Source organism: Gammaproteobacteria bacterium, assembly GCA_028817255.1.
In the GTDB taxonomy this organism is placed as follows: Bacteria; Pseudomonadota; Gammaproteobacteria; order Porifericomitales; family Porifericomitaceae; genus Porifericomes; species Porifericomes azotivorans.
Map to the genome: position 1 here is coordinate 1 of JAPPQA010000027.1, position 57671 is coordinate 57671.

Sequence of the window (57671 nt, forward strand, 5' to 3'; positions counted from 1 at the left end):
TGCGTATCGGTTGCTGACCTCCGTTTCTGCGTTTCGAAGTGAGGCAGGTCCCCGAGGCAGTGCGTCGCTCCCTGGTCGCAGCTCTGCAATGAATCGGGCAGGGTGCCGGCTCCCGGAAGAAGGCTCGGGCAGCATGCTAGGAAAATATTTAGAAAAAACATGCACTTATATGGAATCTCGCAGACTATCTTACACCTCAACGTTCGTGGCGTACTTGTTAAGTATCCGGACATCGGCATGTTACGTAAAGATGTTGCGCCGCATCGCGTATCGCAAGGATTATGGGATGGAGCTCGCGGGACGCAATGTTGCTCGGGTTCCGGTACGGTTCCCTTGAACGCGGAAGTCAATTGATTAACAATATAGCGCTTGTCAGTCCTTCATGGGGAGGGCTCGCTCGGAGAACGAACACGAGGACCAGAGTTATGAAGTCGAATCAGTTCACAGCCGCCTTTTTGCTTGCTTGTTTCTTTTCTTCCGCGGCGTACGCCGAGGAACATGTTGTGAACGCACAGGCCACCAAATTCCATCCTGTCGTCGTATTTGCCAAGCCAGGGGATTCTATCGTCTGGAAAAATATGAGTGGACACGACGCGCAGTCCATGGAGTCGCTTATACCTGAAGGGGCTGAGCATTGGCACGTGCCCATGGGCAGCGACGGGTCGGTTGTCCTGGACGTGGAAGGGGTATATGTTTACAAGTGCACCCCCCACTTTGCCTTGGGAATGGTGGGCGGCATCGTAGTGGGCGAACCGAGTAACATGGAACAGGTGGAGGCGCATGCCAAGGGGATGGCCAAACGGGCGGTGATTAAGATGAAGAAGGCCATTGCCGCAAGATAAGCAGAAGTTCCGCAGGGGGCGGGCAGGCGCCAGCTGCCTGGTTGCGGCTTTGCTCGCGCTGGCCCCGGCGCTCTTCCGCGTACCGCCCGTATGGGCCGATGTGGGCGGGCAACCGGAAGAGTTGAAGGTATGCGCCGACCCTTACAATCTGCCCTTTTCTAACAAGGAAGGGAACGGTTTCGAGAACCGGCTGGCGGAGCTATTTGCCGAGGAATTGGGGGTGTCTCTGCGTTACGAGTGGTTCCCGCAACGCAGAGGGTTCGTGCGCAATACGCTTAAATCCGAACTCTCCGATGGCGTGTACAAGTGCGACTTGATCATGGGGGTTCCGTCCGGTTTCGAGTTGGCGGCCACTACGATCCCTTATTACCGTTCGACCTACGTGCTGATCTATGCCAGGGGGCGAGGCATGGACAAGGTGCAAACTCCCGGGGAACTGTCGGATTTGCCTCAGGAAGTGCGGCAGAATCTGCGGTTTGGAGTATTCGACCAGGGGCCAGGCCAATTGTGGGTATTCCGCGAGGGCTTCATGGCACAGGCAGTTCCTTACGTTGCACAGGCAGGCGATGCCCGTGTGACGCCAAACCAAGTGATTGACGATCTGATCAAGGGAAAAATAGACGTAACCATCATCTGGGGGCCGTTTGGCGGATACTATGCCAAGCGTCACCGCGATGGGGAAAAATTGGTCGTATTGCCTTTGGCGGAAGAGCGAGATTCTTCACTGCCCAATCTGAGGTTTCAGTACGATATTTCCATGGCCGTGCGTCATGGCGAAAAGGAATGGCGCGAGCGGGTCAATGGCTTTATCCGGGAAAACCGCTCCCGAATTGGCGAGGTCCTGGACGAGTTCGGGATCCCGCGGGCAGAACTGAAGGAATGAGCCGAATCTCCTCCCCTCCGTCAGGAGTAGGGAAGCGATGGACAGAGGCGGTGGCGGCCGTATTGTCGCTCGGAATGGCAACGACCGGCGTCGCTGGCGTTTCAGGACAGGAATCGCAGACGCAGATCGGGCGGATGGGAGACCCTGTCGGCGTCGCGCGGGAAGATCACCGCTTTTCTGAGGCTGAGACCTTGCTGTGGTTATCCGACCACATGGAAAATGTCCGCCAGCCGGTGCGACTGAATTACCGCTTCCGCAAGAGTGGCAGCTATGAAGAGGGCTTCGAGGATTTCGTACGCCTGGACGTGTTGCAGTTGCACAAGGATGGCAGCAAGACGTTGGACATTGACTTCTTTAGCAGCGAACGCAGGCAGAACCCGATGTACGCGAGCAACCTGCGTCGGGTGCGCGGTAATCCCGTGCTCGGTCTTTTCCTGCAAGGAGACATGTACGAGATGGAGCGCCTGACGGAGGGAAGCTGGCGCCATTTTCAGCGCAGGATGAAGTTTGCCTTCGCCGCCGCGACGGTGGAGAAGATCCGGCTGCAGTACGAAGGCGACGAAGTGGAAGCGCAACGGATTTTTATCCGTCCCTACTCGGAAGACTCGAAACGCGACCGTTACGAGATGCTGGCCGATAAAAGTTACGAGTTCGTTTTTTCCGACCGGGTGCCAGGCAAGCTGTACCAGGTTAACAGTGTCATTGCAGCCTCTGAACCGGGAGCAGAGCCTCTGATTGCCGAGACTCTCGTTTTTTCTGGCGTCGAGGAAATCCCGTAAGTCCCGTCGAGAAAGCCCTGCCAGACGCCGCTATGCCAGCCGTCACTGCGAAGTTGCCATAGTCGCGCGCCGCCGCCGTCGGGCCGAGGGCTGTTTTGCAGACGCAGAGGCCGGTGCAAGGTGCACGGCGCAATATTTGAACTCCGGGATCTTGCCGCTGGGATCCAATGCCGGGTTGGTCAGCATGTTGGCGGCTGCCTCGCGAAAGCAGAAGGCCATGAATACATTGCCCTGTTGCATGCCGGCATCAGCGCGGGCGATGGCTTCTATCTTTCCCCGTCGGGATTCAATGCAAATGCGGTCGCCTGGGGCGGCGCCTATTTGCCGTAGGTCTTCGGGGTGTAAGTTGGCCACCGGTTCCGGTTCGATGGCGTTCAGCGTCCGGGAACGGCGGGTCATGCTCCCCGTATGCCAGTGTTCCAGGTAACGCCCGGTGGTGAATACCCAAGGATAATCCTCATCTGGCATTTCGTCGGCTTCCCGCTGTATGGCAGACACGAATTTGCCCTTGCCATTCGGTGTGGGGAAAGACTGCGAGAACAGAGTGGACTGACCGTTCTCTCCTTCCTTGCACAGAGGGTAAGTCAGGGAATCTTCTCGTTCCAGCCGTTCCCAGGTCATGCCGGCGATACTGGGAGTTACACGGCAGATCTCTTCGAATACCTGTTGCGGGCCGGTGTATTCCCAGTCCAGTCCCAAGCGCTGTGCGATTTGTTGGATGATCCACAGATCTTCACATGCCTCTCCAGGGGTCGCGATCGCCTTGCGCCCGAGCTGTACCCGGCGGTCGGTATTGGTGAAGGTGCCGGTTTTTTCCGGGAATGCGGAGGCAGGCAGGATCACGTCGGCAAATCCGGCCGTCTCTGTAAAAAAGATATCCTGTACGACCAAGTGCCGCAGCTTGCGTAACGCCTCGCGGGCGTGCTGCAGGTTCGGATCCGACATGGCCGGATTTTCTCCCATAATGTACATCCCGCGGATCTGCCCCGCGTGGGCGGCGTCCATAATCTCGACTACCGTCAGGCCGGGCTCTGAGGGTAGAGCGGCGCCCCAGTGCCGTTCGAACTTACGGCGGGTCTCTGCGTCGCCGACTAATTGGTAGTCCGGATACATCATGGGGATTAGGCCGACATCCGACGCTCCCTGAACGTTGTTCTGGCCGCGCAACGGGTGCAAGCCGGTCCCCGCGCGGCCAATCTGGCCGGTGAGCAGGGCAAGAGAGATCAGGCAGCGGGCGTTGTCGGTGCCGTGGATGTGTTGGGATATTCCCATGCCCCAGAAGATCATTGCCGCCGGAGCGCTGGCGTAGCAACGGGCCACCTCGTATAGCTTTTTTTCCGGGACGCCGCAGACCCGCGAGACCCGTTGGGGCGTATAGGCCTTGAGGTTGTGGGCGAATTCTTCGAAACCTGTCGTCTTTTCCCGGATGAACCGCTCGTTATGCAGTCCTTCAGCCAGCACAATGTGCATGATGCCGTTCAAGAGAGTCACGTCAGTGTCGGGGCGAAATTGCAGAAAATGGCGCGCATACCGGGCGAGGTCGGAGCGATAGGGATCGATTAAGATCAGGGTCTTGCCTGCCCTGGCGGCGTTTTTCATGAAAGTGGCGGCCACGGGGTGGTTGACCGTGGGGCGTGCCCCGATCACCAGAAGGACATCTGTTTCGGCAACGTCCGCCACGGGGTTGGAGACGGCCCCGGAACCGATGCATTCAAGCAACGCGGCCACTGAGGAAGCATGGCACAAGCGAGTGCAGTGATCGACGTTGTTGGTGCCGAGCCCCATGCGCACCAGCTTTTGGAACAGATATGCCTCTTCGTTGCTCCCCTTTGCCGAGCCGAAGCCTGCGAGCGCCTGGCCGCCGTGCTGGTCGCGGATTTCCACCAGACCGCCTGCGGCCCGGTCCAGGGCTTCTTCCCATGTGGCCTCCCGGAAGTGCTCCAATACGCGGGCAGGTGGGACAAGATCGGCAGTCTTGGCAACCCCTTGGCGCCGGATCAGGGGGCGTATCAGCCTTTGCTCATGGTGCACGTAGTCAAAGCCGTAGCGGCCCTTAACGCACAGTCGGCCATGATTGGAGGGGCCGTCGCGCCCGGAGACGCGCAGGATGCGGTCTTCGCGGACATGGTAGCGCAACAGGCAACCGACGCCGCAGTAAGGGCAGACGGAGTCCACCTTACGCTCCTCTTGTTGCTTGGCTTCTTTACCGGCCGGCATCAGGGCGCCGGTGGGACAGGCCTGCACGCACTCGCCGCAACTGACGCAAGTGCTTTTTCCCATGGCATCGCGCATATCGAACACGATCTCGGAGCGTTCGCCGCGAAAGGCATAGCCGATTACGTCGTTTGCCTGTTCCTCGCGGCAGGCACGCACGCACCGGTTGCATTGGATACAGACATCCAGATTCACCTCGATAGCCGGGTTGCTGACGTCGGCGGCAGGGGACTGCTGGCGCCCCGGGAAACGGGGGTGGCTCACTCCCAATCGTTCCGCCCAGTAATCAAGCTCAGAGTCCCGGGTGTAGGGAGAACGCCCTTGTTCCGGCATGTCGGAGAGCAGAAGCTCCAGCACCAGCCTCCGGGAGTGGAGGCTGCGCTCGCTGTCGCCGCGCACTTTCATGCCTTCCGTCGGGCGCCGCCAACAGGAGGGGGCCAGCACCCGCTCTCCTTCGATCTCTACTACGCAGGCCCGGCAATTGCCGTCTGGTCGGTAGCCCTCTTGGTAGCACAGTTTCGGGATATGGAAGCCGGCGCGACGGGCGGCCTGCAGGATCGTGTCGTTGGGTGCCGCGCGCACCGGCTTGCCGTCGTACATGAACGAGACGGTCCCTTGCTGTCGCAGGCCTTCGGTATCAGCGGGTTTTGCCATTAGATAACTCCTGAGGGAAATATCGCATTACGGACAGCATAGGGTTGGGCGCCGCCTGGCCTAAACCGCAGATCGAGGCATCGCTCATTACCTGCGCCAGTTCTTTTAACAGGGGCTGGTTCCATAGTGGCGCTGACATCAGCCGCGCTGCCTTGGCCGCTCCCGCGCGGCATGGCGTGCATTGGCCGCAGGACTCGTGCTCGAAGAAGCGCATAGAGTTCAATGCCGCGTCGCGGGCCCGGTCTTGCTGGGACAGGACGATAATTGCCGCGGAACCAATAAAACAGCCGTATTCCTGCAAGGTGTCGAAGTCCAGCGGCAGATCGCCTAGCGAGGCGGGCAGGATGCCCCCCGAGGCGCCGCCGGGAAAATAGCCGTAGAACTCGTGGCCGGGCAACATGCCGCCACAGTGCTCCGCGATCAGTTCCCGTACCGTGATCCCGGCTGGGGCGAGGTGCACGCCGGGTTGCCGTACGCGGCCACTGACCGAGAACGAGCGCAGTCCGCTACACCCCCGCCGCCCCTGGGCGGCAAACCAGGCGGCCCCACGCTCCAGGATCTCCCGCACCCAGTGCAGGCTTTCCAGGTTGTGTTCCAGTGTCGGCCGGTCAAACAATCCGCGTTCGGCCACGAAGGGTGGGCGCAACCGCGGCACCCCGCGTTTGCCCTCGATGGATTCGATCATCGCCGACTCCTCGCCACAGATGTAGGCGCCGGCGCCGCGGCGCAGGTGCAGGGTGGGCAGGGGACAAGGCGGGGCCCGTTCCAGCTCCCTCAACTCCCTTTCCAGCAGCGCCCTGCAACCGGCGTACTCGTCCCGCAGGTAGATGTAAATATCTCTGGCTTCCACCGCCCAGGCGGCGATCAGGGCCCCTTCCAGAAACCGATGCGGATCGCGCTCCAGATAATACCGGTCTTTGAAGGTGCCGGGTTCGCCTTCATCAATGTTGACGGCAAGGTACTTCGGACGGGGCTGCGCGCGCAGGATGGACCATTTGCGCCCGACGGGGAAGCCGGCGCCACCCAGGCCGCGCAGGCCAGACTCGCTCAGTTGGCCAATGACCTGTTCCGGTTCTCGGTCGCCATCTCGGCAAGCGCGCAACAGGCGGTAGCCGCCTCCCCGGCAATAGGCCGTGTAACCGATGCACTCGGGCCCCGTCTGTTCCAGCAGGTCACGGGTCTGCCCGGCGCGTACGGCGGCATGCACCCGTTCCGTGTCCGCCCGCTCAATGGGGTTTTGCCCGACTACAGCCACCGGGGCGCCGTGGCAACGCCCCACGCAAGGTACCGGCTGTATCCGCACCTGGCTTTCGTCCACGGTGTTACGCAGGCCGTCAATCAGTTTTTGCGCGCCGAGCATCTCGCAGGTAATCGAATCGCAGACCCGGACCGTCAGCGGCGGGATAGCCGCATCGCCCTCCCGGACCACATCGAAGTGGTGGTAGAAGGTGGCGACCTCGTAAATTTCCGCCATGGGAAGGGACATTTCGTGGGCAAGGGCAACGAGCCAAGAGACGGGGAGACACCCTTTGGCATCCTGGACCTTGTGCAGATATTCGATAAGCAGGTCCCGGCGCCTGGGCGCCGCGCCGAGCAACTGTCGAAGTTCGGCGAGTACCGCCGGTTCGGCAGTTCGTCCTCGGATTTGGTGCTTGCGGCGTTGGCGGGAGAGATGCCCGATCCTAGCTACGGCCTGGTCCTCCAAAGAATATATTCATGCCCGTTGTAGCGTCAGGACCTCTCCCTTGCCGCTGACTGACAGGTCGCCTGAAAATTGTTCCGCTACGATAGACAACTTGTAGAAAAATTGCAATTCTTGGCGCGAGCGGGCCAATTGTCGGAACAGCACCCGCAGCATACCGAATTCGGAGCGCCCGCTGTAGTTGAAGATGGCCGGCAACGCCGCCGGCCGGCGCGCCAGCACGAGGCTTCCCCGCCGCATTCCCAGCGCCATCCTGGGGCCAATGCGCCCCAACACAATCACGGTGCCGGCGCGCATTCGGGTGGCGCATTCCGAGGCGGCGCTTCCCTCGACCAGGATCAGGCCGCGCCGCATTGCCTCGCCGATGCGCCGGCCGGCACTCCCGCGGACGTGAATGTAGCCGGCACGCATCCCCAGGAGGTTGCCGGGCAGGGCGCCGCCCAGGGCGTCCCCAGCGTTCCCGGCAACGCGGATCTCCCCGCCGCTCATCCCGGCCCCAGCCCAGGCGGCGACGTCGCCAAGCACCTCGATGCGCCCGCCGCGCATTTCTAGGCCCAGTGCCTCGCCGGCATCGCCGCGCACTTCGATGCGCCCGCTCCTCAAACCCATGCCGAGACGGTCAAACCAGGGGCTGCCCGGGTCGAATACCAAGCTCCGCGGGCGGGAGGCGCCCTGCGCCCGGAATAGCTCTCCCAGCGGTACCTTTTCTGTGCCATACGGTAACTCCAGGCCGCGGAGCGCGGTAAGGGACAGGCCTTCCGAGAGCCCGGACGATAAGGGAGAGAGGTCCAGGGCACGTGTCAGAGGCGCCCGCAATTGCAGCACGCCGGTCATTGCAACAGCCGCTGCAAGGGGAAGTGGTACGGACCCAGCGAGCCGCCGTAATTGCCGGCGCCGATGCCGAGCAGGCGCCCGGTGCGGCAGGCGGCACGGATCCCTTCGCGCATTGCCTGAGCTACGGCATCCTCGCTCAGTCCGTCAATGACGACTTCCAGAACGCTGCCGACTGCAGGCGGCAGGCTGGACTCTACCTGCCCGCGCAGGGTGGGGCAGAAGGCATGGTTGGTAGATGCCTTGAGCTGGGGATACTTCGAGCCCACCTTGGAACCGGAGCGGACGACGCCTCCGGGGAAAGGCGCGATAACCTCCGGCAGTTCGGCGATGGCAGCCGTTGCCGCTTCACAGGCCAGCAGAGCCTCGGTCGTATCCCGCGCCATCACCAGAAAGTTGCCGCCTCCTACCGCTTTGCGCATGCAGGCGTCTTCCTGGCAGAGGAACTCGCCATCCATGACTGGGATCCGCCAATAGCGGATGCCGCCGATCTGTTTGGAAGACTGGAAGCCGTCCCCGAAATAGCGCAGTTGGCGGCCGAGCGGCAGGCGTTCTCCCTCGCGCAGACCGGAGAAGCAGGCGCTGCCCGGGCTGGTGAGGACGCATTGTCCTACTCGGGTGAGCGTTTGGCGAGCCAACTCTTTCCGGCCCATCGCCAGCAAGAGCACGGCGGCGCCCGGGCGTCCATCCGGGGTTTCGCTCGCCGCGAGCTCCCGTTCGACGCCCGCCTCGCAGCCACAGCCGATGACCGAGGTGGCGAAGCCCGTAGCGGCCCGGGCCGCGTGTCGCGCCCAGCGGTGATTGCAGGCGGTCAGGATCAGCCGTGTTCCCCACATTGGGAAGGCCTCGGCAAAGGTGTCCAGGATGGGGACGCCGTGGATTTTCATGAACGGGGACGCAGAGGCGCGTATGCGTATTCCTGGGGCAATTCGTCGCCCAGCGGGAAATTCTCCAGGCGCATGGTGTGGTAGCGTCGGAAGTAGGAGGCCACGCGGCGCCGGATGCCCGAGTCGTACTCCGGTTGAACGCAAAGGACGCGGCCGCCGCGCGGCGCGGCGTCCAGCACCTGGCCGCGTCGGACAATCAGGCGCCCGTCCTTGAAGACGTATTCCGGACTGGCGAACATGCGCTCCGCGTCGCGTTGCGGGCGATAGACGGCAATGTCCGCTACGGCGCCGACCCCCAGGTGACCGCGTTCGCTCAGACCCAGGCTGCGGGCTGGCCCTGCCCGAGTGATAATGGCGATCTCGTAGAGACTGTACTCGCGGGAGATGGCGCCGAGGTGGCTGGCGCGCGCGGCCTCCGGGTGGATGGCAGCCAGGCAGTCATTGCGGAATCCGCGGTCCATCAGCAGCCGGATCAGCCGCGGGTAGGAGGAGAAAGGGGCGCCGTTGGGGTGGTCCGTGGTCAGGAAGATGCGCCAGGGATCGTTTACCAGGAGGAACAATTCGAGCCCGATCGCCCATTGCAGGGCATTGACGTAACTGCTGTCGCGGTAGCGGAAAGGCATTACGCCGCAGCCTGCGTCGCACTCGATGTCCGCGCACGCCCAGCGACGCGGGTGGGCGTACCGATGCCCGGCGTATTGCTGCATGGTGTCTCCGGAGGCGGTCAGGGTCTGGCCAAACATCGCTTGGCCCACATCTACCGAGATGCCGGGTTGCCCGTTGATCGCCTCCGCCAGCCGGGCGGCGCCGGAGGAGAAGCCCCGGTCTCCTTCCGTCCCGTAACTGTGGAATTGCAGATGGGTCAGGTGCAACGGCAGCCCCTCTGCCGCGGCGATGGTGCGCAGCGTGGTCTCCACGTTTCCGGGCGCACCCAGGTTGCAACCATGCAGGTGCAGGGGATGGTGGAGGCCGAGTTCCCGCACTGCCCGCGCCAAGGCCAGGAGGATGCGGCGGGGCGTCAATCCGTAGCGGCGGTTCGGTTGATCCAGATCGAGCCGGCGCTGGTTGAACTTGAAGGCATGGATGCCGCCCGGATTAACGGCCTTGACCGCGATGGAGCGTGTCGCCTGCAGCATCCAGGCCACATAGTCGCACACCGATTGCGGTTCGCTGCCGGCACGCAGCAGGCGCAACAAGAAATCGTCGTTGCCGAGCAATACGTAGCTGCCCTTGTCCAGCAGCGGGATATCGGCGAACTCCAGGTGTACCTGGCGGGCGTTGCTGGGCAGCATGGCCGGCTCGAAGCAAGATGTGTAGCCCATCTGGGCGTAGCGGTAGCCGATGGCCGCGGCGGTGGGCGCCGCCATGCCTCCCCCCGCCTGTGTCCGGCGGCCGCGCCGCAGCGGATGCTGCCGCTGATCTTCAGGCAACAGCAAGCGCCCCAGGGCCATTTTGCCGCCGCCGATATGCGTATGGATGTCTATGCCTCCCGGCATGACGACCCGTTCCCGCAGGTCGTATTCTCTACTTGCCGCCGCTTTGCCGCGGGGCGGGGCGACGATGCGCCCGGCATCTATGTATAGGTCGCGAACGCGCCCGTTTATGCCGTTATGCGGATCGTACAGCCGTCCGCCGCGCAGCCGGATCATGGTCCGTACCCGGCAGGCAGGGCAGAGGCGATTTCCTCCAGGGTTTCGGCTACTCCCGGGTGGGATGGCGGCGCCGCGCCGTCCGCCAGCGGCAGCACGACCGAGCCGTCGCAACGGAACAACATTCCCTTTGCCTCGACCCCCGGGGTAGCCACCGGCAGATATACTTCCGCCTTTCGGGGGGCCGGGGTGTCGGGGCGCAACAGCAGTATCCGCGGCACGGAAGAGCGCGGCGGGCGGCGGCTGCCGTCAAAAGCGGATATCCAAAGCAGGGCGTCTGCTTCGCCCCGGGCCAGCAGCCGCTCCGTCGAGTAACGCGTTGCGTTATGTTCGGGATACCCCTGCCGAAAGCTGACGCGCAGAGGATATCCGCTTTGCCAGAGGCAGACATTGAGGGCCGTGGCGCCGCCGTCACTGCCGCCCAACGGCAAGGCGGCAAACCGGGTGTGGACATTTAAGCTCCGCAATAACTCCTGGAAGGCGCGGATATGCAGGTCCGCCTGGGCGGCGGGAAGCTGTGCCGGCTCCCATACCATGACCCCGTAGCGGGCCGTCCGCAGCATTTGCGCCAGGCGCCGCCACCGAGTCAGCGGTATGCCCGCCGCCGTCTCCGCCTGCAGCCGGACTTCGCGCACCAAGGCGGTAAGCACGGCGGCGGTCTCGGCCAGGGCGTGACCCGGCACCGGGAAGTGCAAGGGCAGGCGCCCCGTGGGCGAGCGACCGCTGCGCGGGTCCAGATCGCGGCCCAGATAGATTAACCGCGGTTCGCATCCCCTACGGTCCAGCGCATGCCGGTTCCAGACCATGCGCTCCAGAAAGCGGGGATAGCGCGTGCCGGGGTCGCTGCCCGCGAATACCAGGAGGTCGGCACGGTTGCGAAGCTCGGTCAAGGTCGTGGCAAAACCGCCTTCTTCCTGCATGGCCCGGGTCGCCGCGGCGATCCCGTCGCCGTTCATGTGATCGAGTACCCCGCCCAGTCTCTCGGCCAGCCGCAGTGCGGCCTGCATCCCGGCCACGTCTGTCCCCAGGCCGGCGAACAGAGGTTGGCTGGCCGCCGCGAGCAACTCGGCGGCGCGGCGGCATGCCGCCGCCCAGTCTGCCCGCCGCCCGCGCAGCATAGGTGTCGCGCGCCGACGGGAAGAACATGCAAACCCCCGTTGTGCCCGCGGGCAATGGGGCAACCGCAGGTGTTGGGCGCCGTCCCTGCGCCGCTCGAGGACCAGGTCGTCGCAGAGCAGGGAACAGAAAGGGCAGGTAATGGGCGTGGACGCAGACGTTGCCGATTGAATCCGCATATAGGTATTATGCATGTTTGCGGCTCCTGAGTATCGGGAGAGTTTATCGGCGTATATTGCAGTAGCGGACTCCCGGAGACCATATGTTGTCATACGCAATGTTGGCGGTTACGCCTTTCCTTTGCCCTTCGCTTCATTCCCGCGCCTCGTAAAGTGCGCGTGCGGCTGGTTATGGCGCGTGCCTTTCCTGCCGATCGTTGCTGCTCGCGCGGCACGGGGCGCAAGGGCTAGTCGGGGACGGAGGAGAAAGATGGATTTGCAGGAAAATAGGTGCCGGAAGCGTTGGCGCCATGGTCTCTGGGGCCGCTTTCCCGCGGCACGGCCTGTGCCCGGGGGCAGGTCGGAGGAATAGGGTGGTGCGCCCCGGACACCGGTTCCGTCCTGGGTCGGCGCCCGTGGCCCCGGATGGCAAGGCGTTACGGGTCGCTGCGACGGAGGTCTCCGTCATCGCCCCGGCACGCCTGCATATGGGGTTTTTTGGTCTCCAGGGCGGGGGACCGGGCCGCTGTTTCGGCAGCTTAGGGCTGACCCTGGCGGACCTGGCGCTTCGGCTACGGGTCCGGCAGGCCCTGCGGTTACAGGTCCGCGGGCCGATGGCGGGCCGGGTTCGCGAGGTGGTGGAGTCCTTGTGCGTGCATCTGGATTTGCCGCAAAGCATGGAAATTGTTGTAGAGAAAGCGATTCCACCGCATATGGGGCTGGGCTCCGGGACGCAGTTGGCGCTGGCTGTGGGCAGTGCCGTCCTGCGTCTGCACGGAATGCAGATGCCGCCTGCGGAGCTGGCGTCCTTGTTGGGACGGGGAAAGCGCTCCGGGATTGGTGTGGGCGCTTTTTGTTACGGAGGTCTGTTGGCCGACGGGGGCAGTGGCGCCGCCACTGTCGTGCCGCCCGTGGTCAGTCGTCTTGAATTCCCCGAAGAATGGCGGTTGTTGCTGATGCTGGATCATTCCCGGCATGGCTTCAGCGGCAACCGTGAACGGCGCTCCTTCGAATCCTTGCCTGAGCTGCCCATGACCACAGTCTCCCACTTGTGCAGACTGGTGCTCCTGCAGGCGTTGCCGGCGGTCTGCGAGCGCCGCATCCAGGATTTCGGCGCCGCCATCGGGGAAATCCAGCAGATCCTGGGTGGCCATTTTGCCGCGGTGCAGGGCGGTTCCTATACTAGCCCCGAGGTCGCGGCGGCGATGCGCTGGTTGGTCGCCGAAGGCGCGGCCGGGGTAGGGCAGAGTTCCTGGGGGTCCACGGGTTTTGCCTTGTTTCCTTCCGAAGAGCAGGCCTCGGGAGTTTTGCGGCAGGGCCTTATCCGCTGGCGCGGGCATGCGCAGCTGGAATTGCGAATGGTATCCGGGCGCAACCGCGGCGCCGAAATTGAGGAGGGCGAGCCCGCTACCGGCGTTAAGTCTTCCCGGCGCCCTGCCTGTTGAAGATTGCCGGGGAGACAGGGCCAAAATTATGGCACGATTGTTGATCCTTGCCGCCAGTGCCCGGGCACTGGCGCAAGCGGCCCGGCGCGCGAGCCTGCGGGTACAAGTCGCGGATGCCTTCGCCGACGAAGATACCGCGTCCTGCGCCGAGCGCTTGTGGCATATTCCGGAATTACTGGGGGACTCCGAAGAACGCTTGCTGGAGGCGGTAGAGCCGCTATTGGCAGCTCGGCCGCGGGTCATTGTCGGGGGGGGGCTTGAGGCGTGGCCGCGCTTATTATGCGAACTGGAGCGGCGCGCGGAGTTGCTGGGCACTTCAAGCGAACTCTGGCTTAACATTAATAAACAGTTATTTAATAGGAACTTAAAAGATAAATATAATCTGCATACCAGTATCGGTCGCCGGCCATCTAGAGGAGACTGGCTGGTCAAACGAACTGGCGGCAGCGGCGGCTGTAGGGTGCGGCCATGGTGTCCTGGCGAGGCGCTGCTTCCCGGGGAGTACCTGCAAAAACGTTTTCCGGGGCGGCCCCGTTCCGTAGTGTTCCTTGCCGATGGCAGGCGGGCCGTCCTGCTGGGGAGCAATACGCTGTATTCCCTGGCGCCGGAACGCGGCGATTTCCGCTATGCGGGCGCGATCAACCAAGCCCGCCTGCCCGCTGCGCTGGAGCGCGGCTTGCCGGAACGGGTGGATGCCCTGGTACGGGAAACCGGACTGCGCGGGCTTTGCGGCCTGGATTTTTTCGCAGCTCCGGACGGCAGCTTGCGTCTCCTGGAGATCAACCCGCGTCCTACAGCGACCTGCGAATTGCACGAACGGCCGCCGGGGCTGTTGCGGTGGCATATCCTGGCCTGTCAGGGGCGCCTGCCGCGCCGGATGCCCGCACTCCCGTTACGGCCTCCGGTAGTAGGGCAGAGCGTCTGCTACGCTGGCAAGGGTTTCGTTTTGCCTGCCGATTGGCGCTGGCCCTCATGGACGGCGGACCGGCCGCGGCCTGGCGCCTGGATAGCGGCCGGCCAGCCGGTATGCAGCCTGTACGCGCGGGCGGCAAGCGAAACCCGGGTAAAATCTCTACTGGCGGCACGTCAGGCGCGGCTGGTCATGGCCCTGCGTCTGCGTGGTTTGTCGCCGCTGGCGATCCCGGCCGTGTGCTAAGAAAAAATAAATTTTTATTTAGGTTTATAAGAATTAATTAATGGATAAACTTAGTATTAGTGCCGGGGCAATGCCATTGTTGCGCTCCTTGCGGGAGGAACAGGAGTCACTGCGGATTGCGGTTCATTCGCCTCCTGGCGGCGCTGCGATCATAGATGCCGGCATTGAGGTCCCGGGCAGCCTGGAAGCAGGCAGACGTATTGCGGAGATCTGTTTGGGGGGGCTGGCCCGGGTAGATATACGGGCAGGTGCCGGGCTGAGGCATTGGCCCTGGGAGGTGGACGTGCGTAGCGCCAGCCCCGTCGTTGCCTGCCTGGGGAGCCAGTATGCCGGCTGGAAGCTGTCTCACGGTAGCGGCAAGGATGGTTTTTTCGCCCTGGGATCGGGACCGGCCCGGGCCTTGGGCAGCAAGGAGCCTTTGTTTCAGGAATTGGGCTACCGGGACCGGGCTAGCGAGAGCGTTCTGGTATTGGAGACGGATCGTTTGCCCCCGGAAGAACTGGTGCTGGAGATTGCCGAGGCATGTAGTTTGCGGCCGGAGTCCCTTAGCTTGATTCTGACCCCTACCACATGCCTGAGCGGCGCTGTGCAGATTGTCGCCCGGGTACTGGAGACGGCCTTGCACAAAGCGCACGAACTGCGCTTCCCGCTGTCCGGGATCGTGGACGGCATGGGCAGCGCCCCCCTGTGTCCGCCGGCCCCGGAGCAGCTCGTCGCTATGGGCCGCAGCAACGATGCCATCCTCTTTGCCGGCCGGGTACATTTGTTCGTCGCCGCCGGCGATGAGGAGGCGCGGGAACTGGCCGAGCGGCTGCCCAGCAGTGCCTCGCGCGATTACGGTAAACCTTTTGCCCAGGTATTCCGAGAGGCGGAGTTCGACTTTTACCGAATAGACCCGATGCTGTTCGCCCCTGCTTGGGTGGCGGTCACCTCCCTCGTCACGGGCCGCACTTTTCACTCCGGCAGGCGGGACGAGGAGCTGCTGGACCGTTCTTTCGGCTCTCCCGGCGGTGTCTAGCGAGGTCTCCGGCCGCCATATCGTCGTCTTTGCGGAGGAGATCGGCTGGCATGGGCGCCGCCTGAAGGAGGCATTTGCCCGCTTGGGCGGGCGCGTTTCTTTCCTTTCCCTGAGCGATTGCCGCCTGGAGTGGGGCGCGGGGCGCCAGGGACTTCATTTGCCGGGGCGGCGCCCGCGGATGCCGGCAGGCGTGCTGGTGCGCGGTATCCCTACAGGTACTCTGGAGCAGGTGATCCTGCGACTGGACTTGCTGCACGACCTGCAGGCGCGGGGAATACCGGTATGTAATCCCCCTCGCGCGATCGAACACACGGTGGACAAGGCCATGACGAACATTCTTTTGCGGCGTGCCGGTTTGCCTACCCCCGCTACCTGGATTTGCGAATCGGAGCGGCAGGCGCAGGAACTTTGCGAACGGGAGTGGGAGGCCGGCAGCAAGGTGGTCCTCAAGCCGTTGTTCGGCTCTCAAGGCCGGGGGTTGCGGTTGCTGGAACCTGGCGTACCTCTGCCAAGGGAGGGAGAATCGGAATTCCGCGGGGTCTATTACCTGCAACGGTTGGTCGAGCACGCTGGGGAGGAAGCGCGCGATATCCGCGTATTGGTGATCGGCGGTCGGGCGCGCGCCGCGATGCTGCGGCGCAATACATGTTGGATTACCAACCGGGCCCAGGGAGGACGTTGCGAACCGGTTCCCTTGGAACCCCGGCTTTGCCGTTTGGCTGAGGCGGCGGCACAGACGCTGGCGGTGGATTACGCGGGGGTGGACCTGATTGCTGGGGCGGACGAGCGGCTCTGCCTGTTGGAGGTGAACGGCATCCCGGCTTGGCAGGGGCTGCAGCGCACCTGTTCCCTGGATATCGCTGCCTTGTTGGCCGGGCACATGCGGGCCAGGATGCAGACGGCGGGGACCTGGGCTTGAGGCGGGAGAGCGGGAGTCCGTCGGACACCCTGCCGGCCGCTCCGCCGGGAGTCGCTATCGCGCCGCGGCTAGTGCGCGCCTGCTTCGCGGCGGATGTTATGGCGCTCAAGCCGGGCAACGTCAGCCGCTATGCCGCTGGCCACGGGATGCGGGCAGAGGATTTCCTGCGTAGCGGCACTGTGGTCAGTCCGATTCTTTGCGAGCGCGCCCGGTCGGTGGGGGAGCGTATCTTGCGGGCCGTGCAGGCCACCATGCGGCAGGTGGGCTGCAACACGAACTTGGGGATGCTGCTACTCTTCGCCCCGCTGATTCGGGCAGCCGAAGAAGCGCCGGCAGGCGGGTTGGCGGGCCTGCGGCAGGCGCTGGCGAAGACCCTGGCCGATCTGCGGGGAGTGGAGGGGGAGCGAATTTTCCGCGCCATTCGCGAGGCCCGGCCCGGAGGGCTGGGCAGCAGCCGGCGCTACGATGTCCGCTCCGCCTCTGGTCATGAACTACTGGAGGCGATGCGCCATGCCCGCCGCCGCGACCGCATTGCTCTGCAGTACGTGAGCGGCTATGAGGACATATTTTCCTCCGGGATTCCCTGTTTTTCTAAAGCGCTGGCCCGCTATGGGGATGTAGAGTGGGCGTTGACAATGTGTTATATTGAGTTCTTGTGCAGCTTCGCCGATAGTCACGTATGTCGCAGGCACGGAAGGGCGGCGGCCGAAGCATTGTGCGGCAAGGCATTGAGGATGCGGCAGGCATTGCTGGTCCGCGAAGATCCTCGGGATTGCCTGCCCGCGTTGTTGCAGCTTGACGGTGAGCTGAAAGGGGCGCGCATCAATCCTGGCACCAGCGCCGATTTAGCGGCGGCCAGCCTCTTGGCTTGGCGCCTGGTGCACGGAGACGGCGCGTTACCGCAAGATACTGGTAACGATAACTGTCATGGAGGGAAGTGAAAATGGCAACGATAGACAGAGTGCTGGTCGGCGAGGCCCTAGTGGGAGAGGGCAACGAGGTCGCCCACGTGGACTTGATCATGGGGCCGAGGGGCAGTGCCGCCGAATCGGCTTTCTGCAACGCGATCACCAACAATAAAGACGGCTTTACCAGCCTTCTGGCGGTGGTCGCTCCCAACCTGCCGTGCAAACCGCACACGCTCCTGGTTAACAAGGTGACGATCAAGGGGGCAAAGCAGGCGGTGCAGATGTTCGGCCCGGCGCAACGGGCGGTTTCCATGGCCGTCATGGACTGCGTCGAGGACGGCACCATTCCGGCGAACGAGGCGGAGGACATATTTATCTGTGTCGGGGTGTTCATCCACTGGCTGGCAGAGGACGACAACAAGGTCCAGGACTACAATTACGAAGCGACCAAGCTCTCGATCAAGCGCGCGGTAGGCCAAGCCCCCAAGGCGTCCGAAGTGCTGAGCAAGCGCGGTAGCGCCGATCATCCTTTCCAGGCCCACTCCTGAGTCGCGCCGGTAACCGCACCTCTGAGTCCAGTGGCGTTCTTTCCTATGTAAAGAACGTCGGCAGTTACTACGGCCCTACGGCCCGTATAGCTGCGCAGAGACCGCGGTTACGGTTTGCACTCAATGTTGTTTTGTCGCCCCGGCCCTGCCGGGGCGCTTTTTTTTGGGAATTCCAGATCCAAAGCCGCCACCGCGGACCGGCGTTCCAAGATGCATGAGAGCACCCGTTCCGGGGCGCTATCGGGCAGCAGCCGTCAATGAACGCACGGTGGTGGTTCTCGGCCGCAAAAACCCTGTGGGGAGGCGGCAGTCGTGCATGTGCGGGGGCATATTGCCAGCGGCGTGAGACACGGATTCATGGCCGGTTCCATAATTCATGCTTCAAGCGCCGCTAACTCCGCGGGAGACACTTGGCGTCGGTGCAGGGTGGTGGCCGCCAAGGCGCCGGCAATGCCGAATTGGCGCAGGGAGCGCAGATCGGCCGCGTCGCGCACCCCTCCGGCTGCGTACAGCCTGTTTGCCGGGAGCCGCCTGGACAGCCGGCGCAACAGTGGGCGGTCGGGGCCCCGATGCCTGCCGACGCGGTGCAATGCCATAACGATAATCTCTTGCGGCCAGATTTCTGCCCGGGCAAGCCAGGCAGCGCCGCCCAGCAGCCGCCCAGCACGGAAATCCAGCGACAGGATCGCTTTCCGCCTCTCTTGCTGAGACAGTTTTTCCGGCATCAGTTTCGACTCGCTGCCCAGTACGCGCCGCAGATTGTTGCCGAAGGGCAACGGCGCATTCCCGCAGTCCAGCCAGAAGCTTACCTGTGGGAAGCGCCTCGCCAGGACGGCGATGCAATCCGTCTGGCCGGGCCCTCCTTGCAAGGCATCCAGGTCCGCAAGGTAGAGCCGCCGGAACGGGTAGTAATCGAGTAGCGCCGCCACCACCGTAGCGGCCTCTGCGCCGCCACACAACTCCGAATGCAATGGCGGGTAGTCGGCGCGGGCGCCGCCATGGGCATGCACTGCCTGGCCGGCGCACAGGTCAACCGCGGGGATCACGATCATGGGCGGCTCGTACAACGCTCACTTTTTGCCTCGCTACTGCCTTGTCGCATTGCTTGTCTCTTCTTTTCCCCGTGGCGGGGCGGCGAGCCGGTTCCCCGCCTTGCCCGGGTCATATACGGGCCTGTGCATGGGCCGGGTGCGTAGCGTTCCCGCCATTTCCCGGCGAATGCGCTCGCGCGCCAGCCTTACGTAGGGCGTGCATACCTCGGCGCCGGCGCCCCGCCTGTTGTGCCTGAGCGCCGCGACGATACTCGTTCCCGTCCCCAGGAACGGGTCCAGCACCCAATCGTTTTCGGCGGTCATCGAGAGCACGAGCCGCTCGATTAACTCTGCCGGGAACTGGCAGGGATGTTCGGTTTTCTCCACATGGTTGTTTTTGACATTGGGAATCGCCCACAGGTCGCCCGGGTTTTTCCCCAGGGGGTTGCAGGAATATTCGCCGGCCCGGGGGCCCCTGAAGTATTTCTTGCCGGGATATTTTTGGGGAACCCGCACCGGGTCGAGGTTGAAGATATAACGGTCGGTTTTGGTGAACCAGGCGATCGTTTCGTACCTCCCGGAAAAACGCTTGTTGCAATGCAGCCCATGCTCGAAATGCCAAATAATGCGATTTCTCATCTTTAGGCCGCGGTTCTCGAATAGTGGGTATAGCGCCGTGTCCAGCGGAACGATGGCCCCGTCCCGCACGTAGTTGCCGACTTGCCAACAGATGCTGCCGGCCGGAGAGAGAACGCGAATGCATTCCCCGATGACCGCATCCTGCTGTTTCAGGTACGTATCCAGTCGCAGCTTTTTTTCGTATTCCTTGCCCAGGTTGTAGGGGGGCGATGTAACTACCAGCTGGATGGATTCGTCGGGGACCTGTTTGAGCAATTCCCTGCAGTCCCCCGGGAACACGACCGCCCGTCCGTCGGCGGCGAAACGCTTGCGGATCGGAAAAAGCGCGGGCATTTGCGCTATATCGTGTTGGCCAGGGACCGCCGCATGGCTCGCTTCGTTTATCCGCCTGCCGGTAATGCGAGTCTATCGCAATAGGGCCAAAAGCCGCCGCGCCGCTGGAAACCGGGGCGGGCCGCTGGCGCGACGGCCCGCCCTGGCGGAATAAGAAGGCCTGGCATCAGACAGGCAGGCGATACCAGGCAAGGACCGAATTCCCTTTCGGTCAGCGATCATTGCTAGTCCCAGTTCAGCGCGCCACCGCTCTGGTACTCTGTCACCCGTGTCTCGAAGAAGTTTTTTTCCTTCTTAAGATCGATCATCTCGCTCATCCAGGGGAACGGGTTGGTTGCGCCCGCGTACTGTTCGGGCAGGCCGATCTGGGCACAGCGACGGTTGGCAATGAATTGCAGGTAACCAGAGAACATCCGGGCATTCAGCCCCAGGATCCCCCGCGGCATGGTGTCGTGGGCATAGCGCGTCTCCAACTCCACGCCCTTGCGGATCATCTCGACGCTTTCCTGCTTCATTGCGTCGTCCCAAAGCCGTGGATTTTCAATCTTGATCTGGTTGATGACATCGATCCCGAAGTTCATGTGCATAGATTCGTCGCGCAGGATGTACTGGAACTGTTCGGCGCAACCGGTCAGCTTGTTGCGCCGGCCCAGGGAAAGCACCTGCACGAAGCCTACGTAGAAGAAGATGCCCTCGAAAATTACATAGAAGGCGATCAAATCCCGCAGTAGTCGCCGGTCGGCGGCCAGGGTGCCGGTGTGGAACTCAGGGTCGCCCAGGCTGTCCGTGTAGCGCATCGCCCAGGCGGCCTTGTCGTGTATGGAGGGGATCTCGCGGTACATGTTGAATACCTCCATCTCGTCGAGTCCCAGAGATTCCACGCAGTACTGGTAGGCATGGGTGTGCACCGCTTCCTCGAAGGCCTGGCGCAACAGGTATTGCCGGCATTCCGGATTGGTAATGTGGCGATAGACCGCCAGCACCAGATTGTTGGCTACCAGCGAGTCGGCCGAGGAGAAAAAGCCCAGATTACGCTTGAGGATGGTGCGTTCGTCTTCGCTCAGGCCATTGGGATCCCGCCACAGGGCGATGTCGGCGTTCATGTTGATTTCCTGCGGCATCCAATGGTTGGCGCAGGCGTCCAGGTACTTCTGCCAGGCCCATTTATACTTCAGGGGCACGAGTTGATTGAGATCGGCGCGGCAGTTGATCATTTGCTTGTCGTCCACGGTGACGCGCCGAGCGCCAAATTCCACTTCCTCCAGGCCGGTTACGCCGCTACTGCCGCGGTTGCCGCTGCCCTCCTGGGCGGCGGGGGCGGGCGCGTCGGTGTCGGTCCATGGCCGTTCGGGTTGCGGCGTCGCAGACGCCGTGTTGTTCCATTCCAGCATGATGTTGTCCTCCTGGTTCCCCTAGTTATTGACAGGATTCGCACTCGCCGTCGTGCAGAGCGCAGACCTCCGGTACGGTCTGTACCGAGTTCAATGGGTTGGCGTCGCGCCGCCCCTTCTCCGTGGTGCTTTTTTCGACATGGGTGGCGCCGATGCTGCGCAGATAGTAGGTGGTTTTCAGCCCGCGCCGCCATGCCAGTTTGTACAGTTCATCCAGATTTTTTCCGTCAGGGGCGGCCGCATACAGGTTCAGCGACTGCGCCTGATCCAGCCACTTCTGCCGCCGAGCCCCCGCCTCTACCAGCCAGCGTGAATCGATCTCGAAGGCGGTGGTATAGAGTTCCTTCAGGTTGGCAGGGATGCGGTCCGCTTGTTGCACACTGCCATCGAAGTACTTGAGATCGTTGACCATAACTTCGTCCCACAGACTCAATTTCTTGAGATCGCGCACCAGGTAGGGGTTGACGACGGTGAACTCGCCGGACAGATTGGATTTGACGAACAGGTTCTGATAGGTAGGCTCGATCGATTGGGAGACACCGCAGATGTTCGAGATCGTCGCCGTTGGGGCGATCGCCATGCAGTTTGAGTTGCGCATCCCAAGCTGCCGCACCCGCTCCCGGAGGGTGTCCCAGTCCAGGGTCCGGTCCGTGTTGACCTCCAGGTACTCGCCCCGGTCCCGGGCCAACAGCGAGATAGAATCTATGGGCAGGATGCCCTGGCTCCACAACGAGCCTGGGAAGCTGCTGTAAGTGCCGCGCTCTTCCGCCAATTCAGAGGAACTTCGGATCGCATAGTAACTGATTGCCTCCATGCTGCTGTCGGCGAACGCTACCGCCTTTTCGGAGGCGTAGGGGATGCGCAGTTTGTACAGGGAGTCCTGGAAGCCCATTATTCCCAGGCCCACGGGGCGGTGCCGCAGGTTGGCCTGGCGCGCCGCCCGCACCGTGTAGTAGTTGTAGTCTATGACGTTGTCCAGCATGCGCATGGCGGTGCGCACGGTTCTCTCCAGCTTGGCATGGTCCAGCCCCTGCTCGTTGACGTGTTGCGCGAGGTTGACCGAGCCCAGGTTGCAGACGGCGATCTCGTCACTGGAAGTGTTCAGCGTGATCTCCGTGCACAGATTGGAACAGTGAATGACCCCGGCATGCTGTTGGGGGGAGCGCAGGTTGCAGGAATCCTTGAAGGTAAGCCAGGGATGGCCTGTCTCGTAGAGCATGGTGAGCATCTTGCGCCACAGGGCGACGGCGCGGATGCGTTGGCAGTTACGCAGCTTCCCTTCCTGCGCCCGTTGCTCGTACTCAAGGTAGCGCTGCTCGAACCGCAAACCGTAGAGGTCGTGCAAGTCGGGCGCCTCGTTCGGGGAGAGCAAGAGCCACTCCCCATCCTCGCAGACGCGCTTGAGAAACAAATCCGGTACCCAGCAGGCCGTGTTCATGTCGTGGGTGCGCCGCCGATCGTCGCCGGTATTTTTCCGCAGCTCCAGAAATTCTTCGATATCCAGGTGCCAGGCCTCAAGGTAGGAGCAAATGGCCCCTTTGCGTTTGCCGCCCTGGTTGACCGCAACGGCGGTATCGTTGACTACCTTGAGGAACGGCACGACTCCCTGCGACTGGCCGTTGGTGCCGCGGATATGGGCGCCCATGGCCCGCACGTTGGTCCAGTCGTTGCCCAGGCCGCCGGCGTACTTCGACAGCATGGCATCGTCCCGGATGGCGCTGTATATGCCCTCCAAGTCGTCCGGCACGGTGGTCAGGTAGCAACTCGAGAGCTGCGGGCGGCAGGTCCCCGAGTTGAATAGGGTAGGGGTGGAGCTCATGAAGTCGAAAGCGGACAGCAAGCGGTAGAACTCAATGGCATATTGATCCCGTTCCACCTCGTGGAGGGCGAGGCCCATCGCTACCCGCATGAAGAAGGCCTGGGGCAATTCCAGACGCACTTCTTCGCGGTGGATAAAGTAACGGTCGTAAAGAGTTTGCAGCCCCAGGTAGTTGATCCGCAGGTCGCGATCGATGTCCAGAGCGGCGCCGAGCTTTCCCAGATCGTATTGCTTAAGCTGCGGGTCCAGCAATCCGGTCGCTACTCCCTCCTCAATGTATTTGGAGAAATACTCCGGGTATAACTCTTTCATTTCCTTGCGGGTGGGGGAAAGCGGCCGGTCCAGAACATGGCTTACGGCCTCGCGGCGCAGACCGTGCAGCAACAGCCTGGCGGCTACGTAGGAGTAGTTCGGCTCCTGTTCGATCTGAGCGCGGGCGCCCATGACCAGCGCTGTCTCCAGCTCGCTTATGCTGGCGCCGTCGTACAAGTTGTCCAGCGCCCCGCTGAGGACTTGCTCTGCGTCCACTGCCTCCAGTCCCTGGCAGGCCTCGGCGACGATGGCGCGCAACCGCTTCTTGTCCAGCGGTTTTCGCTGACCGTCGGGGAAGAGTACGGTCAGGGAAGGGCTCTTCCCTCCCTTCTCCTTGCCCTTGCGACGGGCCCTCTCGCGGGCGCGGTCTTCGCGGTAGATAACATAGGCGCGCGCGACCTTGTGTTCTCCTGCCCGCATTAAGGCCAGCTCGACCTGGTCCTGAATGTCCTCGATAGCCAGCGTGCCGCCAGTAGGATAGCGGCGGTGCAGAGCCTGGACCACTTGCCGGCTTAACCGCTCCACGGTCTCGTGGACCCGTTTGGAAGCGGCCGCGTTCCCTCCCTCCACGGCCAGGAAGGCCTTGGTCACGGCCACTTCGATTTTGCTGGTATCGAAGGGAGTGACCTTGCCGTTGCGCCGGATTACCCGGGATTGGCCCGGACGATGCGCCAGGAGCTCCGCCTCGTCGCCCGTAAAATCCTGCCGTTTCTCCCAGCCGGGAGCTGCCTTTGCTCCTGCTCCCGACCGATTTTCGGAAAGTGTAGTCATCTTCTATACCCCGTATCCCGAACCGGCCATATCCAGAACCAGTCTTTGCTTGACTGCGTCCCCCGGTTTCCGGTTGCCCTGGTTCCCAATAGTGGACATTGCGCCAGTGTAGCGCCACTATATCTTGTGGTCAACCCGTCCGGAAGAGGCAAATATTGTGTTTATTCCCGTGGAAACCCTGGGGAGGGTCTGTGGACAGGATGGGTATGGCGCGCATGGGAGGCCGCTGGCCGCTCCGGGGCGCTGTCTAGTTGCGTCCCGGGGGGGCGTCCAGGACGATGCTGCTGTTCCCGGTTCGGCAATTATGCCGAAGGCCCTTGACGGCTTGGCGTGCGCCCGCTGCGTCCGGCCCTGAAGGCGCCGGTCTTACGGCGAAGCGGCAGAGGAGGAAAGGGTTGAAGGGGTCCAGTCCGGGCGACGGTACTCTATTGCCACGGTGGTCTGGATGCCGCCGCGGGCGTTAAAGCGGGCGGTGAGATGCAGGAAGCGTGGCGCCAATACCGCTTTCAGGTCGTCCAGGATGCGATTGCTGACCGCCTCGTGGAAGGTTCCCAGGTCGCGATAAGAATGGATATAGAGCTTCAACGACTTCAGTTCGATGCAAAGCGCTTCGGGCACGTAATCCAGTTCGAGCACGGCGAAATCGGGTTGACCCGTGCGCGGACAGAGGCAGGTGAACTCGGGGATGCGGATGTGCAGGGTATAGTCCCGCTCCGGCGAGGGATTAGGGAAACACTCCAAAATCTTGCGCCTGGTTCTTGCTGCTGTTTTCTGCTCTTTCGCACTCACGTTCAGCCACGCTTTGCTATGCCGTTACGACCCCTCCCGCAAGGGCGGCGTCCGTCCCATTTGCATACTTATTATCCCACAGGCCGTTCCGGGGGGCGATCCTTGCCTCCCTCCCGGTAAGCCGGTATTTTGTCAGGCCATGCGGTTACGCCAGCTTCGTTTGTCAGGCTTTAAGACCTTCGTAGATGCCACTGCCCTGGACTTGCGGCGCCCCCTGACCGCCATTGTCGGGCCCAACGGTTGCGGCAAGTCCAACTTGATAGACGCCGTGGCCTGGGTTCTGGGGGAGAGTTCCGCCCGCCACCTGCGCGCCGAACTCATCTCCGAGGTCATTTTTTCCGGTTCGCGCAACCGCCAGCCGGCCGGACAAGCTGGCGTCGAATTGCTCCTGGATAACAACGAGGGGCGCTTGGGGGGGCGTTTCCTCTCTTACCGGGAGGTCTCCATCCGGCGACAGGTGGACCGCGAGGGGGTTTCCAGTTATTTCCTGAACGGGACCCGTTGCCGCCGACGGGACATCACTGCCTTGCTGCACGGGACTGGCCTGGGACCGCGCGGTTACGCGATTATTGAACAGGGAATGGTCTCGCGCCTGATCGATGCCGGACCGGACGCATTGCGAGCGCATGTCGAGGAAACCGCCGGCATTTCCAAGTACCGGGAAGACCGCCGGGAGGCTGAGGGGCGCATCCGCAGAGCGAAGGAAAATATACTGAATTTAAGTTACTTACAAGATGAAGTGAATAAACAGATTAAAGAATTAGAGCGGCAGGCCGCGCAGGCGAAGCGCTATCGGCAATTGTGCGACCGGGAGCGGCAATTGCAAGGCGAATTGTTGGCACTGGACTGGCAACGGCTGAAAGAGCGGTTCCAGAGTTTGCACGGGGCCTGCCAGGAACTGGAACTTGCGGCCGAAGGCGAGCGCAGCCGTCTGCGCCATCTGGAGGCGGAACTGGACCGGGTGCGGCAGGAAAGCGCGGCTTTCAACCGGATTTGCGACGACTTGCAAGGGCAGTTCTACCGTCTGCACTCCGAGATTTCCCGCTGGGAGCAAAACCTAAAGCATGGCAGGGAGCGCATTGCGGCGCTGGAAGAGGAGTCGAAACGAAATAAGGTCCTGCTGGCGGAGGAAGAGGCGCATTGCCGGGCCGAACAGCAGGAACTTGATTCCCTGGAAGGCCAGTGCCGGAAATTGCTCCCTTTGCGGGAGAAGCGGCAGCGCGAGCGCGAGCGGGCGCAGGCGGCGCTACAGGAAACGGACCGTCTGTTGCAGGAAGGACAGGAAACCTGCGATCGTTGCAGCGAAAAGGCGGGCGCCCTGACGCGTGAGGAAGAGACAGCCCGTACTCGCTTGGAACATCTCGCCGCCCGCAAGCGTGAGGCCGAACGCCGTAGCCAGGAGCTCCAGGGAGAGCTTCGGGAACTCGATCCGCGGGGGCACGAGGTTCTCCTTGGTCAGGAACGGGAACAGCTGGCGCGGGTAGAGCGGGAGAGAGAAGAGCTGGGCTCCGCGGAGCGAGATACCCGCCGTACCCTGGCGAAATTGCGCGCCTCGGTCGCGGACCTGGAACAGCGCCTGGACAAGGAACGCGCCGCCCACCAGGAGATGCATTCCGCGCTGTCTTCCCTGCAGGCGCGTCAGCAGGCAGCGCTCGGCAGCGATCAGGAGCAGGTCAACCAGTGGCTGGAGGAGACGCAGCTCGCCGCCGTACAGCGCCTGGGCGAACGCTTGCAGGTGGCGCCCCGTTGGCGCCAGGCGGTGGAATTAGTGTTGGGAAGATACTTGCAGGCGGTGGAGTCGCCCAGCCTGGAAGGGGTGTTTCCAGCCCTGGATCGGTTGTCGGCGGGCGTGGTGGGCGTTTACCGATTGCCGTGCCCCGCCGCGCCCCCGGATGCGAAAGACAACGGGTTGCCTCCTTTGCTTCGCTACATAGAGACTCCGGAATTTCCCGCGGGCTTGCTTGCCGGCGTGTTCGCCGCCGAACATACGGAGGCGGCGCTGGCTGCGCGTCAGCGCCTGCAGCCGGGGCAAAGCGTCGTGACGCCAGATGGTCTTTGGTTGGGGCGCGACTGGTTATGGCTGATGCGCCGCCGCGGCGATGAAAGCATTTTGGAGCGGGAGGTCGAACGCAAGCGCTTGCAGCAAGACTATGCCGAGTCGCGGAAACGCTATCGCGGGCTGGAAGAGGAGTTGGCGCAGTTGCGTTGCGAGGCCGCGCGCCAGGAAGCCGCCTGCCAGGAATTGCGCGAGCGGCTGCAGGTTTGCCAGGAAGCCTTTGGCGAGCGACATTCTCGCCTGGCTGCCGACCGGGCCCGACGGCAGCAGCGCCAGGAACGCGCTGAGCGTATCGGGCGGGAACTCGAGAAGCTTGCGGCGGAAGGGGCCGCGATCGGAGACGAACAAGAAAAGCTGCGGCAACTATTGTCATCCCTGCAGCCGCGTAAGGAGAAGTTGGAGCAGGAACGCGAACGACTTTTAGAGCGTCGGCAACGGCAGCGGGACGAATTGGCGGCGGCGCGGCAGCGTTGGCAGGCGAGCGGCGATGCGTTGCACGAAACAGACCTGCAGTTGGAGTCATTGAACTCCCGAAAGGAGTCGCGGCAACGGGCCTTGAAGCGTCAGCAACAGGCGCAGCAACAGCTGGCGGTGCGCTACCGGGAGCTACGCGCCGATCTGGAGCAGGCCCGGGCTCCTCTGGCCGGCTGGCAGGAGCGGTTGCAAAAGGGGCTGGAGCAGCGCCTGCAATTGGAGCGGGAGTTGCAACAGGGGCGTGAGAAGTTGACTCGGCAGCAAGAGAGCCAGCAGGCGCAGGAGCGCCAGCGGGCAGAGTGCGAGAACCGCCTGCGCGAACAGGAGGCCGCGGTGCAGCAGGAGCAGCTCGCCGTCGGCGAAGCCCGGGTCCGCATGGAGGCGGCAGCAGAGCGGTTGACCGCGTTGGACGGCGTTGGCACCCCCGAAGAAGTCCTGTCCGGCCTGGAAGAGGGTGCCGATCCCGCGCTTTGGCAACAGCGCTTGGACAGAATACAGCGCCGAATCCAGCAGTTGGGCACGGTTAACCTGGCGGCGGTGGAAGAACATGCCCGGTTAACCGAGCGGCAGCAGGAGCAGGAGCGCCAGTACGAGGATCTGCAGCGTGGTCTGGAGACCTTGGAGCGCGCGATTCGTCGTATTGATCGGGAGATGCGGAAGCGCTTTCAAGATACCTTGGAGAAACTGGACGGGCACTTGCAAGACTTGTTCCCTCGTCTGTTCGGCGGCGGACAAGCGCGGTTGGAACTGATCGAACCCGGGCAGGCCGAGTCCGGGGTGGCGATCCGCGCCCGGCCTCCGGGAAAACGAGGGGAGGCGATCCACTTGTTGTCCGGAGGAGAAAAGGCTTTGACGGCGGTAGCTTTGCTCTTCTCCATCTTCCGTTTGAACCCTGCGCCGCTATGTTTGCTCGACGAGGTGGACGCGCCTCTGGACGATGTCAATGTTGGCCGCTTCCTGGAGTTGGTGCGCTCCATGACGGATACGGTGCAATTCGTTTTCGTTACCCACAATAAGATCAGCATGGAAATGGCCGATGCCCTGCTGGGAGTTACTATGCGGGAACCGGGCATTTCGCGCATCGTCTCTGTAGATGTCGGAGAGGCCGTCGAGCTGGCTGCCACGGCCTAGCGTACCGAGCGATGGACGGCAGTTTGCGTTTCAGTCTCCTGTTGTTGGGGCTACTGCTGTTGTTGGGGCTCTATCTTTGGGGAGCCGTGAAGGGGCGCCGCGATAACCGCCGTCTGCCGGGCAGGTCGCATGGCGACAACGTGCACGGGCGGCGGCGAGAGGAAGAAGGTTCTGGTTCCGCGCGGCGGCAGACTCTTGCCGAACTCGGCTCTTTGATCCACAGCAGTCGGCAACGGCGCCGGGGGACACTCCCGCCGCTGGCATCGGCGCCGACCCGGCCTGGCGCCGGCGGCCCCCTTAATGACGATGTCACCCGGCCTCCTGACGACAGGGTCTTTGCCGATGCCGCCCCTCCTGATCTCCCCTATGACAAGGCGGACGATACGATCACACAAGCCCCCGCCCCCTCCTCCGGGAGCCTGACGGACAAAGAAGAGCTGTTGCTCGTCTATGTAACCGCACGCGGAGACAGAGCCTTTACCGGTACGGAGATCGAGGAGGCTCTGGAGTCTGCCGGATTACGGCGCGGCGCCCTGGATATCTTCCACTGTTGCGTCTCGGTGGAGAATACGCAGGCCATGCCCTCGTTCAGCGTAGCCAATATGTACGAACCGGGGACCTTATCTGCCGCTGAGTTGCCTCGCCTGCGCACCGGCGGCCTGGTGTTCTTTCTGCGCCTGCCGCATCCCGATGGCGTGGAATCCCTGGCACGGATGTTGGAAGGGGCGCACACAGTGGCCCGTCAGCTTGGCGGAGAACTTTCCAATTCTGAGGGCGAGGCGCTCACTCCAGAAGGCATACAGCAGCTGCATCGGTATGCCGAACAGGCTTGTCGTCCATTGCCGACCGCGGAGCGGTAAGCCCGCGTGGGCTGTGAGGAGGAAGAGCGGGAGCGGGCGACGCGGCGTTGCGCCGAATTGCGCCAGGATATCCTGCGGCACGACCACAGTTATTACGTGCTGGATGCGCCACTGATCCCGGATGCCCAATATGATCGCCTGTTGCGCGAGCTGGCCCGCCTCGAGGAGCAATACGGACTGGCCGTCCCCGACTCGCCCACGCAACGGGTAGCTGGAAGGCCGCGGGGCGATTTTCGGGCACTGCGCCACCTGTCGCCGATGCTCTCTTTGAGCAACGCGTTTGACCGGGAAGAACTGCGCGCTTTTGACGAACGCATGCGCCGATTGCTAGACGCGAAGGAGGTGGAGTATGTTGCCGAGCCCAAGCTGGACGGCTTGGCGCTCAATTTGCTCTACGAGCATGGCCGATTACTCCAGGCCGCGACCCGCGGTGACGGTCGGGTCGGCGAAGAGGTCACAGCCAATGCCCGCACCATCGGCATGATCCTGCCGCGCCTGCTGGGGGCGTCCTTCCCCGCGCGCATGGAAGTTCGGGGCGAGATCTATATGACCCGCCAAGGCTTCGCGGAATTGAATCGTCGCCAGCGGGAGTCGGGGGCAAAACCTTTCGTCAATCCTCGCAACGCAGCGGCAGGCAGTCTGCGGCAATTGAACCCGGCGGTGACGCGCCGCCGCCCCTTGCGTTTCCAGGCGCACGGCGTCGGAGAGTGTTCCGGCCTCCGGCCGCGACGGCACTCTGAGTTGTTGCGGCAACTGGCGGCCTGGGGATTGCCGGTTTCTTCCCGCTTCGAGATCGTGCGCGGCAGCCGCGGGTGCCTGGACTACTATCGCCGGCTTCTTGCCAGCCGGGAGCGATTGGACTGCGAAATTGACGGCGCGGTTTTCAAAGTAGAGACCCTGGCTGACCAAGCTCGCCTGGGCGCGGTCGCGCGCGCCCCCCGTTGGGCCATCGCATTTAAATTCCCTTCCAGGGAAGAGAATACCCGGATTCTGGACATAGAGACGCAGGTAGGCCGTACCGGCGTCCTGACCCCAGTGGCTCGTCTGGCGCCGGTATTCGTCGGCGGTGTCACGGTGACCAATGCTACGCTGCACAATTGGCAGGAAATCCAGGGGCGGGACATCCGTATCGGCGATACCGTCGTTGTCCGTCGGGCCGGGGATGTCATCCCCGAAGTCGTCGGGGTACGACGGGAGTTACGCCCCGCCAACGCTGCGGTTTGCCGCCTGCCGGCAAACTGTCCTGCCTGCGGAAGCGGCGTCCGCACCGAAGGGGCATTGCTCTATTGCCGGAACCGCGACCACTGCCCGGCGCAACGCAAGACCCGTCTGCTCCACTTTGTCTCACGCAAGGCGATGGACATTGAGGGTTTCGGCGCCGCTCTTATTGAGCAGCTGCTCGAACAAGGCTTGGTGCAATCGCCAGCGGATCTGTATTCCCTGCGCCGTGAAGACCTGTTGCGGCTGGAGCGAGTCGCCGATCGCTCGGCCGACAACCTGTTGGCCAACCTCCATGCCAGTCGCCAGACGACCCTGGGGCGCTTTCTATACGCCTTGGGAATCTCCGGGGTGGGAGAACAGCTCGCCTATTGCCTGGCAGCGGTTTTTTCGCGCTTGGATGAGTTGCTTCGCGCCGGGGTCGAGGTCTTGTGCTTCGTCCCTGACATCGGCGCGAAAAGAGCACAGGAGATCTACGGCTTCCTGCAGGCCCCGGAGAACCGGGAACAAATCTCCCGGTTACGGGCATCCGGGGTATCCTGGAAGGAGTCAATGCCTGCGCCTGAAAGCCATCCCCGGCCACTGCTTGATTTCTTTGAGCGATTCCAGCATTTGCGGGCCGCTTTCGGCTCTGGCTGCAAACCCTTGCGCATCCCGACCCCGCGGGGATTTCAGGAGCGACCGCCGCTGGCGGGCATCGGCAAGGGACGGGCGCAGCAGTGCGCCGCCTGGCTGGGTGCGCGGTTTTCCAGTTTGCGCGAGTTCCTTGCCCAGGGGCGCGACGGCATGGCCGCTGCCTTGGGGGAAGAGGGGGGGCCGGACTCGGCTACGGCGGCGGCGCTGTTGGCCCTGCTTACCGATCCTTACTACCGGCGCATTGTCGATCAGCTACATGGCCTGGGGCTTTGCTGGCAAGGGGCTTCCGCGGCGCCGGGCCGGAAGTCGCCGATTTTCGTGTTGACCGGTACCTTGCCGTCCCTGTCGCGGATGCAGGCCAAGAGTCTGATCGAGGCCAGCGGGGGACGGGTCGGCAGCAGCGTATCTTCCCGCACTGGTTATTTGGTCGTGGGGCGGTCGCCCGGAGAAAAGCTGCGCCAGGCGCGCGCACTGCACATACCGGAACTGGACGAAGAAGGGTTGCGGCGACTGTTAGATGCGGACTAAGAAGGGCGGTCCGCATGGCAGGTCCCAGCGTCTGTTGTAACAGGGAATGGAGGCATCCGGGCGGCGCCCCGGAGATACGCCCCGGAGATACCTGTAATGAAGAAGAATAATGCCGAACAGCTATTGTTGGACCGTGCCCGGCAGGGAGACCGCCATGCCTTCGATTTGCTCGTGGCGAAATACCAGCAGCGTGTGCACCGTATGCTCAGCCGCCTCCTGCCGAACCCGGAGGATGCCTACGATATTGCCCAGGAGACCTTCCTGCGCGCTTACCAGGGTCTGGGCTCTTTTCAGGGAAAGAGCACCTTTTATACCTGGCTGTACCGGATTGCCATTAATGCCGCGCGCAACCATCTCGCCATGCAGTCTCGTCGCCCGGTATCGCTTCCGTGGCCGGATGTTCCGGAACCATTTGCCAATGAAGAAAATCTAAGAGAAAATGATACCCCGGAACATGCGTTGTTGCGTGACGAAATCCAGGAGGTTGTCATCCAGGCATTCGAAGTCTTGCCGGAAGAGTGGAAGACAGCTATTACCTTGCGTGAAGTGGAAGGACTCAGTTACGAGGAGATCTCCGAAGCCATGTCATGTCCCATAGGCACGGTTCGTTCCCGCATCTTTCGTGCCCGGGAGGCGATTAGCCAGCGCCTGCGGGAATTGCAGGAGGAATAGGACCGTGAACCGAGTAAATAATCCTCAGACGGAAACTTGGCTGTCTGCCTGGCTGGATGACGAGGCCGAATGCCAGGAGGGTGCGCTGGAGCGCCTGTTGCACGATCCCGGGTTGCGCGCAAAATGGCGCGGCTACCACGTGATCGGCGACTGTCTGCGCAGCCAGTTTTCCGGGCGGGCACGCCTGTTGCAGCCCGTTCCCCCCCGCCGCCGGGGGTTGGCGTTGGCCTTTGGTTGCGCCTTGGCGGTCTTGCTGACATTTGGGATCGTTATGATGCTGGTGCCAGCGGTCGGTGACCGCGGCGGGAACGGGGAGAATGTCGTGGCGTTGCCGGATTTGCCTCTGCAGATCGTTAGCCGGGTGCCTGGAGAACTGGCGCCGCCGCAACGCCGTTTGGCCATTTATCTGGTCCACCACAGCGAGTATCTCGCCCACAGCAGCGCTCAGGGAATGTTTTCTTATGCCAGAATTGTGGCGGCTACCGAGACTGGGCCGTAAATTTCTGCTCCCGTTCCTGCTCGCGTTTGCGTCTCCGGCCTTTCAGGCACAGGCGCAATCTCGGGATACGGAACCCGCGGATCGGTTGTTGCGGGAAATGATCCAGGCCAACCGCAAATTGCGATACGATGGCGTCTTCCTGTACCGCCGGGACGATTTGATCTCCCCAGTACGAGTGATCCACCATCATCCTGGCGAGCAGAAAATTGTCTCGTTGAATGGGCTCGTGCGTGAGCCTTTCCCTGACCGTGCCCGGGCATCGGGCGTGTCCGCCCGCTCCGAGGACCGCAGCTACCTGCTGAAGAACCCGAATATGCGGCCGGATCGCCTGGCCCCCTTGCCGCGGCTCTCCATTCGGCAAATGCAGCAGTACTACGACCTGCAAGTGACGGGGGAGGGTCGTGTGGTCGGGCGCCCTGTTTGGATCCTGGAGGCGCGTCCGCTGGACGATCTGCGCTACGGCCGTCGCTTTCACATAGACCGGGCAACCTGCCTGCTGCTGCAATCGGAAGTGAAGGAATCCAACGGCCGCATCATCGAGCAGATTACCTTCGTGTCGCTACGGTTGCTGGAGCCGGAAACGACGGAGGATGACGCTGTTTCTTCACACGATTGGGAAGAAGAGGCGCCGGTTGCCGGGGAAGAAGGACAGTCCGGTTGGACCTTTTCTGCCGCGGCGCACGGTTTTGCTCTGGCGGATGGAGGCTTGCAACCATTACGCATCGCAGGAGCGCCGGTGAACCAAGTCGTACTGACCGACGGCCTTGCTTCCGTCTCCGTATTCATTGAAGTCCGGCCCGGGGGATCGCTGTATATCCCGGAGGGTTCCACCAATCTGAGCGGGCTCAATGCCCACACGGCCTATAAAGACGGCTACCAGGTCACTGCCATCGGCGTTGTTCCGTTACGCACGGTGCGGCTCATCGCCGATTCGGCGCGGCCGGCTTCCGGGTCGTGATGCCGGGGCGGTTTCGCAACATCCTGCTGCCGGCGATCCTGTGGGCGGCGGCACTGCCCCTCGCCGCCGCGTCGCCCCTGCCGGACTTTACTGACCTGGTCGAGGAGAACAGCCCCGCGGTGGTCAGTATCGAGGCCCATGCCGCACCGCCGCAAATCGCACGCAGGCATGAGATCCCCAAGGATCACCCCTTGTTCCATTTCTTCGAGAAGTTCTTCAAGGACCCCCCGGCCGGACGGACCCCCTGGTCTGCCCCGCGCGGTTCGGGTTTTCTGGTCTCTGCCGACGGCTATATCCTTACCAACCGTCACGTCGTAGGCAACTCGGAGAAGATCGTGGTGCGGCTACAGGATCGCCGCGAGTTCCGGGCCAAACTCATAGGTACCGATGAACATTCCGATCTCGCCGTATTGCATATTGATGCCGAAGACCTTCCCGCAGTAACCGTCGGCGATTCCTCCCGCCTCAGGGTGGGGGAATGGGTCATGGCCATTGGCTCGCCCTTCGGGTTCGACTATTCGGTGACCGTTGGGGTCGTCAGCGCCATTGGCCGCGGGTTGCCGAACGAAAATTACGTGCCTTATATCCAAACCGACGTCGCCATCAACCCGGGCAACTCCGGCGGGCCGCTGTTTACCCTGAACGGCGACGTAGTCGGCGTGAACGCACAGATTTTCAGTCCCACTGGCGGCTACTCCGGGCTGTCTTTTACCATTCCGATCAACCTCGCCATGGAAGTTTACCGGCAGATCCGCGAACATGGCCGGGTCACGCGCGGCTGGCTTGGAGTGCGCATACAGGATGTTACCCACGAACTGGCCGCGTCGTTTAACATGGACCAGGCGCGCGGCGCCTTGATCGCCCAGGTGTTGCCGGCCAGCCCGGCCATGCGCGCCGGTTTGAGGGAAGGGGATGTTATCGTGCGTTTTGGCGACCGGGAGATTATCTACGCCTCCGACCTGCCGCCGCGGGTTGGATCCGCGGCCATCGGCAGCGAGGTGGCGCTCGAACTGATCCGGGACGGGCGTAGCAGAACCCTGCAGGTCACTGTAGGAGAATTGCCTGGGGATGCAGCGGATCGGCCGTTGGCGGATGTTGCACCGCCCGCAGCGCCCCTGGGACTGGAGGTGAGCGATCCCACCGAGGAGGAGCGGCAGGAGTTGGCGCTTGGCGACCACGGGGTGGTCGTACGGAAAGTGATGCCGGGGCCGGCGCTCGCCGCCGGCATCCGCGTAGGCGATGCGCTGTTGCAGTTCGATAATCGCGAGCTCGAAGGCAGCCAACACTTCCGCGCATTGGCCGGTAAGCTTGCTGTGGGAAAGCCAGTGCCGATTCTGCTCCAACGCGACGGCGTACCCCTGTTTCTGGCGTTGCGGCGTGACCCGCTGCCCGAGGATTTGCCCTGAAGGAGCAGGAGCCTGGCCAGGCCCGCCCCGTCCAGCGGCGCGTTATGCCCCTGCTGCAATCGTCTTCTGTCGGCTCCATGGATTCTATGCGCAACTTTTCCATCGTCGCCCATGTGGATCACGGCAAATCCACATTGGCCGATCGCTTGATCCAATCCTGTGGCGGTCTCAGCGAACGGCAGATGCAGGAGCAGGTGCTGGACTCCATGGATCTGGAGCGGGAGCGAGGGATTACGATCAAGGCGCAGAGCGCCGCCTTGCGTCACACTGCCGCCAATGGCCGGGAATACCTGCTGAACTTGATCGATACCCCCGGACATGCTGATTTCAGCTACGAGGTATCGCGTTCGCTGGCTGCCTGCGAAGGGGCGCTACTGGTTATAGACGCCAGCCAGGGGGTGGAGGCCCAAAGCATCGCCACCTGCCGGATCGCCCTGGAACAGAAGCTGGAGATCGTCCCGGTCTTGAACAAAATCGATCTCCCGTCCGCCGACCCGGAGCGCGTATCGCGGCAGATCGAGGAAGTGCTGGGCCTGTCTGTACGTGAAGCGCCGCGGATCAGCGCCAAATGCGGTCAGGGGATACCCGCGCTGTTGGACACTCTGGTGCGCCGCTTTCCTCCTCCCCACGGCGATCAGGAAGCACCTTTGCGGGCCTTAATCGTTGATTCCTGGTTCGACAATTACCATGGGGTCGTCTCCCTGGTGCGTGTGTTCGATGGGGCGGTCGCCGTCGGTGACCGCGTTCAGATCTTTTCGACGGGGCGAGCATATCCGGTGCAGCGATTGGGCGTCTTTACGCCGCGGGATGTCCCACGCCAGCGGCTGCATGCCGGCGAGGTAGGGTTTCTGATTGCCGGTATCAAGGAAATTGACGGCGCCCCGGTAGGGGATACCCTGACCTTGGCCCGGCGGCCGGCATCCCGCTCGCTGCCGGGTTTCCGACGGATCAAGCCGCGGGTCTTCGCCGGTCTGTTCCCTGCGGATTCCTCCTGCTGCGATGCGTTGCGCGCCGCCTTGGAAAAATTACGCCTGAACGACTCGGCCCTGCATTTCGAGGCAGAACATTCCCAGTCTCTGGGCATGGGATTCCGCTGCGGCTTTCTGGGAATGTTGCATATGGAGATCGTCCAGGAACGCCTGGAGCGAGAATACGGCCTGGACTTAATCACGACTATGCCGACGGTTATTTACCAGGCGTTGACTGACAGTGGCGAACTGCTGTCAGTGGATAATCCGGCTCGGATTCCGGAACGGACCCGGATTGTCGAGTGGCGCGAACCAGTAGTTCGGGCCGACCTGCTTGCGCCGCGGGAATACGTGGGCCGGGTGCTGGCCTTGTGCCTGAAACGGCGGGGCAAACAGCAGGAAATCCGTTACCTGGAGGGTCGTGCGGCACTGCGCTTCGAGATGCCGCTGAGCGAGATTGTGCTGGATTTTTTCGACCGGCTGAAGTCCGTCAGCAGCGGTTATGCCTCTTTCGATTACGATTTTCTGGGTTTCGTTCCCGCCGACCTGGTGCGGCTGGATGTGTTGCTCAACAGCAAGCGAGTGGACGCCTTGTCATCTATTGAGCACCGCGACTCTGTTGCCGTCCGCGCCCGGCAATTGGCGCGGAGGCTCAAGGAGGCGATCCCCAGGCAGATGTTCGACGTGGCCATCCAGGCCGCTCTCGGTTCAAAGATTATCGCCCGGGAGACCGTCAAGGGCCTGCGCAAAGACGTGACCGCCAAGTGCTACGGCGGAGATATTACCCGCAAGCGCAAGCTCCTGGAGCGCCAGAAGGCCGGCAAGCGCCGGATGAAGAGCTTCGGTGACGTACAGATTCCACAGGAGGCCTTCCTGGCGCTGTTGCGGGCGGAGAGGCAGGGTTGAGTATAGATTTTTCCTGGGTGATGGCCTCGTTGGTCCTGGCCAGCGGCGGACTCGTGTGCGCCGGCCGGCTGGGCCGGTACTGCGACCGAGAATGGGCGGAGTCGGGGGTCGTCCAGTTGGCTCGCTCTCTGTTTCCGGTATTCCTGATCGTGTTCCTGATCCGTTCCTTCCTGATCGAACCGTTCCGTATCCCCTCGGCGTCTATGATGCCCACCCTGCTGGCGGGCGATCTCATACTGGTCAATAAATTCGACTATGGCATTCGGTTGCCCTTGGTCCACTATAAGATCGTCGGCGACGGTCAGCCGCGCCGGGGCGACGTGATCGTGTTCCGCTATCCGCTGAACCCCCGCCTGTCCTATATCAAGCGCGTGATCGGTCTGCCCGGCGACCGGGTACGCTATCACGAGAAAAACCTGTATATTAACGGCATGCCGGTAGAGCGCGCGCAAATTGGAGGCTTGGATACGGAGGAGCCCGGGAATGATGGCGGGCGCGGCCGCCTGTCCTGGGAAGAACTGCTACCCGGCAGGGCACACGAGATCCTGGTGGACCCGCGGCAAGACCTGGTCACGGAGACGAACGTGGTTGTCCCGGAGGCGCATTATTTCGTTCTGGGAGACAACCGGGATAACAGCAGGGACAGCAGGTTCTGGGGTTTCGTCCCGGACGATCACCTGGTAGGCAAGGCCTTCCTGGTTTGGCTGAGTTGGAACGGAGGGATCGTATGGCAAAGAATAGGCAAAAGCATCCAATAGCATTCGGCGGCCAATGGCGGCGTCAACTCGGGCTCAGCCTCAGCGGCGTAGCGATAGCGGGGACTATCTTTTTGGGCATCGCCTATCTAGGGCTAAAGATTTACCCTCTTTACTACGAACGCTTTCTGGTCATCCAGGTGATGGACACCTTGGTTGCGGACCGGAAAACGGCACGGTCCAACGAGGCCCAACTGCGGTTCAAGTTTCTGCGCTTGGCGGGTCTGAATGGCATCACAGTCATAAAGCAGACAAATATCCACGAGACCTTCAACGTGGTGGAGCCCAGGAAAAAGGGACAGCCAAGGCTCCTTGTCGTCACTTACGAGGCGCGGTCACCGCTGTTTGCGGATCTGGATCTGTTGCTGAAATTCCATCAGGAGCGGATGTTGGGAGAAGGGGAGGGCTGACAATAGCCTCGAAGATTGCCGATAACCGGGAGCTCATGCCTTGCGAGTTATTACGGCATCGCTTTCGCGACCGCGAATTATATTGCCAGGCTCTGACCCACAGTAGTGCGGGTTCTCCCCATAATCAGCGCCTGGAGTATCTTGGGGATTCTTTACTTGGCTTTTTGATTGCGGAGCACTTGTTCCGACGCTTCCCGCGGTCCCGGGAGGGAGAGTTGACCCGGATGCGCGCCCACCTGGTCCGGGGGGGCGCCCTGGCACGATTGGCGCTGGCGCATGGTCTGGATCGGCGTATCCGGCTGGGGAAAAGCATCGCCGCCCGTCTGCCGCTTCCAGAATCGGTACTCGCGAGCCTGGTCGAGGCTATTGTCGGCGCCATCTACATGGACGGCGGTCTTGAGCGTTGCCGACGCGCCGTTCGCTTTCTTTATGGCAAGGAACTAAAAAGCTTTGCGCCGTCCCGTGCCCGCAAATCTTCCAAGACGCGCCTGAACGAATTTCTTCAGGCACAGGGATGGGCCCTGCCGGTCTATCGCGTACTGGGCAAGGATAGCTGCCTTGAAGAGGAGAAATTTATCATACAGTGTCAGGTCTTCGCCGCGGGCAACGGCGCCGCGGACAGCGGGAGCCAGGGAGGCATAGAGCTGATCTGCCAGGGTTCGGGGCACAGCAAGCGCCGGGCGGAAGAAGAGGCGGCGGGCAAGGTCCTGGCACGGTTGCAGGTGCAGTCTTGAACTTTTTGCCGCGCCGGGAATGCCCGGTTCCCGGCCCTGACTATGGCCGCCGCGTTGCTCTCGTTGGCCGGCCCAATGTAGGCAAGTCCACGTTGCTAAACCGGGTCTTGGGGCGCAAACTCAGCATTGCCTCACGACGCCCGCAGACGACCCGCTTTTGGGTTGCCGGCTGCAAGAACGGCCCCGATGGGCAAATCGTTTACGTAGATACGCCAGGCCTGCAATTTTGTCGGCACGACTCGTTGAATCGCCATCTTCGCAGGGAGGCGATCCGTGCCCTGCACGACGTACACGCTGCAATCTGGGTCGTAGAAGCCCTGCATTGGAGGCGGGAAGACGAATTCGTGCTCGGCCTTTTGCGGGATCTGCATCCGCCCCTGCCTACCCTGGTGGCGGTTAACAAAGTGGACCAGGTTCGGGACAAAACGCGCCTGCTGCCTTATCTGGAGCGGTTAGCGGGGCATCTGGATCGCTGCGAGGCGGTTCCTTTATCGGCCCGCACTGGTTTGCAAGTGGACGTGTTGGAACGGTGCTTGGCGCGTCTGCTCCCTGCACCGCCTGTGCCGTGCCCGGCCCAGGAGGAAGAATCAGTTAATTTACCAAGGACTTGCGCTGAATTATTGCGAGAGAAGCTTTTACATCGTTTGGGTGCGGAACTGCCTTATTCTCTGGCAGTGACTGCCGAGGAGCAGACGGCTTGCGGTCCGATATTGCACTTGCGCGCCGTGGTTTGGGTAGAGAGGGAAGGGCAGAAGCGAATCGTAATCGGCAAGGAGGGAACGGTGCTCAAGGAGGCTGGGCGCCAGGCTCGTTGCGAGTTGGAGGCGATGCTGGGCCGGCAGGTGAACTTGAAGAGTTGGGTCCGGGTCAGACCGGGCTGGTCTGCCGACCCCCGGGCCATCCTGCAATTCTGCGGCTGAATGCGGCGCGGCCGTGCGGACGGACTTACATCCCTGTTATATATTGCACCGGCGTCCCTATCGGGAACATAGCTTGCTGATCGAGGTGCTCTCTCGCCGTCATGGTCGCTGGGGGCTCGTGGCTCGCGGCGTTCGTCGTCGTAGTCGTCGCCCCGCCATTCCGTTACAGCCATTTCAACTGTTGCTGCTTTCCTGGCAGGGGCGTGGCGAACTGGGGACGCTGACCCGGCACGAATCGGCTGCGCCGCCGCTCGCTTTGCCTGTAGAAAACTATTTTGCCGCCCTCTATCTCAATGAATTATTGCTGTCGCTGTTACACCGCTACGAACCGCACCATAGGTTGTTCGCTTCTTATCACGATACCTTGCTTTCGTTGCAGGGCGGTGGGGACCAGGAGGCGCCGCTGCGCAGTTTCGAGGTGTGCCTGCTGCGGGAACTCGGCTACGGCCCGGCCCTGGAGCGGGAGCATCCTTCCGGAGAGTACATCTGTGCCGAAGCGCAATACTATTACCAGGTCGGGTTGGGTCCCTGCCGTAATCGTCCGGCAGGCGATTACCAACAGATATCCGGGCGGGCCTTGCAATTCCTCTCCGGAGAGGGTCCTGCTACGCCGACCTCGTTGCGCGAGGCGAAGCGTCTGTTGCGCCATATTCTGGCGCAGCAGTTGAATGGCCGTCCCCTTGCCAGCCGCGCGCTGTACCGCGAATATCTGGGGCTGTCGCACTTGGCTTCAGAACAGGCATCAAGCAGCGCCTAGACCCCGGATGATTTACGGGATTGGTCTGGATATTGTTGATGTCAGGCGGATACGCTCCACTTGGCGTCGTTTCGGAGAACGCCTGGCGCGGCGGCTGTTGCACCGGGAAGAGCTGCTGGAGTATGCCGCCTGCCGTCACCCGGAATATTATCTGGCCAAACGCTTGGCGGCTAAGGAAGCGCTGGTCAAGGCCTTGGGCACCGGTTTTCAGGATGGGATCGTCGCCAGCCAACTGCTGCTCACCCATTTGCCCAGCGGCCAGCCGCAACTGCATTGCCAGGGAATAGCGGGGAAATTACTGCTGGAGCGCGGGATTACGGAGCGGCATGTCAGCATCACGGACGAAAAACATTATGTATTGGCCTGTGTCGTACTGGGCCGCGGTCGGCGCCGAGACTGACCGGACGAGGACTCTTTCTTCCTGTCTGCCATGGCGCCTCCTTCCGTTCCGCCTTGCCGCCTGCCTGTAGCCGATCGTGACGGGGCATTGCCTTTGGCAGGGGCGCGGTCACGGCGCCCTCCGCCGCCGCGCCGCCCGCGACGGCGGCCACCGCTGCGCCGGGTTTCGCCTCGACTTTGGCGCTCTTGCCGCGGCCGCCGACCTGCTGTCCCGCCGCTACGGCGCCCCCAGCCGCGCAGGGCATCCCACAGCCGCAACAGCCATCCTCTCCTGCCGCCGCCGTGTCCTGGAGCCATTCCTTCCACTACCGCTCGCGGCACCTTGCGTTGGCTGCGCCGCAGGTAGTTCTCCAATTTCGAAGAAAGCGCGGTTCCTTCTTCCCGTCTCTCCTCGCGCGCTTCGGATTCCCCTCGGCGTAGCCGGCGCAGTTGGTAGCGCGGGATTTCCAGACCCGCGTCCGGGATCATAAGGATACGAATATTCTCGCGTTTCTCGATCTCCAGCAGGGTCTCCCGCTTCTCGTTGCCGAGGAAGGTCGCTACGTCGATCGGCAGGTGGATAACTACCTGAGCAGTGGACTCCTTGACGGCCTCCTCTTCGATCAGCCGCAACAAGGCAAAGGCCTGTGATTCCAGCGAACGGACCCGCCCGGTACCGCTGCAACGCGGGCAGGCCTCAGAATTCGCGTCGCTGAGCGAAGGCCGCAGCCGTTGGCGGGACATCTCCAAAAGTCCGAAACGGGAAATCCCCCCCATCTGCACCCGCGCACGGTCCAGGCGTACGCATTTGCGCATCCGGGACTCCACTTCGCGCTGACTGGCGTTGTTGGCCATGTCAATGAAATCCACCACGAGCAGTCCCCCCAGGTCGCGCAGGCGCAACTGGCGCGCGATCTCCTCTGCCGCCTCAAGGTTGGTGGTCAGCGCCGTTTCTTCAATGTCGCCGCCGGCAGTGGCGCGGGCGGAGTTAATATCTATGGTGATCAGCGCCTCGGTGTGGTCAATTACCAGAGAACCGCCAGAGGGTAGCGAGACCTCGCGGGCAAAGGCGGAATCGATCTGGCTCTCAATATGGTTACGGACGAACAGGGGCTCCGGCCCGGAGTACAGGCGCAACTTGTCGAGAAATTGCGGCATGGCTTGCTCCATGAATTCCCGCGTCCGCTGATAGAAGTCCTCGTTGTCTATAAGGATCTCCTGTATGTCGCCGCGCAAGTAGTCACGCAGGATCCGCACTACAATGTCGCTTTCCCGGTACACCAGAACCGGGGCCGCTCGCTCTTCGGCAGCCGCCTCGATGGTCGCCCACAGGCGCAACAGGTAATCCAGATCCCGCTGTAATTCGTTGGCATCCATGCCGACGCCCGCGGTGCGCAGGATCAAGCCCATGCCCCGGGGGATCTCCAGTGTGCTCAGAGCCTCCCGCGCCTGCTCCCGGTCATTGCCTTCGATCTGCCTGGATACTCCGCCGGCGCGGGGGTTGTTGGGCATCAGCACGAGATAGCGCCCGGCCAGGCTGACGAAGGTGGTCAGGGCAGCGCCTTTGTTTCCGCGCTCTTCCTTTTCTACCTGGACGAGCAACTCGCGACCTTCTTTCAATGCGTCGCCAGGGGCAGGGCGCTCGTCGTCGTCCGCCTCCGGCCGGTCGGGCAGGCAGAGCACATGCGCCACCTCTTTGAAAGGCAGAAAACCGTGGCGCCCCGTGCCGTAGTCCAGGAAGGCGGCCTCCAGGCTGGGTTCCACTCGGGCTATCCGCGCCTTGTAAATACTGCCTTTCCTTTGCTCCCGGGTCCCGGACTCGATATTGAGGTCGTATAGTTGCTGACCATCCACTAGAGCGACACGCACTTCCTCTGGTTGGGCGGCATTGATTAGCATTTTTTTCATTTGTAGATCCTCTGCTTTTCAGCGATTATCGGTTAGGCGCACCAGGAGCGTCCCACAGCTCGGTCACGGGGACGCCACGGGGCGCCGCGGTTGCCGAAGGCGCTGTCAGGCGAAGTCGTGAAAGCGATTGCTGCGTGTGGCGTGCAAGGGAAACCCCTGCAACGGTCCTCGAACGAAAACGCTTAATGCCAAACCCCCTTCGGCCCCTGGGGACAGACGCAAGGACGCGATCTCGTTGTCGCCCCGATGTCCACCCGCGGATGTCCGCCCGCGCCAGATGCTGCTACTATAGCAGACATGGCAGATGCGGACAACAGCGGCCATTACCGGCCTGTGGATTATCTGCGGGTGGACGCCGAGCATGACGGTCAGCGCATAGACAATTTCCTTGCTTTCCGGCTGCGCAGCCTGCCGCGCATGCGCCTCTATCGCCTGTTGCGCCGGGGAGAAATCCGCGTCAACCGGGGCAGGGTCCGGCAGGACTACCGGTTGCGGGTCCGCGACCAGATCCGGTTGCCTCCGCTCTACCTGTTGCCCGCGAACGAATCGCCGCCGCCGTCCGATTCCCTGCGCCGGGAACTCGAAAGCCGCATTCTGCACGAAGACGAGCGCCTGCTGGTCGTGGATAAGCCCGCCGGGCTGGCTGTGCACGGCGGTAGCGGTTTGCGCCACAGCCTGCTGGCGGCGCTACGCCACCTGCGGCCCGATGCGCCTTTCCTGGGATTGGCTCACCGATTGGACCGGGATGCCTCCGGTTGTCTGCTGCTTTGCAAGGACTACCGCTGGCTGCGGGAGTTGCAAGCCAAGTTCCGGCAAGGCCGGGTCCGCAAGAGCTACCTTGCCCTGATTCGGGGCTGCCCGTCCCGGCCCCGGCTGCGGGTCGAATTGCCGCTGGCCAGGGCCGGGAACGCCGACCGCCGCCGCGTCGTCGTTTCCCCGCAGGGGCGCGCCGCCGCCACCAACTTGCAGCTGCGGCGCTCTTACGGCCGGGCCAGCCTGGTCTCGTTGCGAATCCCTACGGGCCGCACCCATCAGATTCGCGTGCATACCGCCTCCATCGGCCACCCTCTGGGAGGAGACCGTAAATACGGGGCGCCGGACTTCAATCGTTGGCTGCGGCAGCAGGGTCTGGTGCGGCTATTCCTGCATGCCGACACGCTGAGTTGGAGCGGCCCTCCGGCGGCGCCGCCCTTGCGCGCCCCTCTGCCGGAAGAGCTGCGGTCAGTCTTGCGCCGCCTGGCGGACTGCCCGGATGCCCCCGAGCGAGTGCGGCACATAGGGAAGGGCTGACGGATTCGGTTATGGGAGCTTGGGGACCTGAAGGTTGTTTTTGAGGCGGAAATTTTAGTAAAAAATTAAATATAAACATATATTTATAGATTTAATTGAATCTAAATTATTGATTTTGGAACGAGGATGCGACGATGATACGAGGCAAGCGGCATTCGTGGTAGAATTCCCGGCATGGAACAGGCGACTGCCGAATTGCCAACCCAGGGGTCAATAGCGTACTGTGGGGAACCGGTTATAAGCGCCGTCGCAGACGCGATGATTGGTGCCGTTCCCTTGGAGACTCGTTTTTATGAAAAAATCTACATCGCTTTTACAGGGCTTTTGTCTAATAGCACTGGCGCATGTTTTTCATCCGCAAATTCAAATGAGCGGAGATTATGTGTATTCGCTTGATGGCGATAGAGACTGCTGAAAGGTAAAGGATGAGCGAGCCTGTCTCAGGAGCCCCCGCGTCCGCCCCCTCTTGGGAGCGCGGTCTGGTGGACCGCATCGCCCGGGAGCATTTTGCGGAACAGCGGCGCAAGCGGTACTGGAGTATCTTCTTCAAACTGCTGATATTCGGCTATTTTTACTTGCTTTTGGGGCTGATCTGGCAGTCTAGCGAGGTACGGAAGAGCGGCGCCCTGTTAGGGATGGGCCGGCATACCGCGGTGGTCGATGTCGAGGGGGTTATCGCTGCTGACGAGCATGCCAGTGCGGATAATATCATCTCCGGGTTGCAGGCGGCTTTCGAGAGTGACGACGCGGCGGCGATTATCCTGCGTATCAACAGCCCGGGCGGCAGCCCCGTGGAGGCCGGTTACGTTAGCGATGAGATTTACCGGTTGCGCCAGAAGCACCCGGACAAGAAGGTTTATGCGGTGGTGACCGGCATCTGTGCCTCGGGCGGTTACTACATCGCTTCCGCTGCCGACCAAATCTACGCCGACCCGGCCAGTATCGTCGGTTCGATCGGAGTGATCCTCTCCAGTTTTGGCTTTGTGGAGGCCCTGGAAAAACTTGGCATACAGCGGCGACTTATGACCGCCGGCACGCACAAAGGGTTGCTGGACCCGTTCTCACCGCAGCGTCAGGAACAAGTCGAACACTTGCAAGTGATGCTGGACAACATCCATAAACAGTTCATTGAGCGGGTCAAGAAAGGCAGGGGAGACCGGTTGACGAACGAGGAGCAGGTCTTCAGCGGCCTGATCTGGACCGGCGAGCAGGGCGTGAAATTGGGTCTTGTAGATGCCCTTGGCGGGATGCATTACGTTGCCCGCGAAGTGGTGGGTGCCGAAGAGATCGTAGATTACACCCAGGGCGAGGAGTACGACTGGGAACGGCTATTTAGCGCTTTGGGCGAGGCAGCGGTCGGCAAGCTGGCCGCAATATTGCACGGCAGTTCACTCCCCCGATAGCGCCCCCCGATAGCGCCCCCGATAGCGCCCCGATAGCGGCGCGCACCCTGCGCCGATCACCCCCTCGGGGAGACTAAGAAACTACCGGCTCCTCTGGTAGCGACGCCAGCAATGGGTCCAGGCCCTCGCGTGCCAGCATTTCTGTCAGGCGCACCAGCGGTAGCCCGATCAAGGCGGAGGGATCGTCTCCTCGCACCCACTCCGCCAGGCACAGGCCCAGCCCCTCCGAGCGAAAGGAAGCGGCGCACCCCAGTACCCGCTCTCGCTCCAGGTATGCCTCAATGCAGGCTGGCGACAGTTGCCGGAAACGCACCCGGGTCGCCACACAGTCCAGTTGCATCCGCCCGCTCGGGTGCAGCAGGCACAGGCCGGAAACAAATTCCACCTCTCTTCCGCTAAGCGCCTGCAATTGCCGTTGCGCCCGCTCGCGGTTCCCAGGCTTGCCGAAGATCTCTACCCCGTCCAGTGCCGCTACCTGGTCGGCGCCTACAACCAGCCGTCCCGGGCCGGCCATCGCCCGCGCCTTTGCCTCTGCCAGACGGCGCACGTAATCTCTGGGCGGCTCCGCCTCCCGGCGGCTCTCGTCAATGTTGGCGGGAAGCACCTGGAATGGCAATCCCAGGCGTGCCAGCAACTCCCGCCGCGATGGCGAGGAAGAGGCCAGCACCAATTCCGGGTGTAGAGCTTGCGAGTCCGCCATGGCGCGGATTAAACCCCTGGTCTCCCAAGGGAGTCAAATCGGCGCCGCCAGGTATATTGTGTAGGCAACGGAAGGGTGGGGCGACTAACAGCCGAACCTTGAACGCTGTGCAGATGCGGCCGGCCCGCACGCGGGTACAAACCCAGGCGCAGGCTATGCTCGAATGCGCCTCAGCGATTCCTGGCGCGCATGGTCTCGATTTGGAAATAGGCCTTGTACAGATGGCTGGCGAAGCGATAGAACCCGCGCCCTCGTTCCCTGCTCGGCACTACGGCCCCCAGCTTGCGCATCCGGTTGAGAAAGTTGTCCAGCCCCTTGCGCTCGGCAACACTCAGCGTCTCTACCTCCTGCAACTCCTTTCTGGAAAACTCGACTCCGACAATATCGTCATGCGCGGTGAGCTTTTTCAGGATGGAACGGTACCTTCTGCTCTGTAGTTCCCGAACGAGTTCGCTTTTCAGGAAACGACGCTTCACGGCATCGCCCGCCTCGACAATGCCATGGAACATCTCTTCAGGCGTTACCTTCTTGTTCTTTGCCTGCCGCCATACTGCATCGCCGATCTCATGCGCAAGCAATGGCAGGCCGCCGCAATAACGGGCGATCGGCTTGATACCGTTGTTGCTTAGCACGACATTGCGCCGTTTCAGGACAGTCCTGAAGAACGCCGCGCTCTCCGATAACGTCCACGGCTGCAGACGCACCGTCGGCAGCAAAGCCTGCTTCTTTGCCCGCTTCCCGGGGACATTGTTGGCTGTCGCGCTCTCCATCGCATCGTAGAGACAAGTCTCCGTACAGACGAAGAGCAGGCAAACGGGGAGATGCGCCGCGCCATTGGCCGCGTCTCCCGCCAAGCGCATCAGCCAATCCGCAAATTCGGGGTCGGCGGCCAGGTCTTCGATGTCATCCAGGATCAACAGCAATACTTTTCTGTCGCTCTTGCCGCTTCCCGCCCTGTTGACGAGTTGCGCCATGATATCGGCGAAATCGCGCAACGCCGCTGCCTGTTCTTTGTCCGCCAGCCGCAACCGTATCCCGGCGCCGTAAGGGCCGCTGTTCTCGATGCGCCCGTTGTCAAAGGCCCGCCACAGGCTCCTGCCCCAGGATTTATTCTCGTTGTCTTTCAGCAGTTGCGACAGGGCCTCGGCCGGCAGTTCCTGTATTCTCTGTGCGCTCCCGAGGCGCACGTGCGCCCGGACGGCCTTCTCGTTGCGCTCCGCGAGCAGGCCGACCAGTGCGGCCAGCGAGCTCTTGCCAACGCCGTGCTCGCCGGCGATCCAGCCGACCTGCAGTTTTCCTCGCCGCGCCTTGCGCACCATGGCGAGTAGTTTTGCAATCGGCCGCTCGCGGCCAATGAACGTCTCGGCAGGCGCCAGTCGGTTGGGTGCGAAAGGGCTATTTCCTGGATTCATGGCAAAGCTTCCAATTTGAACAAAGGCTTAACTATAACAGAAATCGGCGCCCTTGCGGTAGCCGTAGTCTTTGCCAATGACACGATGCCGGCGCGAGCCGGAACGGGGGCGGCGATTTCAATGTGAAATGAATTCCAAAAAAGCCGAGGTTGGCAATTTCTCAGCGCCAAGTCGCCGCGCCATTTCCGCTGTCGGCGGGGCCGGATTAAGGCGCCTTTGCGGCAGCGCCATCGGTGCCGGCCCAGCCTCGCCGGTAGCCGGCCAGCAATTCAGCGCGGTTGCTGAACAACCAGTCCGTCTCAAGTTGCCACTCCCGTTTGAAGCCGTTCTCCGAATCCACGAAGCCGGCGCCCACTTTAATGCCCTGCCGCCGCAGGCGCAGGCGCAGGCGGCGCCCCAGCAGTAAAAAATGCCCGGCCATCCCACCGTAGCCGTGCGCCAAAACCTGGCGTGCGATATAGCGAGTGTTCGTCTCGGCAACCAGCACCTTGCATTGCCGGGGCCAACAGCGCAACTGCGCCATCGTCTCCGGGTGCAATGCCAACAGGTGGAAGTCCCGCTCCGGCACCAATCCCTGCAGGATTTTCCGCAGCTTGGCGTTGTAGCGCGGTTCGTAGGTCTGCCGCTTGACTTCGATCATAAAGTGCAGCCCTTCCCGGAAAGCGCCCAGGACCTCTTCCAGAAACGGCACTTCCGGACAGCGCTGCCGCATCTCGGCCCGGCTCAGTTCTGCCGGGCGCAGGGATGCATCGCCCCAGATCCGTCCTCCGTCAGCGTCGTGCAACACAACCGGGCAGCCGTCCCGGGTGAATTGCAGGTCCAGTTCTATTGCCCATACTCCGGCCTGCAGAGCACACTGAAACGCCTCCATGCTGTTCTCTTTGATTTTGCGGTTGCCGTCGTGGCAACCCCGGTGCGCTACCAACTTGCAGACCCCTTGCAAAGGCGCTACGCCCCGTCGCCTGGGGATCCGGGCATATGTCTCGGCGAGTAACCGTTCCAGCGCGTCCTGTATCGCCATTTGCTCATCATCCTCTATGATGCGAAGCGAGTCCAATCGGATCGCTTGCATCGCAATGTGCCGGAGTAAGCGGTTGCTGCTGCATTTCTGTTGCCGTGTTGGCCTGGGCGCCGTTTGCTGCGTTGTTTATGGAGGCTGCCTGGGGCGCCTGCGCCAGGGAGTCGGGTCGGGAAGAGCCTGCCATGGACCCGTCGGATTTTTGACAAGAAACCGGGACAAAGGTAGCATCGGTACGGATGTGGCTCAGGTTGTCGGCGCTCGGCGCTTGCGTATGCGCCTGTCGCAGCCTTGCCGACATGGGGCACGGCGCGGAATCTTTTGGAATCGCCGCCATGGGCGGCGCTTTGCTGTGCAGCTGCCCTGGCACTGGAGGCCGCATCCCGAGTACAAGAGGGGAACTGAACGCATGGCCGTACAGAAAAGTCGCAAATCCAATTCGCGTCGGGGCATGAGGCGCTCGCACAACGCCCTGAAGGCGCCGACGCTAACGACGGATGCGCAAAGCGGAGAAGTGCGCCTGCGCCACCATGTCGGCCCGCAGGGCAGCTACCGGGGGCGCCAGCTGCAATTGACGCGCAAGCGCAAGGACAAAGCGGAAGCGGAAGCGGAGGACACGGCGCAGGAGTGACCGCCTCGCATACGACAGGGGCGGCGCCGGGCGCCGCGCCGGTAGCGGAGAGAGCTGTATCCCCAGGCGCGCCCCCGGGATCGATCTGTATTTCGCTGGACGCCATGGGAGGAGATCACGCCCCCGCCGAAATCGTGCCGGCGGCCCTGCAGGCCTTGCGGAGACACCCGGAACTGCAATTGGTTTTGGTCGGGGTCGAGTCGGAGTTGCGGGAATTGCTGGGCCGGCACTCTGACTTTGGCGGGCGCCTCCGGCTCTTGCATGCCGCGGACCGGGTCGAGATGCAAGACCCTCCGTTACTGGCCCTGCGCAAGAAAAGGGACTCCTCCATGCGCATCGCCTTGCAATTAGTGCGTGACGGCGTCGCCGTCGCTTGCGTCAGCGCAGGCAACACCGGGGCGTTGGTGGCGCTGGCCTGCCGGTTGCTCAAGACTCTGCCCGGCATAGACCGCCCGGCGATCTGCGCCAGTCTGCCGGGTCCGCACAGCGATACCCAAATACTTGACTTAGGCGCCAATGTAGCCGTCAGTTCCGCACAACTTCTGCAATTTGCGTTGATGGGGGCGGAACTGGTCAGCGCCCTGCGGGGGGAATCGCGGCCGCGGGTCGCGTTGCTCAACATTGGCACGGAGGAGACCAAGGGCGGAGACCGCTTGCGCCAGGCCGCGGCGCTGTTGCAGGACAGCAACTTGAATTATGTCGGCTTCGCGGAGGGCGATGCCCTCTATAGCAGCGAGGTGGACGTGCTGGTCTGCGACGGGTTCAGCGGCAATGTAGCGCTCAAAGCCAGCGAGGGCGTGGTGCGCTTGCTGCGCGCCTGGGCCAGGGAGGCATTTTATGGCTCGCTGTACGGGCGGCTGGCAGGGGCGGTGGCTTGGCCAGTGCTTCGGCAACTGCGGCGGCGCTTCGACCCGGACCGCTATAACGGCGCTCGCTTGCTGGGGCTGCGCGGCATCGTGATCAAAAGCCATGGCAGCGCCAACCGCCGTTCCTTTGGCCATGCCATAGACGAGGCGGTTGCGGAAGTGGCGCGCGACATCCCGGCACGAATTCGCAGCCGCCTGGAGCGGGTGCCGCGGGCGGCGCTCCCGGAGACCGCCCCTTGAGCCTTTACTCCCGAATTGTGGGAACCGGCGGCTGCCTGCCGGCTCGGGTCATGACCAATGCCGAACTGGAGAGTATGCTGGACACTTCCGATACCTGGATCCGCGAGCGCACGGGCATCCGCCAGCGGCATATCGCTGGGGAAAAGGAAACGACCTGCGACCTCGCCGAGGCGGCGGCGCGGGAGGCGTTGGCGGCGGCGGGGGTGAAGGCGCAGGAGATTGACTTGGTGCTAATCGCCACCGCTACCTCCGAGCGGGCCTTTCCCAGCACTGCCTGCCTGCTACAGGACCGGCTCGGCATTCGGGGCGCTCCGGCCTTCGATCTGCAAGCCGTGTGCAGCGGTTTTGTCTATGCCCTGACGGTAGCCGACAAATTCATCCGGGCGGGGGACTGCCGTACAGCCCTGGTGGCAGGGGCCGAGATCTTCTCGCGCTTGGTGGACTGGAGCGACCGTAGCACGTGTCCTCTGTTCGGAGACGGCGCCGGTGCGGTCGTATTGCGCGCCGACACGCAGGCGGGAATCTTTTACAGCCGCCTTTATGCCGACGGGAGCTACCATCGCCTGCTGTACGCCTCCGGCAACGGCTGCTCGAACGGCAACGAAAAGAGGCACATCCGCATGCAGGGCAGCGAAGTGTTCAAACTGGCGGTCAAGACGATGAGCCAGTCCTTGTTGGAGGCTCTGCGCGAGGGCGGCCTGGACAAGGGAGAGCTGGACTGGCTGGTGCCGCACCAGGCAAACCGCCGCATCCTGCAGGCTGTCGCGCAGCGGATCGGCCTGGCCGACGAGCGGGTGATCAGCACGATCGAACGCCACGGGAATACTTCTGCCGCCTCGGTACCTCTGGCACTGGACAACGCCGTGCGCGGGGGACGCATCCGGGTCGGCGATCGCGTCGCCCTCAATGCCTTTGGCAGCGGCTTTACCTGGGGCTCCGTGTTGTTGCGCTACTGAGCCGCCATGAACTTTGCCCCGTGAGTCTCGCTGTTGTTTTCCCAGGCCAGGGTTCGCAATCGGTGGGGATGCTGGCAGCCCTGGCCCGCCGTTACCCGTCGGTGCTGGAAACCTTTGCCGAAGCCAGTGCCCGCACCGGTTTGGACCTGTGGCGCCTGGCGCAACAGGGGCCTGAGGAGGAACTCAATATCACCACGCACACCCAGCCGGCCCTGTTGGCCGGCGGCGTGGCCGTCTGGCGCTGTTGGCAGGAGCGCGGGGGGGCGCCCCCCGCCTACCTGGCCGGCCATAGTCTGGGGGAGTACACGGCCCTGGTCTGCGCCGGGGCGCTGTCCTTTTCGGACGCGGCGGCCCTCGTGGCCGAGCGGGCGCGCCTGATGCAAGAGGCAGTGCCGGCGGGCGCCGGCGCCATGACGGCGATTTTGGGCTTGCCAGAAGAGCGGATAGAAGAGATCTGCCGCCGGCCGGGCTTTCGGGATGTCGTGGCGCCGGCCAATTACAACGCGCCCGGACAGGTCGTGCTTTCCGGACAGGCCGAGTCCGTGGCGGAGGCCGCCGCCGCCGCCCGTGAGGTCGGCGCCCGGCGCACCCTGCGCCTGCCGGTGGGCGTTCCTTCGCATTGCCCGCTAATGCGGCCGGCGGCGGCCCGCCTTGCCCGCGTCTTGGAGGCGCAATCGTGGCTTCCGCCGCGGATCCCCGTGCTTCATAACGTGGACGCCGGGATCTGCGCCGACCCCGCCGCGTTGCCGGAGGCGTTAAGTAGCCAGCTGTACCTGCCGGTGCGCTGGACGGAGACGGTGCAACGGTTGGTGCGGCAGGGGGTGCAACGGGTACTGGAGTTCGGCCCGGGACGGGTGTTGGCCGGGCTATGCCGGCGAATTGACCGCCGTCTGGAAGTATTGTCGGTAGAGGACCCGGATTCTCTGGAGCGGGCCCTGGAGGCGGCGGGCGCATGAGCGGCGAGCAGTCGCTGGAGGGCAGGGTGGCCCTGGTGACCGGCGCGAGCCGGGGGATCGGCGCAGCAATTGCCGATGTCCTGGGACAGCGAGGGGCCCGGGTACTGGGCACGGCGACCAGCGCGGACGGAGTCGCGGCCATTCGCAAGCGCCTCCGGCAACGGAGTATCGCAGGCGACGCCCTGCTGTTGGATCTGGCCGAAGACGCATCGCTGGCCGAGTTCGGGCAGACCCTGGCCCGGCTGGAGCCTGCCCCCGCCATCCTGGTCAACAATGCCGGCATCGTCCGCGACGGCCTGTTGCCGCGTTTGCAAGAAGAAAATTGGGAACGGGTGATCCGCGTCAACCTGGGCGGGGCGTACCGCCTCTGCCGCCTGTGCCTGCGCAGCATGCTGCGGGCTCGTTATGGCCGCATCGTCAACATCTCCTCGGTGGTCGCCCATACCGGCAACCCGGGGCAAACCAATTACGTGGCGGCAAAAGCGGGTATAATCGGGTTCACGCGCTCGCTGGCGCGCGAAGTGGCCGGACGCGGGATCACTGTCAATGCCGTAGCCCCCGGTCTGATTCGCAGCGATATGACAGCGGCTCTGACCGAAGAACGGCAAACACAGAGCCTGCGTCAGATCCCCATGGGCCGCTGGGGGGAACCGGAGGAGGTCGCAGTTGCAGTCGCCTTTCTGGTTTCTGCGGACGCGGCCTACATCACCGGCGAAACGATGAACGTGAATGGTGGAATGTCCATGAATTAGTGGGTTGAAGTGATACTTGTATCCAATTGATATTAATAAACTTTTTCATTCCAGGGGGAGCGGATTCCATCGCGATGCCAAAAATAGCGGGCGCCTTTGCCCGCAAAGGCTTGCATGGCGTTAGCGATCCCGTACACTTAGCGCACCGGATCGCACACAAACGGGGAGGTGGCATCTCATGAGCGGCGACATTGCGGAAAAGGTAAAGAAAATCATCGTGGAACAACTCGAGGTCAAACCGGAAGAGGTGACGCCCGAGGCCTGTTTCGACGATGACCTGGGGGCCGATTCCCTGTCCCAGACGGAATTGGTGATGGCCTTGGAAGACGAGTTCAAGATCGATATCCCGGACGAGGAGGCCGACAAAATACGCACCGTACAGCAAGCCATAGACTACATCCGCGAGCATGGGGGCCAGGACGCGGACGACAAGGATTAAGTCCGGGATGCGACAGGCAGAGATGGCGGCGTCCAGGCGGGCAGGGCGCCGATTTGCCAAGCGGCGATCATGAGCGGGCGGCGGCGGGTCGCGATCACCGGTTTAGGGGCGATTAGCCCCTTCGGCAATAGCGTAGCCGAGACCTGGGAGGGAGTGCGCGAGGGGCGCAGTTGCATTCGGCCGCTGGCGAATTTCGATGCCTCGGGGCTGACGGTGCGTTTCGGCGGCGAAGTGCGCGACTTCGACATTGGCGATCACCTTCCACGACGGCAGGCACGGGGGCTTTCCCTCTTCGCGCAATACGGGTTGGCAGCTGGAGTCCAGGCGGCGGCCGACGCCGGTCTGCGGATTGCCGAATCCGAGTCGCACCGGGTCGGAGTGGCCATTGGCTCCGGAATCGGCGGTTTGGAGAACATCGAGAAGACGGTGGCGCGCTACCTGGAGGCCGGACAGCGCAAGATCTCTCCCTATTACGTCCCCGGCAACATTATCAACATGGTTTCCGGCTCTCTGGCCATATTTCTGGGCGCCCGCGGGTCGAATTTCTCCTTGGTCAGCGCCTGCGCCACGGGGGCGCACAACATCGGCATATCCGCCCGCTTGATCCAGTCCGGAGAGGCGGACGCGATGCTGGCGGGGGGGTGCGAGATGGCCACTTGTCCCACCGGAGTCGGCGGTTTTGCCTCGGCCCGGGCCTTGTCCACCCGCAACGACGCGCCGGCGGCGGCGAGCCGCCCCTGGGATCGAGACCGGGACGGCTTCGTCATCGGCGACGGGGCCGGGGTAGTAGTGCTTGAAGAATACCAGCGCGCCCGGCGGCGGGGCGCAAACATCTACGCCGAACTGGCTGGCTACGGAACCAGCGCCGATGCCTACCACATGACCTCCCCCCTCCCGGACGGCGCCGGTATGTTCCATTGCATGCGCCAGGCTCTGGAGGACGCTGGCCTGGCCCCGGAGCGGGTCGGCTACATCAATGCGCACGCCACCTCCACGTCCCTGGGCGACCCCATCGAAAGCAAGGCAATCGAACGGCTGTTTGGCGACCATGCCTTCCGGCTAGCGGTCAGTTCGACCAAGTCCATGACCGGCCATATGCTGGGCGCAGCAGGCGGGATAGAGTCTATCGTCTCCGTGTTGGCCCTGCAGCAGGGGGTGGTGCCGCCTACCATCAACCTTGAGAACGCAGCCCCGGATTGCCGGTTGGACTACGTGCCCGGCGCGGCTCGCAAACTGAAATACGATGTCGCCATGTCGAATTCCTTCGGCTTTGGCGGCACCAATGTAAGCCTGGTCTTCCGGCGCCCGCACTGAGAACTGCGGCAAGGGCGGTGCGCACGGTACCGGCAGCGGTCCTGGTGGACGGCGAGCCCGGCGCCCCGGATGCCCGGGATCGCGGCCTGCACTACGGCGATGGCCTGTTCGAGACCTTCGCGGTGCGCGCCGGCAAGCCGCTGTGCTGGGAACGGCATATGCGGCGGTTGGCGCGGGGCGGGCGCCGCCTGCGTCTGGCCGTACCGGACGCGGAACTGCTGTGGCGGGAGGCATCGCGCCTGTGCGCCGGCGCGGAGCGCGCCGTGCTCAAATTGATTCTGACCCGAGGGGCGGGACAGCGAGGATACCGTCCTCCCGCGGCGGCGCGGCCCTGCCGCATCATGCTCTGCTATCCCTGGCGCGCGCCGCCGCGGGAGCACTTGGCATCGGGGATCGCGGCGCGTGTCTGCGAGACCCGCTTGGCTGCGCAACCGCGCACCGCCGGGCTCAAGCACCTGAACCGCCTGGAACAGGTGCTGGCGCAACAGGAATGGGACGATCCGCGGGTCCCCGAGGGAATCATGCTGGATAGCCGCGGCCGGCCCGTGGCGGGCACCATGAGCAATTTGTTCGCGATCCGCGGCAACCTGCTGCTGACCCCGGATTTGGCTCTCCATGGGGTGGCCGGCATCGTCCGCGAGATGCTCCTGGAACTGGCGCCCGGTTGCGGTTTGCAACCGCGGGTCGGTGCGTTGCAACTGCAGGAATTGCAAGCCGCGGAAGAGTCCTTTGTGTGCAACTCCCTGTTCGGCCTGTGGCCACTGCGTTGCATTGACGGCCATCCTGTCCCTCTGGGCCCGGCGGTCCGCCGGTTGCGCGGCGAGCTCCTGGCAAAAAATGCGATAATGCCGCAATGATGCAGAGATGCATTGCCCTATTCGGCCTTGCCATACTGGTGGGACTGCCCATCGCCGTCCTCTGGCTGCAACAGGCGATCCGGGAGGAAATGACTACCCCCAATACGTTGGAGGCGCCTGTGCAGTACACGGTGGCGCCAGGGAGCGGGTTGCGGCAAGTGGCGCAGGACCTGCACGGGAACGGATTGCTGCGCCATCCTCGCTACTGGACCCTGGCCGTGCTTTGGCGCCGGCAGCAGGAGCAGTTGCAGGCCGGAGAGTACCGTTTCCTGCCGGCGGCCACACCCGCCGAGGTGCTGGAGCAGCTAGTGCGCGGTCGCGTAATGCTGCATACGGTCACCATCCCGGAGAGCTGGACCTTCCGGCGCATGATGCAGGAATTGCGGCGTCATCCGTCGTTGCGCCAGACCCTGGCCGGGAGCAGCGAAGCGGAGATCATGGCGGCCCTGGGTACGCCTGAGCGGGCACCGGAAGGCATGTTTTTCCCGGACACTTACCATTTTCCCAAAGGCACTTCCGAACTCAGCATCCTGCGCCTGGCGCACCGGAAAATGCAGCAGGTGTTGGCCGAAGAATGGGAGCAGCGGGCGCCGGGACTGCCCTACGCATCCGCCTACGAGGCTTTGATCCTTGCCTCGGTCATTGACAAGGAAACCGGGCTTGCCAGCGAGCGCGCGCGCATCGCCGGGGTATTCGTCCGCCGCCTGCAGCGCGGCATGCGCCTGCAGGCGGATCCCACTGTCATCTACGCTTTGGGCGAAGACTTCCAGCCGCCGCTGCGCCGCGCCGCCCTGAAGATTGACACGCCTTTCAACACCTACCGGCACTCGGGATTGCCCCCCACTCCGATTTCGCTGCCTTCCCGTGCCGCCATCCACGCCGCTCTGCACCCGGAAGAGGGAGAGGCGCTGTACTTCGTCGCCAACGGCGACGGCGGCCACCATTTTTCCGCGACCCTGCGGGAGCACAATCGCATCCGGCAGCTCCTGCGCCGGCAGCGGCCGTGAGCGGGCGCGGGCGCTTCATCGTCCTGGAAGGCATAGACGGGGCGGGGAAGAGCACGAACATTTCCTTTATTGCCGACTGGCTAACGGCGCGGGGACATGCGGTAACGACCGCCCGTGAACCAGGCGGCCCGCCTATCGCAGAGCGTATTCGCGAGCTGCTGTTACGCCCGGAAAATCACGAGATGCAACCGGAGACCGAGTTATTGTTGCTGTTCGCCGCCCGCGTCCAGCACCTGCGACAGCGCATCCAACCGGCGCTGCAGGACGGCCGCACCGTGCTGTGCGAACGCTTTACCGCCTCTACCTACGCCTACCAAGGGGGCGGCCGCGGTTTGGCGCCGGAGCTAATCGCCTGCCTCGAAAAGCACCTGCTTGATTCCTGGCGGCCAGACTTGACCCTGTTGCTGGATCTGCCGCCGGAAGACGCCCGCCGTCGGCGCCGGGGCCGGGACCGCTACCATGACGAGCCCGACGGCTTCCTGCGGCGTGTTCGGGAGTGCTACCTGCGGCGTGCCGCCGAGGCGCCGGGCGTCTGCCGTGTGGACGCCACGCTGCCGCTGGCCGAGGTGCAGAAAGCTATCGTCAGGATACTGGAGCGCAGCCTGTGAACGGGGCCGTGGAGGCCGTCGCGGACCAAGCCCTTGCCAGCGGGAACATTGATGGCGACGGCATCTACCCCTGGCATCGGGCGTCCTGGCAACGGCTGAGCGAGGCCTGGCGCCAGCAGCGCTTGCCGCATGCCTTGCTGTTGGCGGGACCGCCCCAGGCCGGCATAGAGCGCTTTGCCGATTGTCTGGAGCGATTGCTGCTTGGCGCTCAATTGGGACCGGGGGGCGAATTACTGCCGAATCCGCGCGGGTTG

50 protein-coding genes and 1 pseudogene (1 of these 51 running past the window's edge) are annotated in these 57671 nt (G+C 63.0%); 36 read left to right on the forward strand and 15 right to left on the reverse strand.

Translation table 11 applies throughout. The features are described 5' to 3' along the window. Positions 1 to 425: 425 nt before the first annotated feature. The 3 genes from OXU43_01265 (at position 426) to OXU43_01275 (ending at position 2504) form a co-directional block, all read left to right on the forward strand. Positions 426 to 842, forward strand: coding sequence for a plastocyanin/azurin family copper-binding protein (locus OXU43_01265; GenBank protein MDD9823800.1), 417 nt, complete (start codon positions 426 to 428; stop codon positions 840 to 842). Further along, positions 829 to 1725, forward strand: coding sequence for a quinoprotein dehydrogenase-associated putative ABC transporter substrate-binding protein (locus tag OXU43_01270; GenBank protein ID MDD9823801.1), 897 nt, complete (start codon positions 829 to 831; stop codon positions 1723 to 1725). The genes OXU43_01265 and OXU43_01270 overlap by 14 nt, the downstream gene beginning before the upstream one ends. A 134-nt stretch (positions 1726 to 1859) precedes the next feature. Beyond that, positions 1860 to 2504, forward strand: coding sequence for a hypothetical protein (locus tag OXU43_01275; GenBank protein ID MDD9823802.1), 645 nt, complete (start codon positions 1860 to 1862; stop codon positions 2502 to 2504). Between the two features lie 42 nt (positions 2505 to 2546). On the opposite strand, the gene fdhF is transcribed toward OXU43_01275, so the two are convergent. Genes fdhF through OXU43_01305 form a run of 6 tightly spaced genes read right to left on the reverse strand, consistent with a single transcriptional unit; the run spans position 2547 to position 11559 of the window. Then, positions 2547 to 5372, reverse strand: a complete 2826-nt coding sequence (fdhF, locus tag OXU43_01280) for a formate dehydrogenase subunit alpha (protein MDD9823803.1) — start codon at positions 5370 to 5372, stop codon at positions 2547 to 2549. Next, positions 5356 to 7053, reverse strand: a complete 1698-nt coding sequence (locus OXU43_01285; GenBank protein MDD9823804.1) for an NAD(P)H-dependent oxidoreductase subunit E — start codon at positions 7051 to 7053, stop codon at positions 5356 to 5358. The genes fdhF and OXU43_01285 overlap by 17 nt, the downstream gene beginning before the upstream one ends. A gap of 33 nt (positions 7054 to 7086) precedes the next feature. Next, entirely contained in the window at positions 7087 to 7908 is an 822-nt protein-coding gene (locus OXU43_01290; protein ID MDD9823805.1) for a formylmethanofuran dehydrogenase subunit C, read from the reverse strand. Then, positions 7905 to 8792, reverse strand: coding sequence for a formylmethanofuran--tetrahydromethanopterin N-formyltransferase (fhcD, locus tag OXU43_01295; GenBank protein ID MDD9823806.1), 888 nt, complete (start codon positions 8790 to 8792; stop codon positions 7905 to 7907). The genes OXU43_01290 and fhcD overlap by 4 nt, the downstream gene beginning before the upstream one ends. Then, positions 8789 to 10441: a formylmethanofuran dehydrogenase subunit A gene (locus OXU43_01300; GenBank protein MDD9823807.1), complete on the reverse strand. Its 1653-nt coding sequence runs from the start codon at positions 10439 to 10441 to the stop codon at positions 8789 to 8791. Before OXU43_01300 ends, fhcD begins: the two co-directional genes overlap by 4 nt. Then, positions 10438 to 11559: a hypothetical protein gene (locus OXU43_01305; protein ID MDD9823808.1), complete on the reverse strand. Its 1122-nt coding sequence runs from the start codon at positions 11557 to 11559 to the stop codon at positions 10438 to 10440. The genes OXU43_01300 and OXU43_01305 overlap by 4 nt, the downstream gene beginning before the upstream one ends. 530 nt (positions 11560 to 12089) lie before the next feature. On the opposite strand from OXU43_01305, the gene OXU43_01310 reads away from it, so the two are divergent. The 6 genes from OXU43_01310 to fae all read left to right on the forward strand — a co-directional run bounded on the left by OXU43_01310 (position 12090) and on the right by fae (position 17709). After that, positions 12090 to 13160 (forward strand): GHMP kinase, encoded by a 1071-nt coding sequence (locus OXU43_01310; protein MDD9823809.1) that lies wholly within the window; start codon positions 12090 to 12092, stop codon positions 13158 to 13160. Positions 13161 to 13188: 28 nt separating this feature from the next. Continuing rightward, positions 13189 to 14316 carry an ATP-grasp domain-containing protein gene (locus tag OXU43_01315; GenBank protein ID MDD9823810.1) on the forward strand — a complete coding sequence of 376 codons (1128 nt, stop codon included), beginning with the start codon at positions 13189 to 13191 and terminating at the stop codon, positions 14314 to 14316. A 40-nt stretch (positions 14317 to 14356) separates the two neighbouring features. Continuing rightward, positions 14357 to 15334: a methenyltetrahydromethanopterin cyclohydrolase gene (gene mch / locus OXU43_01320; GenBank protein ID MDD9823811.1), complete on the forward strand. Its 978-nt coding sequence runs from the start codon at positions 14357 to 14359 to the stop codon at positions 15332 to 15334. Further along, the gene (locus OXU43_01325) at positions 15327 to 16253 is read left to right on the forward strand and encodes a RimK family alpha-L-glutamate ligase (GenBank protein MDD9823812.1); all 927 of its coding nucleotides are present in this window, start codon (positions 15327 to 15329) and stop codon (positions 16251 to 16253) included. The genes mch and OXU43_01325 overlap by 8 nt, the downstream gene beginning before the upstream one ends. Positions 16254 to 16324: 71 nt before the next feature. Further along, positions 16325 to 17194, forward strand: a complete 870-nt coding sequence (locus OXU43_01330) for a triphosphoribosyl-dephospho-CoA synthase (GenBank protein ID MDD9823813.1) — start codon at positions 16325 to 16327, stop codon at positions 17192 to 17194. 2 nt (positions 17195 to 17196) lie between these two features. Beyond that, on the forward strand, positions 17197 to 17709 hold the full coding sequence (fae, locus tag OXU43_01335; protein MDD9823814.1) for a formaldehyde-activating enzyme: 513 nt from the start codon (positions 17197 to 17199) through the stop codon (positions 17707 to 17709). Between the two features lie 374 nt (positions 17710 to 18083). Here the strand turns inward: fae and OXU43_01340 are convergent, their stop codons facing one another. The 5 genes and pseudogenes from OXU43_01340 to queF all read right to left on the reverse strand — a co-directional run bounded on the left by OXU43_01340 (position 18084) and on the right by queF (position 24749). Next, entirely contained in the window at positions 18084 to 18776 is a 693-nt protein-coding gene (locus tag OXU43_01340; GenBank protein MDD9823815.1) for a HisA/HisF-related TIM barrel protein, read from the reverse strand. Positions 18777 to 18794: 18 nt separating this feature from the next. Continuing rightward, positions 18795 to 19712, reverse strand: coding sequence for a site-specific DNA-methyltransferase (locus OXU43_01345; GenBank protein ID MDD9823816.1), 918 nt, complete (start codon positions 19710 to 19712; stop codon positions 18795 to 18797). Between the two features lie 224 nt (positions 19713 to 19936). Beyond that, positions 19937 to 21103, reverse strand: a complete 1167-nt coding sequence (locus OXU43_01350) for a ribonucleotide-diphosphate reductase subunit beta (protein MDD9823817.1) — start codon at positions 21101 to 21103, stop codon at positions 19937 to 19939. 25 nt (positions 21104 to 21128) lie between these two features. Then, positions 21129 to 23918 (reverse strand): annotated as a pseudogene (locus tag OXU43_01355) (ribonucleoside-diphosphate reductase subunit alpha). Positions 23919 to 24371: 453 nt separating this feature from the next. After that, complete coding sequence (gene queF, locus OXU43_01360) at positions 24372 to 24749, reverse strand: preQ(1) synthase (protein ID MDD9823818.1); 378 nt, start codon at positions 24747 to 24749, stop codon at positions 24372 to 24374. A 184-nt stretch (positions 24750 to 24933) separates the two neighbouring features. On the opposite strand from queF, the gene smc reads away from it, so the two are divergent. From smc to acpS, 14 genes are all read left to right on the forward strand, one after another. Continuing rightward, positions 24934 to 28455: a chromosome segregation protein SMC gene (gene smc, locus OXU43_01365; protein MDD9823819.1), complete on the forward strand. Its 3522-nt coding sequence runs from the start codon at positions 24934 to 24936 to the stop codon at positions 28453 to 28455. Positions 28456 to 28466: 11 nt separating this feature from the next. Beyond that, positions 28467 to 29315, forward strand: coding sequence for a hypothetical protein (locus OXU43_01370; protein ID MDD9823820.1), 849 nt, complete (start codon positions 28467 to 28469; stop codon positions 29313 to 29315). Between the two features lie 6 nt (positions 29316 to 29321). Further along, positions 29322 to 31697, forward strand: coding sequence for an NAD-dependent DNA ligase LigA (ligA, locus tag OXU43_01375; GenBank protein MDD9823821.1), 2376 nt, complete (start codon positions 29322 to 29324; stop codon positions 31695 to 31697). 96 nt (positions 31698 to 31793) lie between these two features. Then, positions 31794 to 32369: an RNA polymerase sigma factor RpoE gene (rpoE, locus tag OXU43_01380; GenBank protein ID MDD9823822.1), complete on the forward strand. Its 576-nt coding sequence runs from the start codon at positions 31794 to 31796 to the stop codon at positions 32367 to 32369. A gap of 4 nt (positions 32370 to 32373) precedes the next feature. Beyond that, positions 32374 to 32868, forward strand: coding sequence for a sigma-E factor negative regulatory protein (locus tag OXU43_01385; protein ID MDD9823823.1), 495 nt, complete (start codon positions 32374 to 32376; stop codon positions 32866 to 32868). After that, complete coding sequence (locus tag OXU43_01390) at positions 32831 to 33826, forward strand: MucB/RseB C-terminal domain-containing protein (GenBank protein ID MDD9823824.1); 996 nt, start codon at positions 32831 to 32833, stop codon at positions 33824 to 33826. Before OXU43_01385 ends, OXU43_01390 begins: the two co-directional genes overlap by 38 nt. Further along, positions 33826 to 35232: a Do family serine endopeptidase gene (locus OXU43_01395; GenBank protein ID MDD9823825.1), complete on the forward strand. Its 1407-nt coding sequence runs from the start codon at positions 33826 to 33828 to the stop codon at positions 35230 to 35232. Before OXU43_01390 ends, OXU43_01395 begins: the two co-directional genes overlap by 1 nt. 77 nt (positions 35233 to 35309) lie before the next feature. Beyond that, positions 35310 to 37106 carry a translation elongation factor 4 gene (gene lepA, locus OXU43_01400; protein ID MDD9823826.1) on the forward strand — a complete coding sequence of 599 codons (1797 nt, stop codon included), beginning with the start codon at positions 35310 to 35312 and terminating at the stop codon, positions 37104 to 37106. After that, positions 37103 to 37864 carry a signal peptidase I gene (lepB, locus tag OXU43_01405; GenBank protein MDD9823827.1) on the forward strand — a complete coding sequence of 254 codons (762 nt, stop codon included), beginning with the start codon at positions 37103 to 37105 and terminating at the stop codon, positions 37862 to 37864. The genes lepA and lepB overlap by 4 nt, the downstream gene beginning before the upstream one ends. Beyond that, positions 37834 to 38271: a DUF4845 domain-containing protein gene (locus OXU43_01410; protein ID MDD9823828.1), complete on the forward strand. Its 438-nt coding sequence runs from the start codon at positions 37834 to 37836 to the stop codon at positions 38269 to 38271. The genes lepB and OXU43_01410 overlap by 31 nt, the downstream gene beginning before the upstream one ends. A gap of 35 nt (positions 38272 to 38306) precedes the next feature. Further along, positions 38307 to 39005, forward strand: a complete 699-nt coding sequence (locus OXU43_01415; GenBank protein MDD9823829.1) for a ribonuclease III family protein — start codon at positions 38307 to 38309, stop codon at positions 39003 to 39005. Beyond that, positions 39002 to 39925, forward strand: a complete 924-nt coding sequence (gene era / locus OXU43_01420) for a GTPase Era (GenBank protein ID MDD9823830.1) — start codon at positions 39002 to 39004, stop codon at positions 39923 to 39925. The genes OXU43_01415 and era overlap by 4 nt, the downstream gene beginning before the upstream one ends. Positions 39926 to 39938: 13 nt before the next feature. Next, the gene (gene recO, locus OXU43_01425) at positions 39939 to 40682 is read left to right on the forward strand and encodes a DNA repair protein RecO (GenBank protein MDD9823831.1); all 744 of its coding nucleotides are present in this window, start codon (positions 39939 to 39941) and stop codon (positions 40680 to 40682) included. Positions 40683 to 40689: 7 nt separating this feature from the next. After that, on the forward strand, positions 40690 to 41082 hold the full coding sequence (gene acpS / locus OXU43_01430; GenBank protein MDD9823832.1) for a holo-ACP synthase: 393 nt from the start codon (positions 40690 to 40692) through the stop codon (positions 41080 to 41082). Here the strand turns inward: acpS and OXU43_01435 are convergent. Then, the gene (locus OXU43_01435) at positions 41034 to 42968 is read right to left on the reverse strand and encodes an Rne/Rng family ribonuclease (GenBank protein MDD9823833.1); all 1935 of its coding nucleotides are present in this window, start codon (positions 42966 to 42968) and stop codon (positions 41034 to 41036) included. The two genes, acpS and OXU43_01435, sit on opposite strands and share 49 nt — an antisense overlap. Positions 42969 to 43265: 297 nt before the next feature. Between OXU43_01435 and OXU43_01440 the strand changes: the two genes are divergently transcribed. Both OXU43_01440 and OXU43_01445 read left to right on the forward strand, forming a co-directional pair. Further along, entirely contained in the window at positions 43266 to 44258 is a 993-nt protein-coding gene (locus tag OXU43_01440; GenBank protein MDD9823834.1) for an RluA family pseudouridine synthase, read from the forward strand. A gap of 425 nt (positions 44259 to 44683) precedes the next feature. Beyond that, positions 44684 to 45661, forward strand: coding sequence for a S49 family peptidase (locus OXU43_01445; protein ID MDD9823835.1), 978 nt, complete (start codon positions 44684 to 44686; stop codon positions 45659 to 45661). A gap of 73 nt (positions 45662 to 45734) precedes the next feature. Here OXU43_01445 and OXU43_01450 read toward each other — a convergent pair whose 3' ends face one another. From OXU43_01450 to OXU43_01460, 3 genes are all read right to left on the reverse strand, one after another. Beyond that, entirely contained in the window at positions 45735 to 46361 is a 627-nt protein-coding gene (locus OXU43_01450) for a Maf family protein (protein MDD9823836.1), read from the reverse strand. Positions 46362 to 46531: 170 nt separating this feature from the next. Further along, positions 46532 to 47773, reverse strand: coding sequence for an ATP-binding protein (locus OXU43_01455; protein ID MDD9823837.1), 1242 nt, complete (start codon positions 47771 to 47773; stop codon positions 46532 to 46534). A gap of 205 nt (positions 47774 to 47978) precedes the next feature. Further along, a complete protein-coding gene (locus OXU43_01460; protein MDD9823838.1) occupies positions 47979 to 48794 on the reverse strand; it encodes a glycerophosphodiester phosphodiesterase in 816 nt (271 codons plus the stop codon). A gap of 406 nt (positions 48795 to 49200) precedes the next feature. On the opposite strand from OXU43_01460, the gene rpmF reads away from it, so the two are divergent. From rpmF to OXU43_01515, 11 genes are all read left to right on the forward strand, one after another. Then, positions 49201 to 49422, forward strand: coding sequence for a 50S ribosomal protein L32 (rpmF, locus tag OXU43_01465; protein MDD9823839.1), 222 nt, complete (start codon positions 49201 to 49203; stop codon positions 49420 to 49422). A gap of 83 nt (positions 49423 to 49505) precedes the next feature. Continuing rightward, positions 49506 to 50528 carry a phosphate acyltransferase PlsX gene (gene plsX / locus OXU43_01470; protein ID MDD9823840.1) on the forward strand — a complete coding sequence of 341 codons (1023 nt, stop codon included), beginning with the start codon at positions 49506 to 49508 and terminating at the stop codon, positions 50526 to 50528. After that, a complete protein-coding gene (locus tag OXU43_01475) occupies positions 50525 to 51484 on the forward strand; it encodes a ketoacyl-ACP synthase III (GenBank protein ID MDD9823841.1) in 960 nt (319 codons plus the stop codon). Before plsX ends, OXU43_01475 begins: the two co-directional genes overlap by 4 nt. 20 nt (positions 51485 to 51504) lie before the next feature. Next, on the forward strand, positions 51505 to 52440 hold the full coding sequence (gene fabD / locus OXU43_01480) for an ACP S-malonyltransferase (GenBank protein ID MDD9823842.1): 936 nt from the start codon (positions 51505 to 51507) through the stop codon (positions 52438 to 52440). Continuing rightward, positions 52437 to 53192, forward strand: coding sequence for an SDR family NAD(P)-dependent oxidoreductase (locus OXU43_01485; GenBank protein ID MDD9823843.1), 756 nt, complete (start codon positions 52437 to 52439; stop codon positions 53190 to 53192). The genes fabD and OXU43_01485 overlap by 4 nt, the downstream gene beginning before the upstream one ends. Before the next feature lie 178 nt (positions 53193 to 53370). Then, positions 53371 to 53631: an acyl carrier protein gene (gene acpP, locus OXU43_01490; protein ID MDD9823844.1), complete on the forward strand. Its 261-nt coding sequence runs from the start codon at positions 53371 to 53373 to the stop codon at positions 53629 to 53631. 69 nt (positions 53632 to 53700) lie between these two features. Further along, positions 53701 to 54945, forward strand: a complete 1245-nt coding sequence (fabF, locus tag OXU43_01495) for a beta-ketoacyl-ACP synthase II (protein ID MDD9823845.1) — start codon at positions 53701 to 53703, stop codon at positions 54943 to 54945. A 17-nt stretch (positions 54946 to 54962) separates the two neighbouring features. Continuing rightward, positions 54963 to 55802 (forward strand): aminodeoxychorismate lyase, encoded by an 840-nt coding sequence (gene pabC, locus OXU43_01500; protein MDD9823846.1) that lies wholly within the window; start codon positions 54963 to 54965, stop codon positions 55800 to 55802. Then, on the forward strand, positions 55799 to 56809 hold the full coding sequence (gene mltG / locus OXU43_01505; protein MDD9823847.1) for an endolytic transglycosylase MltG: 1011 nt from the start codon (positions 55799 to 55801) through the stop codon (positions 56807 to 56809). Before pabC ends, mltG begins: the two co-directional genes overlap by 4 nt. Next, positions 56806 to 57417 (forward strand): dTMP kinase, encoded by a 612-nt coding sequence (gene tmk / locus OXU43_01510; GenBank protein MDD9823848.1) that lies wholly within the window; start codon positions 56806 to 56808, stop codon positions 57415 to 57417. The genes mltG and tmk overlap by 4 nt, the downstream gene beginning before the upstream one ends. Beyond that, positions 57414 to 57671 carry the start of a hypothetical protein gene (locus OXU43_01515; GenBank protein ID MDD9823849.1) on the forward strand. The gene runs 771 nt beyond the window's last position, so the window shows 258 of its 1029 coding nt (coding positions 1-258); it begins with the start codon at positions 57414 to 57416; its stop codon lies off the right edge, out of view. Before tmk ends, OXU43_01515 begins: the two co-directional genes overlap by 4 nt.

Bases quoted from the DNA above. Each gene is read 5' to 3' on its own strand.
- OXU43_01435 (MDD9823833.1), bottom strand. From the start codon at position 42,968: ATGAAAAAAATGCTAATCAATGCCGCCCAACCAGAGGAAGTGCGTGTC.
- mch (MDD9823811.1), top strand. From the start codon at position 14,357: ATGGATAAACTTAGTATTAGTGCCGGGGCAATGCCATTGTTGCGCTCC.
- OXU43_01265 (MDD9823800.1), top strand. From the start codon at position 426: ATGAAGTCGAATCAGTTCACAGCCGCCTTTTTGCTTGCTTGTTTCTTT.
- mltG (MDD9823847.1), top strand. From the start codon at position 55,799: ATGATGCAGAGATGCATTGCCCTATTCGGCCTTGCCATACTGGTGGGA.
- OXU43_01300 (MDD9823807.1), bottom strand. From the start codon at position 10,441: ATGATCCGGCTGCGCGGCGGACGGCTGTACGATCCGCATAACGGCATA.
- OXU43_01440 (MDD9823834.1), top strand. From the start codon at position 43,266: ATGGCAGATGCGGACAACAGCGGCCATTACCGGCCTGTGGATTATCTG.
- OXU43_01390 (MDD9823824.1), top strand. From the start codon at position 32,831: ATGCCAGAATTGTGGCGGCTACCGAGACTGGGCCGTAAATTTCTGCTC.
- acpP (MDD9823844.1), top strand. From the start codon at position 53,371: ATGAGCGGCGACATTGCGGAAAAGGTAAAGAAAATCATCGTGGAACAA.
- rpoE (MDD9823822.1), top strand. From the start codon at position 31,794: ATGAAGAAGAATAATGCCGAACAGCTATTGTTGGACCGTGCCCGGCAG.
- OXU43_01370 (MDD9823820.1), top strand. From the start codon at position 28,467: ATGGACGGCAGTTTGCGTTTCAGTCTCCTGTTGTTGGGGCTACTGCTG.
- OXU43_01290 (MDD9823805.1), bottom strand. From the start codon at position 7,908: ATGACCGGCGTGCTGCAATTGCGGGCGCCTCTGACACGTGCCCTGGAC.
- smc (MDD9823819.1), top strand. From the start codon at position 24,934: ATGCGGTTACGCCAGCTTCGTTTGTCAGGCTTTAAGACCTTCGTAGAT.
- OXU43_01315 (MDD9823810.1), top strand. From the start codon at position 13,189: ATGGCACGATTGTTGATCCTTGCCGCCAGTGCCCGGGCACTGGCGCAA.
- fae (MDD9823814.1), top strand. From the start codon at position 17,197: ATGGCAACGATAGACAGAGTGCTGGTCGGCGAGGCCCTAGTGGGAGAG.
- OXU43_01455 (MDD9823837.1), bottom strand. From the start codon at position 47,773: ATGAATCCAGGAAATAGCCCTTTCGCACCCAACCGACTGGCGCCTGCC.
- OXU43_01275 (MDD9823802.1), top strand. From the start codon at position 1,860: ATGGGAGACCCTGTCGGCGTCGCGCGGGAAGATCACCGCTTTTCTGAG.
- OXU43_01460 (MDD9823838.1), bottom strand. From the start codon at position 48,794: ATGGCGATACAGGACGCGCTGGAACGGTTACTCGCCGAGACATATGCC.
- OXU43_01350 (MDD9823817.1), bottom strand. From the start codon at position 21,103: ATGCTGGAATGGAACAACACGGCGTCTGCGACGCCGCAACCCGAACGG.
- OXU43_01345 (MDD9823816.1), bottom strand. From the start codon at position 19,712: ATGCCCGCGCTTTTTCCGATCCGCAAGCGTTTCGCCGCCGACGGACGG.
- fhcD (MDD9823806.1), bottom strand. From the start codon at position 8,792: ATGAAAATCCACGGCGTCCCCATCCTGGACACCTTTGCCGAGGCCTTC.
- rpmF (MDD9823839.1), top strand. From the start codon at position 49,201: ATGGCCGTACAGAAAAGTCGCAAATCCAATTCGCGTCGGGGCATGAGG.
- OXU43_01445 (MDD9823835.1), top strand. From the start codon at position 44,684: ATGAGCGAGCCTGTCTCAGGAGCCCCCGCGTCCGCCCCCTCTTGGGAG.
- OXU43_01485 (MDD9823843.1), top strand. From the start codon at position 52,437: ATGAGCGGCGAGCAGTCGCTGGAGGGCAGGGTGGCCCTGGTGACCGGC.
- OXU43_01410 (MDD9823828.1), top strand. From the start codon at position 37,834: ATGGCAAAGAATAGGCAAAAGCATCCAATAGCATTCGGCGGCCAATGG.
- acpS (MDD9823832.1), top strand. From the start codon at position 40,690: ATGATTTACGGGATTGGTCTGGATATTGTTGATGTCAGGCGGATACGC.
- fabF (MDD9823845.1), top strand. From the start codon at position 53,701: ATGAGCGGGCGGCGGCGGGTCGCGATCACCGGTTTAGGGGCGATTAGC.
- lepA (MDD9823826.1), top strand. From the start codon at position 35,310: ATGGATTCTATGCGCAACTTTTCCATCGTCGCCCATGTGGATCACGGC.
- fdhF (MDD9823803.1), bottom strand. From the start codon at position 5,372: ATGGCAAAACCCGCTGATACCGAAGGCCTGCGACAGCAAGGGACCGTC.
- OXU43_01395 (MDD9823825.1), top strand. From the start codon at position 33,826: ATGCCGGGGCGGTTTCGCAACATCCTGCTGCCGGCGATCCTGTGGGCG.
- OXU43_01415 (MDD9823829.1), top strand. From the start codon at position 38,307: ATGCCTTGCGAGTTATTACGGCATCGCTTTCGCGACCGCGAATTATAT.
- OXU43_01450 (MDD9823836.1), bottom strand. From the start codon at position 46,361: ATGGCGGACTCGCAAGCTCTACACCCGGAATTGGTGCTGGCCTCTTCC.
- OXU43_01305 (MDD9823808.1), bottom strand. From the start codon at position 11,559: ATGCTGCGCGGGCGGCGGGCAGACTGGGCGGCGGCATGCCGCCGCGCC.